Source organism: Sulfuritalea sp. (assembly GCF_031426875.1).
Classification (GTDB): Bacteria; Pseudomonadota; Gammaproteobacteria; order Burkholderiales; family Rhodocyclaceae; genus Sulfuritalea.
Window position 1 is genome coordinate 1 of the sequence record NZ_JASJPC010000060.1, and the last position, 56,149, is coordinate 56,149.

Sequence of the window (56,149 nt, forward strand, 5' to 3'; positions counted from 1 at the left end):
CGATTCAATGCCTATGATTATAGCATAACATTGGTGAAGTCCGACAGGCTGCTAGCGGTCTGCATCGCAAGCGGTGTGACCAGTAGGGCCGGCTTCAGCCGGCCGGGATGGATGGCGTTGTAGGGCCGACTTCAGTCGGCCGGGGTGGATGGCGGGCTGAAGCCCGCCCTATAGTCCGCCCGGTCTGCCCCACAACGGCTCTCGCAAGCACTGCGCTCGCTTCAGGGGCGGGTCGGGAAATTCCGGTTGCGTATGTGATAGGCCAGCTCGGTGAGCGACTTGTCCAGGCTGACGCGCAGTTCCTCGTCGGTCACCACCTCGGCCAGCGCCAGGCGCATGCACAGCATCCATTGCTCGGCTTCGTCGCTGGCGATCGGGAACGGCAGATGGCGTGCGCGCAGCCTGGGGTGGCCGATCTTCTGGACATACAACTGCGGGCCGCCGAGCCAGCCGGACATGAACATGAACAGCTTTTCTTCGGCGCTGGACAGGTCGGCCTGGTGCAGCTTGCGGATGCCGTAGGCCTCCGGCAGCGTATCCATGAATTCATAGAAGCGCCTGACCAGGCGGCGCAGTGCAGGCTCGCCGCCGATGCGGGAATAGGGAGTGGGCGTGGCAGTTTCGTTCATGGTACGGAGATGGCGGATGAATTGAGTGGACGCAGGATGAGCCGGGCGATCAGCCCGCCGCCGGGGCGCGGCAGCAGCTCCAGGTGACCGTTGTGCGAGCGTGCGATGCGTTCGACGATGGCCAGCCCCAGTCCGGCGCCGGTGCTGTTGGTGCGTGCGGCTTCGAGCCGGGCAAAGGGCCGCTTCATGCGCTCGACATCCTGCGGCGGAATGCCGGGGCCGCTGTCGCGCACCTCGATGCCGAATTCGCCTGCGGCAGTGCCCAGGCCCAGTTCCACCGCGGATTCGCTGCCGGCATAGCGCAGCGCATTGTCGATCAGGTTGCTGATCGCGCGGCGCAGCGCCTGCGGCCGCACCGATACGGCGCCGGCAAGAGTTGGCGCTGGCGATGCGCCGACGGGTGCCGCCAACTCCACGCGGAAGCCGCGCCGCCGGTATTGCGTGGCGATTTCCAGCAACAGGGCAGCGAGGTCGACCTGCTGTGCCGCCTCGCCGCCTTCCGAGCGCGCGAAGTCGAGGAACTGGCCGATGGTCTTGTCCATTTCCTCGACGTCGGCCGTCATGCCTTCCCGTTGGCTTTCGTCGGCGGACATTTCGATGCCCATGCGCAGGCGCGTCAGCGGCGTGCGCAGGTCGTGCGAGATGCCGGCCAGGATCAGGGCGCGGTCCTGGTCGATCTGGGCCAGGTCGGTGCTCATCTGGTTGAAGGCGCCGGCAACCGTCGCCAGTTCGGTCGGGCCGGACTCGTCGAGGCGGGCCGGCGTCTCGCCTGCGCCGACCTGCCGTGCGGCCTGCTGCAGCGCTTTGAGCGGACGGGTGATGCGGTACACGATGAGCCAGGCGCCGCACAGCGACAGCAGCAGCGCCGCCACGCCCCAGCCCAGCCAGCCCAGCGGAAACACGCGCTCGATGCGTTCGCTGGGCAGGGCCAGCCAGTAATTGCCTTCGTCGCTGTCGTCGATGCGAAAACTGACGAACAGGGCGCGTTCGCCCTCGCGCTCCAGCGTCAGGCGGGTGGCCGGCCCCATTTGCTGCCTGACGTTTTCTTCGACCAGATGCAGGAATGCCCGGTCGGGCAGGGGCGTAATGCGGTCTGCGGCATCGGCCGGGTAGATGCGGATGCCTTCGCGGTCGGACAAGTCGCGCAAGAGCTCGATGCGCGCCTCGGGGCGCGCCGAAATCAGTGCGGCGCGCGTCAGGTTGGCGACGCTGACCAGGGTCTGCGCCAGTTGCCGGGCGCGCGGTTCGCGTTCATAGCTTCTGAATATGGCGAACCACGCCACCACCGACAACACCATCAGCAGGGCAAGCAACAGGAAGGTGCGCCACAGGAGCGAGCGCGGCAACAATCTCATTGGTGCTTCTTGCCGTCGGGAACGAAGACGTAGCCGAAGCCCCAGACCGTCTGGATGTAGCGCGGCTTGCCGGGATCCTCCTCGACCAGCTTGCGCAGGCGCGAAATCTGTACATCGATGGCGCGATCGAAGACTTCGTATTCGCGGCCGCGCGCCAGTTCCATCAGCTTGTCGCGGCTCATCGGCTGGCGCGGATGCTCCAGCAGCACCCGCAGCAGGCCGAATTCGCCCGAGGTCAGCAGCGTGCTGGTTTCGTCGCGCTCGAGTTCGCGCGTCGCCAGGTTGATCCGGATCTTGCCGAAACTCACGCTTTCTTCGTTGATGGCAGGAGCGCCGGGCGGCGGCGGGGCGGCGCGGCGGCGCAGCACGGCATGGACACGGGCGACCAGTTCGCGCGGGTTGAAGGGCTTGGGCAGGTAGTCGTCGGCGCCGATCTCAAGGCCGACGATGCGATCCACTTCGTCGCCCTTGGCCGTCAGCATGATGATGCGGACCGGGTTGGACTGGCCGCGCAGGCGGCGGCAAATGCCCAGGCCGTCCTCGCCGGGCAGCATCAGGTCGAGCACGATCAAATCGTAGAGCTCGCGTTCCAGCGCGCGGTCCATGCCCGGCGCATCGGGTACGGCCTTGACCGTGAAACCCTGATCGGAGAGATAGCGTTCGAGCAGTTGGCGCAGGCGCTGGTCGTCGTCGACGACCAGGATTTTGGCTTTGGGTTCATTCATGGGCTAAATCCTAGCTGGATCGCCGGCATCGTGCCAGCGGGCTTTACAAACGATTACAAACCCGGCCCCGCGGCAACAATTGACTTACAGCCGCTGCAGAGAATGCAAGCGTGCCTGAAAGGGCGGTATCGGTGCAGCGAACGCGGAGGCAATCATGAAAGCGTTATTCTTCGGCATGGCCCTGGCGATCGGGCTCGCGTTATGGGGTGCGGATTCGCCGGCCGCGGTCGATCAGCTGATGGCGGCCAGCCATGTCGCCGGCGAGCAGGTTTACAATATCTTCCGTTGATGGATCAATCAGGAGTCGATGTGAGCTCGAAACGCAGTATCGGATGGGCAGCGGTGGCGGGTGGATTGTGGCTGCTGGTGGCAGGCGCTGCGGCCCAGGGTCCGCAGCGCCTGGGACCGGGCCGCGATGCCGGCGGCGACGGACCGCAGCGCCTGATGCCCGCCGAACGGCGCCTTGAGCAACTGTCGCCCGACGGCGATGCACGCGGTCGCGGCCAGCGTTTGTCGCCCGAAGAACGCCGGCAGTTGCGCCGCGATGTGCACGATGCAGGGCGCGACCTGTATCCGCACCGGATGTCGGCGGGGCGCCGCGAGCAGCGCCGCGAATAGCGGGATTCCGTTGCGTCGGACTGCATAGTTTCCGATCACGCCCCGGCGAGAATTCTCCGGGGCGTTTTTCTATCTGCCTTTTGCATCGCGCCAGTCAATACCTCCTTTCCGGTATCGAAAATACGGCTGCCGTAGTATTTCCAACTACATCCATGCCGGATACTTTTCGAATCTGGATATTCCGGCTTGATTTGCGTTCCAGTCAGGTGTGGAACGAGCTAAGCAAGGAGAAAACCATGGATGGACAAAACGCCATAGCGCGACAGCAGGCCGGGGCGACGCAGGACATATTCCATGCAGCGGCGAACTTCGCGAATCGAGGGGATTACTGCACCCTGATTCTCGATCGCCTGGGTAGGATCCTCAGTTGCGGTACACCTGCCGAGCGGATATTCGGAGCCAGTCAGGTGCGCCTGGTCGGACGCCTGATTTCGGATTTCATTGCCGGTTTGTTTCTCAACGGAAGTTCGCCGAGCTACTGCGCGAGGTATCTCGTATATCTGTGTGCCGACGGCGAGTGGCGCAAGTTCGAGGCCAAGGATGCCGCCGGACGGGCTTTTACGATTGAACTGAATCTGGCGCGCATGGCATCGGTCAGCCCGGAGCGCGAAATGTTCCTGCTCAATGTGCGCCGCCCCGAACAGACCGCCGGTCATTAGCTTCCAGCCGGCATCGGTGCCATGTATTCCGTGTATCTGAAAAGCACTCCGGGCGGCGCCGGGCCTTCGGCGGCCGATGCTACAGCCACTGACAGGCAAGCCCTGCTGGCAGGGGTGGCGCGGCTGGGGCGGATGTGGCTGGAGCGGATCCCTGCGGCCGATCCGCAGCGCGAACACCTGATCCGGATGGGCATCCTGGCCGAGAGCCTGATGAAAACCGGCGACCGTTCGCCCGCCGCCATGACAACGGCACGAATGCTGTTGTGCGCCAATTGCCGTCACCTCGATGCGGCCCCGAAAGAATGCGCCGGTCAGGCGCTGGATCGGTGCCCGCTGCTGCGGGCGTCGGGACCATGAGTTGCCTGTCTGCCTGGAGCCGGCAGACGGCCTTGTAGTTTGTCACTCACCCTTGTTTCATTCGGGAGAAGACAATGAAAGTCAGAAGCGAACCGGCAGGCAGGACTAAAGGCGGTACGCCCGCAAAGCAGGTCCGAGTCGTGCTCAACCCGGATTCATCAGCGGAAAACTACGAGTGTCCGCGGGAACAAATGATCGCCGAAGCCGCCTATTTCCGTGCCGAACAGCGTGGCTTTGCGCCCGGCAACGAGATGTCCGACTGGCTGCAGGCCGAGGTGGATGTGGAGAGCATCCTGCACAATCTTCACTAAACGCAGTCACTCGGCGATGCGCCGGAAATACGCTGAATTCCGTATTGTTCGTACCCGAACGGAGGTGGCGCCGGCGCGGTTACGGCGATGACGCCGGCGATCTGCGAACCCGCAAGAGTTGGCGCTGGCGACACGGTGCGCATCGAATGCGCGGTGTCGCCGAAGAAGCGCCGCCGTAAGGGCAGCTTGTCCTTGCAAAGCGGGTGTCATGGGGCCGGCCTGAAATACCAAACGGGTGGTATTCCGGCTAATGGTTTCCGGGTATTTGCCGGCAGATGGGTCTCGTCGATAATCTGCGGCCGCGACCGACGCGGTGGGGCATTGTCATTGCGCGGTATAGTAGGCGAGCAGTTCCGCTCCGTTGCTTGCGGCGGCTGCTTGCGATAGGCGCCCTGATTGCGGCGCCAGAAAAGGAAACCCGTGATATCCGGGGAAATTGCCAGGAAAGCTCCCGCCGGCCGCGCCGTAACTTCGGCGACGGCGGTTCTGCGGCAACGCATTGCGAAGCTGACGGCGGAACCGCGCCAAAACGCCGTGTGGAAGGATCCAAAGTCATGTCGGTGAAGCCGCAGCCGCCGGGCGACGGCGATGCCGCCGCCGAGCTGCCGCGCCGCGTCGACAATCTCCTGCATGAACTACGGCAACAGCGTAGCGAGCTGGAGTTGCGCAACGACGAGTTGCGCTATTCGCAGGCCGACGTGCAGACGGGACTGGAACGCTATACCGATTTATACGATTTTTCCCCGGTCGGCTTGATCACCCTGGAACGCGACGGTGCGATCACCCGGGTCAACCTGACCGCGGCGCTGCTGCTCGGACGGGAGCGCAGCAGGCTGGTCGGCAGGCGCTTTGTGGAGTTCGCGACCGAGACCGCCCGCCCGGGTTTGGACGCCTTCCTGCAGCGGGTCCATGCGGGCGAGACGAGGCAAAGCTGCGAACTGGAACTGATGATCGACGGCCAGTTGTCGCGGACCGTCCAGATCGATGCCACGCTGTCCGCCGACCGACAGGAATGCCGCCTGGTTGTGGCGGACATCAGCGAGCGCAAGCTCGCGACAGCGATGCTGCTCGAATCGAGCCGGTTCAACGAGCAGGTGATCGCGAACGTGCAGGAAGGCATCGTGGTCTATGGCCCCGACCTGCACTATCGGGTGTGGAATACGTATATGGAGATATTCACCGGAATGCGGGCGAGCGATGTTCTCGGGCGCCATCCGCGGGATGTGTTTCCCTTCCTCGAGGAGCGCGGCGTATTTGCCAACCTGGAAAGTGCCCTTGCCGGCGGTGCCGCCAAATCAGTCACCTTTCCTTTCCAGGTCAGGCAGACCGGTCGCGCCGGCTGGGCACTGGACCGCACCGCACCGCTGCGCAACGCCAGGGGCGAGATCATCGGTGTGATCGGCACGGTAACCGACATCACCGAACAAAAACGCGCGCAGGAAGCCCTGACGGCCTCGACCCAATTCGTCCGGAGCCTGATCGATTCGATGCAGGATGGGTTTCTGGCGGTGGACCTGAAAGGTGTGCATCTCGATGTAAACCCGGCCATGTGCCGCATGACCGGCTTTTCGCGCGAGGAGCTCATCGGCAGCGGCGTGCCTCATCCTTACTGGCCGCCGGAGCAGCATGAGTTTATTCTTGCGGAGTTCCGCCGGGTTTCGCAGGGCGAGTTGGGCGAGCTTGAGCTGATCTTCATGCGCAAGAACGGCGAGCGTTTCCCGGCAATGATCACGCCTTCCGCGGTGCGGGATGGGACCGGCCAAATCGTCAGTTACGCGGCCACCGTGAAGGACGTCACCGAGCGCAAGCAGGCCGAGGAAATCCTCGCGGCTTCCCAGCGGCGCTTCCGGGACATCGTCAATACCACCGACGGCATCGTCTGGGAAGCCGATGCAAAAACCTTCGATTTCACTTTCATCAGCCGCCAGGCAGAGCGCCTGCTGGGCTATCCCATCGCGGACTGGTTGCAGCCAGGGTTCTGGCTAAACAACCTGCATCCCGACGACAGGGAATGGGCGCCCGCATATTGCCTGTCCTGCACCGAACGCATGATGCCGCACGATTTCGAATACCGCTTCATGGCGCAGGACGGCCGCACGGTCTGGCTGCACGACATCGTTACGGTGGTCGAAGAGAACGGCGCGCCGCGCTGGTTGCGCGGGATCATGGTGGATATCACCCACCGCAAGCAGGTCGAGCAGCAGTTGCGCGAAATGGCCGAAAGCCTCGAATTCAAGGTGGCCGAGCGCACCGCGCAGCTGCGCAGGCTTTCAGCGCAACTGGCCATGACCGAAGAGCGCGAGCGGCGCAACCTGGCGCAGGATCTGCACGACAACCTCGGCCAACTGCTGGCCGTCATGAAGATCAAGCTCACCTCGATATCCGCCGGCGAGCTACAACCGCTGATCGATCAGATGGTGGCGCTGGTGGCCCAGGCCGACCAGGCGGCGCGCAACATCACCCAGCAGCTGAGTCCGCCGGTGTTGTACACGCTTGGCCTGGTGCCGGCGCTGCAATGGCTGGCCGAGGACATCGAGCGTGTCTACGGCATCATGGTCCATGTCGATCACGACGACTGCCGTCGGCATCTGGTCCACGAGGTGCAGGCGGTGCTCTACCGCGCGGCGCGCGAACTGCTGATCAATGTCGCCAAGCACGCCGGGGTGCGGGATGCCAGCCTTTCCTGCCTGTGCAGCGGCAACCGGCTGATGTTGGTGGTGAGCGACGCCGGATGCGGCTTCGAGCCGGCGGATCATCTTGGCGCCTGGCCCGGATATCATAGTTTCGGGCTGCGCTCGATCTACGAACGGATTGCCAACATCGGCGGCGAAATGGAAGTCGACAGCAGCCCCGGCAATGGCACCACGATCACCCTGAGCGTGCCCCATTCCATAGGCGAAAAGGAGATCTGCAATGATCCGCATAATGCTTGTCGATGACCACACGATGGTACGGGAAGCCTTGCGCGTGGTGCTGGAACAGGACAAGAGCATGGAGGTGGTGGCGGCAGTCGGCGATGGCGAGACGGCCTTGCAGATGGCCAACGAACTGGCGCCCACCGTGGTGGTGATGGATGTCGCCCTGCCCGGGCAGTCGGGCATCGAAACCACGCGGCGCCTGCTGGCCAGGCATCCGCAAATCAAGGTGCTGGCCTTGTCCACCTACCTCGATCGGCGCATCATCCAGCAGATGCTCGATGTCGGCGCCAGCGGCTATATCGCCAAATCGGCGGCCGGCGCCGAGTTGAAACAGGGCATACGCAACGTGGTCGCGGGGCGCAGCTACCTGTGTTCCGAAGTCGCTGCGCTGGTCGCCGACGGCCTGCGCGACCGCCGCAGCGCGGGGGGGCAGCCGGAGTCCAGTTCCCTGTCGCGGCGCGAAGTGCAGGTCGCCACCTTGCTGGCAGAAGGCAAGAGCGCGCCCGACATCGCGGCCGAACTGCATATCGCGCCGAGCACGGTCGACGTGCACCGGCGCAACCTGATGCGCAAGCTGGAGTTGCACAATGTGGTGGAACTGACCAGATATGCCATCCGTACCGGCCTGGTCCTGCCCTGAAGCAAGCGTCTTCAAGGCATTCGCTCGACGGCAGGCCGGCAAGCCTTACCGGGAAGGCGGTAAGCAAAATACCTGTCTGCGGGTATTGCCACGCGCTATGGCCTGAATAGAATTATCTATCGTCAAAGTTGTCCGTGCGTCGGGCGGCTTGACTTCCAGATCGCTTCCTTTTCACGCAGCTGCGCCTTGCGGTGCAGCCCATAGCCAAGAAAGATCCTGAAATGCCAGCAGCCAAACCTTCCGCCGCTCCCCGCGCGCTTGTTCCGATCGCAGCCGAATCCGGCACCGCCGGAAAAACCAGGCGCGTGCGGCTGGCCAAGGTATTCGCGGCCAGGCCGGCTGCGAGAATTCCGGACTTGGCCGCACCGCTGCTGAGCAAGGCGCAGCAGCGTAAATCCGCATCGAAACGTTACAAGCTTCCCGATGACGAAAATGCGCAGCTCGGCGCACTCAAGCAACGCCTTCAGGCGCTGGGCACGGACGTCAAGAAAAGCCAGCTGCTGCGCGCCGGCCTGGCGCTGCTGGTCGCCATGAACGACGCTCAACTGACCAAGGCGATGGCGAACATCGGCGTCGTCAAGGCTGAATGCCCGCCGCAGCGGGTCAGCTAGAGATTGGCTGGCGAGACAGGCGTGGAGCGCGCGATGGCACAACGGATTCCACTACTCAATGAAATCGTCGGCCTGCCGGCGGCAACTGCGCTGGCGGATGTCGCCTGCGCCAGCGAAAGGCGCTTCCAGCTACTGATCGACCAGGCTTCGCGCGGCGACCCGGATGCCCAGCGCGAGGTGGTCAGGCTGCGTCTGGCCTATCTGAACTGGGCCTACGGCCACCAGATTCCCAGGCAACTTTCGGCCCGCCCCTACGAAATCCGCGTATGAAAAACGCCCCCATGGATCTCTCCATGGGGACGTTTTGAAAGTTGGCGCTGGCGATACGGCAAATGCGCGCCAAATGCGCGGCAAACGCGGGCCGATGTTGGTCATGCACGAGCCGATGATGACCTCGTCGATCTTCTCGCCGGCGATTTCGGACAGCAGCTTGACGTCGTCCGGATCGTTGTGGGGCATGCCAGAATCGGCTCGGTGACGTCGGCCAGGTCGATCTCGATCACCGCGGCGAAACTTACTACGGCTTCATTCGCCTACAAGCGTCAGCGCCTGGTCTATCGTTTTCTCTGACAAGTACATGCCATGGTCCTTCAACGTCGCGATGACCTGTCGTGCCGATGGGATCATGCCACGCTGCTTGGCAAGCAACACCAGCCCGAGAGTACCGGAGAGCGCCACGCCCAATACTTCGGCGCAACGACGGCCAGCGCCATCGTCGATGATGGCCACCATGCCTGGGTTCTGCAACGCATAGGCAAGCACCGCCGATTCGCCCGCGCCGAGGTCCCACGATTGAATCAGCGGCGGGATCGCCGTGACAGGCACCGAGATCAGCCATGGCGTGCCGGCCAAGGCCTTGGCGGTAACGTCGTCCGGCCCGCGCCGGCCGATCTCCAGGGCGACCGGCTCGGGAACCATTACCTGGGGCGATGCAACACGTAGCAGGTCGACGAGGCCGGCTTTTGCCAGGAAAATCAGCGGCGAGGCATTGACGACCGCCGCATCAGCCACGCGCCAGCTCCCGCCGCAAGCCGTCCAAGTCAAGCTCGAAGACGTCGATCTGCTCGGCAGCCAGCGCCGCTAGAAAGTCCGATCGATCCAGGTCGGCAATCAGCGCAGCTTTCTCCATCGATATCTTGCCGCTGGCATACCAATGGATTGCGGCGGCGCGACGCATGTCGCGTACAAACGCGGACGGTGCCTGCTTCAACGCGGAAAAAGCCTCGTCGGGGAGATCGATTGCAATGGTGGTCATATCCGACTCCTATCGATGGTGTTCGTTGTGGATTTCAGTTTCGCGCCGAAAGTCGTCGTCAGAGTCGTCCAGTAGTGTCGCGCCATGCTGCATGGCATCGAGCAGAAAATGCGCGCGAGGGACGCCGAGCCATTGCGCGGCGACGCCCGAAGAAATGGTGCCTTTCCTGAACAGGCCGTAGGCAGCCTCGCGCTTGACGCGCTCGGCGAACTGCTCGGCATTGGTGTGCAGGCCGATCAGCAGTTCGGGCGGGCATTCGATTTCGACAATGTTGCGCATAGCGGTGCTCCTTCAGTTGCTTGAGTTGAATTCTACCTTTCTGCATTTGGCAATAGGAAACGCGGGCACCGAGGTAGTTTGGTTATGTAGCTGGCACATAGGGGCGCAAACCGCCTGTCAAACCTTTGCCCTATTTTCATGCTTCGAAAAAACAGACGGCCCCGTTTTGTGAACGGGGCCGCTGATTGAAGAGTTGGCGCTGGCGACACGCCGATTCAGATTCCTACACCGTCACCGTATCCGCCACTTCCTTGAACTCGGCGATCTGGTCGAAGTTCATGTAGCGATAGACGTCGGCGGCCTTGGCGTTGACCGCCTGCACCTGCTCCAGGTACTCGGCCATGGTCGGGATTTTGCCCATCAGTGCCGTCACCGCCGCAAGCTCGGCCGACGACAGATAGACGCGGGTGTCGATGCCCAGCCGGTTGGGGAAGTTGCGCGTCGAGGTCGACACGGCCGTGCTGCCCTTCCTGATCTGCGCCTGGTTGCCCATGCACAGGCTGCAGCCGGGCATTTCCATGCGCGCGCCGGACTTGCCGAATGCGCCATGTCTGCGGGCGGAAAACCAGGGCGACTATCGCCTTCACACGCGACCTGCCGCACCGCGCGGTGTCATCGATGGTGCGGGGGCAAGTACATCGCGGACAAACGGCAGCAGTTGAAGGTGGCGGCAGGCGCGTTTGTCTGCGAGTAGCGCGGCCCACGCTGGTGCCCGCCAAGCATCCGCGCGCGTGAGCTCGGCTGCCGCACGCGGTCTTCGCAGGTAGGCGGCGAGATTGGCCGCCTCGTCCGCGGTACGCATCTTCGCCTGAGCGAGCGCGCGAATCAGGTAGCTGCAACTGCCACCGCCGAATTTCGCCACGATCTCCAACTCGCTCTTTGCTGTCACCGCCGGCGCGGCGGTGTCTACTTCTAATACCGTCAGCGCATCATCCGAGCGGCCGGCGGCGACCAAGGCGAGTGCAAGGTTCTGCCTGGCAAGCGCGTCGGGCTGAAGGTCGAAGGCTTCGCGCATGGCCGTCGCTGCCTTATCGCCGTCGCCGGCGATCATGCGCGCGAATCCAAGGTTGGACAGCAGTCCGACGTAGCCGTTGATCTTGTCGGTGGCGCGGCCCGAGGCCAGCGCCCACGCGATGACCTCTTCACCGGCCTGGATCGCCTCACCGCTGCGCCCGAGCATGACCAGTGCGGCAACGCGGTTGGCCTGGGCCTCGATCGATGGCTCGCGCCCGAACGAACGACGGTACTGGTCGACCGCGGCCTCGAATTGGCCGGCGTAGAAATACACGTTACCCAGATTGTTCTCCGCGCTGGCGCGCATTAACGGCGTGGCGCGCGGATCGTCGGTGTCGATGACCCGTTGGTAATGGGCGAGCGACTCGGCGCGCATCTCGTCGAGCAACTGGTTACTCTCGCCGGCGCTGCTCGCGGCGGCCTGCACGAACATCGAAAAAGCCTCCCCAAGGCCATGCCATTTCAACGGATGCGCGGCCCAAGCAGGGTCATTGTCGTTTTCCATGGCGCGGATCAAAAGCCGCGGGACCGTAGTATTCGGCCTCCCCTCGTCGTTGTTCCACTTGCGCCGCTCCGCAAACACTTGGCGCAGCAGTTCGAGCCGGGCGGCGAACTTCGGATTGCGTTCCTTGATCTGCTTGGTGCGCTGGGCCAGGATTTCGTGGTCGTCGTTCTCGCCGCCCAGCAGTTGCGCTGTCAGCGCAACGTAGGCCGGCGGCGCTACGCGCGCCAGCCGCCACGTCGTGATGCTGGCGAGCATTGCGCTGGCGACGAGGATGGCCAGCATCGTGTGCCGTTCCTGCAGCGCCACGTTGCGCAGCCAGCGCAGCAAGTCGCGGGGGGCGTCGGCAAGCTTGTTGCCGCTGAGGAAGGCCCAGGTGTAGGTGGCGAGTAGCGCCGCCAGTGGCGGCACGCCGATCTGTACCGAGCCGAGGAAGTCCCAGACCTCGACCAGTGCCAGGTCGGTCTGGTGGCGGTAGAGCAGCAGCACGCAGACCAACGCGCCGGCGCCGGCCAGCAGCGTGGCGAGCTGCCAGGCCGTCAGGCGCAGGTCAAATTCGCGGCGGAACCAGTGGGCCATGGCCGGCAGGCCTCAATAGCCGTTCATGTCTGTCTCGGCAAATCCTGAGCCAGGTAACGGCTGCTGACCGAGGACCAATGCGAGCATCGCATTCATCGTTGTCAGGTCGTTGTCGAATCCGCCGTGGGAATCCGCCTTGCTGCGCTGCGCATCGCGGCCCGCGATGTAGCAGGACAGACGGTCGGCGAGGTTAATCGCCGCCAGTCGCGCTGCGACATCGGCGTAGTGCTTCGCCATCCCGAGCAACGGCACGACTTTGACCTTTTCCTGGTAGGAACGCGACACCAGATAGAGCAGTGACTTGCGATAGACAACGGCGACATTATCGTCGCGCTCGACCGCGTCATCGAGCTGGAACAGGTGTGCGTTGGCGACGGTGCCGTCGGCCAGGCGCGGTGCGTGGCGGGCGAAGAAGAAATCGACGGTGCATGCCGGGGCGAAGAGCAGCAGATTGGCCACAGGCGGTCCGCCGGCTGCCTTCCAGGCGTCCAGCAAGTGACCGGTCCAGATCGCGCCGGCGCTGTGGCAGACCAGATGCACCTGGGGCGGTGCCGGCACCGCCTTCAGTGCCGCGACCAGCTTGGTTACGAAGGCACTGCCGGCGGCCGGCGGCGGCTGGAAGGCAATTTCCGCATCCGAGCGCATCTCCTGCCACAGCGGGTAGCCCAAGGGTTGGGTAAGCTTCTCGACCCAGTCGTCCCACCAATCGGACACGGCGCCGACGCGCTGCTGGACCAATTGCTCTTTGCCCAGCAGGACGTCGCGTAGCTCAGCGAGGAAGCCAGTTTCCCAAACGAAATGCAGCTCCGCAATTCCGTTCCTGGCGAATACCGTGCTCCACTTGCCGCAGCGTATCGCCGAACCGGCGACGGTATTGAGGCCGCCATGGGCGTAAAGCACTATGTGCCGCGGGCGGTCGCCGTTGCTGCCGTGCATCAGCCGCGCCACGATGCCGTCGAGTTCGTGTTCGTGGCTGGGGTAATCGCCGCGGGGATCGAACTGGCCGTCGTCGATGTGCAGGTAGCGCCCCCATATTTCGTGCGCCGGCGGGCCGCTGGCTTTTTCCTTGCCGCCGGCGGAGGTGGCGCGGTAGCCGGGACCGGCCAGCGCCGCCAGCGATTCGACGGGCAAGGCCATGCGTGCCACCCAGAGATCCCAGACGTTGCGGTCGAAATCGGCATAGCGCCACAGTGCGACGGCAGGCCGCGAGTTGCCCGCGCGGTCCTTGAAGCCGCCCCAGTCCGGCCCCCAAGAGTTCTGCACCAGAAACCCCTCGGCGGTGTAGCCGACGATGGCGAAGGCGTGGCCGCCGCCGCCGCTACCACGCGCATCATCCCAATACGGTATTTCGCCCTTGGTGTTGGGTTCGTTCCAGCCATCGTGCGTGTCGGCCACCGCATAGACGGCGCCGGCTTCGAGCAGGGCCGCATGCACGTCCGAACGCCGAGGGTACACTCGGTAGTAGGCGCCCAGTGGGCAGCGAAGCGCTTCCTGCTGGCGTGCCGGCGTCAAGTGGTCGACCGCTCTTTTCGCCGTTGGGTTTGGCCACGCCGCTTCTGAGCAGACTCCGGTCTTGAACCAACCCTTCATCGCGCCGCGCGCGCTCGACCAGTCGTAATCCTCGCCGGCCCATTGGTCGTATCGCTTGGCCACCTGGAACAGCATGCGCGCGCTGACCCGCTCGGCCGTTCGGGCAGGCTTGCGTTTGCGACGCGCCGCGAGCTGGTAGTTGATCACCGCCGCGAGGCCAAAACCAGTACAGGCACCCTCGCGACCCTGGTCGAGCGGCACGATCCACTCCCATTTTGGATATAGTGCGGGCGGCAATTCGATCAGCGCCGGGGAGTAGATGCTATCGCGGGCGTCAAAGGCGTCGCGATCTGCGGTGCGCCGCGGATCGCGCTTAGGCTGGAGTGGCGGCTTGCGTTTGGGCACGACGGTCTCCTGGCTCGGCTCAAAGAAGCCACGATACTCCCGTGGCATGGACAATTGCAAGCATCATGAAGCGGCCGTGGTGTTTGGGGCGAACCAAGCCCGCCGTTCCTGCCTGGACGATGCATGAACGCGACATCGTCCCCGCGGATATCTCCACGAGGGCGTCTTGCTCTGAGAGTCGGCGCTGGCGGGACGGCGATGTCGCTCACGGGATGTTCGGGCAAATTCACCCCCGATTCAGCGCATCCGATACCCATGAGATATGGCAGAATCCATTCATTTGTAATTCTGGGGTGCGTCAGGACGCGATGGACAGGTCTCTGCAACTGATTTACGAAAAGGACTTCAGGATTCGATATCTTGAATCGAGGAAGGAGGCCTTTCAGAACCTGTTTGAAACGCTGATGAGCAAGCGCTTCCCCAGCGACTTCGAACCCTGTAAGCCATGGGGCAGGCAAGGTGACGAGAAGAACGACGGTTATCTGCCATCTGCCCGAACACTGTTCCAGGTTTATGCGCCCGAGGCGTTTGATTCGGCAAAGGCAGTAACCAAGATCAATGCCGATCTAAATGGGGCATTACCTCATTGGCAGCAATACTTCGACCACTGGGTGTTCGTCCATAACGCACCGGCTTTGCCGCCGAACGTGATCAAGACGCTGGCCGACCTTCGAACTGCAAACCCACAAATCGCCATTAGCCACTGGGGCTACGAAGAACTCCTGAAGGTCTTTCGGGAACTGGAGCAGGCGGACCTGGAATCCTGGTTCGGCGTGAGCTACTCCGGCGAGGACAGAGGGCAAATGGGCTATGCCGACCTGAAGGCCGTAGTCGAGCACATCAAGTTTTCATCGGTCGATGCGGACGGTACACCCCGGCCCGTGCCCCAGGGCAAGATCGAGTTCAATCAGCTTTCGCCTGAAGTTGCTGGCGTCATCAAACTGGCGATGGAAAAGGTTCGTCTGGTGGAGAGCTTCTTCGCCGGCTGGCGCGATCCGCTCTTTGCCGCGCGTATCGCTGCGGCGTTCAAGGCGCGCTACATCGAATTGCGTACTGCCGAGCCGGCCATGCATCCCGACCTGATATGGGGCGAACTGGAGGAGTGGGCCGGTTACAATGCCACGCGCCATCCGCGCGAAAAAGCCGCCATTCACGCGGTGCTCGCCTGGCTGTTCGGCAACTGCGACATCTTCGAAGAGCCCCTCGTCGTTTCATGATCCTGCCCACCAAACACCTGCCGCAAGAGCGCGCGCTGCTGACCGTCGGCGGCGCGCTACTCGCCCACTTGGAGCTGCCGATCACGGTTTCCGCCCTCTGGCAGCGTGTCAGTGGCGCCGTCTCGCCAGCGCCGACTTTTGACTGGTTCGTGCTGGCGCTCGATCTGCTCCATGCCCTCGGTGCTGTCGAACTACGCGACGGTTTGCTGGTTCGCGGCACTGGTCACGCGGAAGCGGTGGCATGATCCATACGCTCTACAGCGACCTGTCGAGCTTCAAGACGCTGGATTTTCAGCCGGGGCTGAATGTGCTGCTGGCGCAAAAGAGCGACGGCGCCACGCAAAAACAGACGCGCAACCGCGCCGGCAAGACCAGCGTCGTCGAGTTGATTCACTTCCTGCTCGGCGCCGAAAGTGCCAAGGGTTCGCTGTTTCAGGTCGATGAACTACGCGAACACCGTTTTGGCATGACCTGCGACATCGGCGGTGCGCGCATACGCGTGGAGCGCAGCGGCGGCGCCAAGAGCAAGATTCATCTTGCTACCGAAAACAAACAAGAGACGCTTTCCAACCCCGAATGGACACGAAGGCTGGGCAAGCAATGGTTCGGCCTCGACAATCTGCCGGACGGCGCGCCAAGCTTCCGTTCGCTATTCGCCTACTTTGCTCGTCGCCAGCTTTCCCATGCCTTCAATACGCCGGAGAAGCAGGCCGAAAAGCAGCAACTCGGCGACCAGCAGACGGCGTTGATGTACCTGTTGGGTCTCGACTGGCCCATCGCCGCCGATTGGCAACTGGTACGCGTGCGCGACAAGGTGCGGCAAGTGTTGCGCCGCACCGCCAGCGCCGGTGCCCTGGGCGGCGTCATCGGCACGGCGGCCAATCTGCGCACCCAGCTTGTGCTGGCCGAACGCAAGCTCAAGACCCTGCAAGACAACCTCGCCACCTTCAAGGTGCATGAGGAATATCGAGCCCTGGAGCAGGAAGCCTCGCGACTCACGCGCGAACTCAACGCGCTGGCCGGCCATAACACCCTCGACCTCGCCGCCATTCAGGACATCGAAGCCGCGCTCAAGACCGAAACGCCGCCGGAACTGGACGACCTGGAACAACTCTATCGCCAAGCCGGCGTCGAATTCCCGCCCGGCCTCGTCAAGCGCCGCTACGACGACGTGCGCGCCTTCCACGAATCGGTGATTCGCAACCGCCAAAGCTACCTGCAAAGCGAACTCGCCGCCGCCCAGGCGCGCATTGAGACGCGCGACGCTGACAAGCGCAGCCTCGACAGCCGCCGCGCCGACGTCATGGGCATCCTCAAAAGCCACGGTGCCCTCGACCAGTTCCAACGCCTGCAAGAAGAAGCCAGCCAGCAAGCCGCGCAAGTCGCAAGCCTGCGGCAACGCTTCGAAGCCGCCGAGAAACTCGAAAGCACCAAAACCGAACTCGAAGTAGAACGCAAGCTGTTGACGTTGCGCCTGCAACGCGACTTCGCCGAACAATCCACCCGCATCGGTGACGCCATCCGCGCCTTCGAGGAGGTATCGAGTCAGCTCTACGAATCCGCCGGCAGCATGCAGATCGATCCGACCGCCAACGGCCCGGCCTTCAAGTTCCCCATGCAAGGCTCGCGCAGCAAGGGCATCAAGAATATGCAGATATTCTGCTTCGACATGATGCTGATGCGCCTATGTCACCAGCGCGGCATTGGCCCCGGATTCCTGGTGCATGACAGCCATCTGTTCGACGGCGTCGACGGCCGGCAAGTCATCAGCGCCCTGCGCGTCGGTGCGCAGACGGCGAGCGAATTGGGTTTTCAGTACATCGTAACAATGAACGAGGACGATGCCTTCAAGGAAACCGAAGTGGACTTCGATCTCGGCAAGTATGTGCTGCCGGTGCGGCTGACAGATGCGACGGAGGATGGTGGGTTGTTTGGGGTGAGGTTTGATTGAGGAGAAAGTAGTGGTAGCGAAAAATATTCCAGCCCTTGCGCCCGTAGTTGCCGTTCTCAACATGAAGGGCGGTGTTGGAAAGACGGCGATTTCTGCGCACGTTATGCGTGTCCTTTACCTGAAGCTCCTCAAGCGAACTCTCCTTATCGATTTCGATCCTCAGTTCAACCTGACTCAAACTGTGGTTCATCAAGCAACTTACGAGAACTTGAAAAAGGAAAACCGGACCATCTTGTCCGTGATGGAACCTGCACCTCAGACTTCTCTATTCACTATCACGACAAACCTTGCGCCACCGCCGCCACTTGCTGATGTAAGCGTTCTTCTCAAGAAAGTGAAGAACAACCCAGCCGAACTCCGACTTGTTCCGGGTGATTTCGGTCTCGTGAAGTATTCGCTAATAGACGACGCGAACTCGCTAAAGCCGGTCAAGAATCGTTTTGTAACCTTCGTCGCCAATGCTCGGGCTACGATGGATTTAGTATGTATCGATTGCAACCCAAGTAGCTCTTTCATGACCTTGTGCGCCCTTGAGGTTGCAACACATCTGCTTATCCCGGTGCGACCAGATCGGTTTTCGATTCTCGGTCTTGAACTACTTGACGCCTTCGTTTCGGATTTGCCAACCTTGAAGCAAAAACCAAAGCAATTGATTGTGTTGAATGGGATTCCGCGGTCGAACTACAACCCTGCGGTGGAGAATATCCTTCGAAGTCATCCAAAATTCGGAACCCGAACCCTTTCGACCCCGCTCTATCATTCATCTCTTCTTGCGGCGAATCCCAGCTACACGGGGTTTGCGACCGATAAGCTTGTGCCCCATCGACTGCGTGTAACTAGCAACATCGAGACACTTGCCATGGAGATTGGTAAAGAACTTGGGATATCTTCATGAAAGACAGTTTGTCTCGTGTCGTGGCCTTCTTCGCGACCTTAGACCTCAGTGAAGAAGATATTCATCGGTTGGTTACAGAACTTAAGTCTTTGACGTCGGAAGAGATCAACGCGAGAGTATCTTCGCTACGTCATGCGGGGCAGGCTCACTTTTTCGACGAAGCTACGTCTAAGTCCTCAGAAAAAAAGCATCTAGCCCAGTCTCGCGATGCATCCGTTGGAGAGCGAGTTGAACGTTTATTAAGGGCCGAAGCAGGGCTTACTACTGCGCAAGCGGTGGAGAAGTTATCCCTAAGACTTGCCGATCTGGGTTTGGTCGCGCGTGAAGATGTACCGGCGCTTTCCCGTAAGTCGCTACGTGATTGGGTTGGCCGGTTAACTCAACGGGTGCCGCCAAAGGACATCCTTAGATGTGCAACCATTCTGCGTAACGAGCACGTTCACCGTCCAATCAGAGATTGGACACTAAGCAGGGCTGAAAAGTGAGCTCACTTCAAGAAGAACTTACCGAGCTTTCAACGTTGGCGACAGCGAATTGTGATAGCCGAGGCGTCGCAATCGTTGCGGCGGGAGAAGATGCGTGCAAGCAATTGCTGCTTTGGTTACAGTATTTGCGTACAAGCCAGACCACAGGGACCGCTGATTGCCTTCTTGACGCAACGATTTCTGCGGCTCAAGAAGGGATTGCTTGTGTCGCGTTAGGTCTTGTTCGTCCCGCGCTTAACTCACTACGACTACAAATAGACCTTTCGTTGGCTTGGCTCTACTTCAAAGACCATCCAATTGAGTGGCGTCGAGTTCAAGATACTGGCGAAGGGTTCAAGTTGAAAACGGAGTTACTGAAGTACATCGGAGAAATGATAATTAGATACCCGGCCCGCTTTGGTTTGCTGCGCACTATTAAAACGCGAAGCCAAGAGGATCCATATCGACTCCTATCGGCGCACATTCATGGGCAGAGCGAATCAGCACTGCCGCAAGTTCAAAAGCCTAAAGACATAGTTGCTACGCCGAAGGTGCAAGACGAGGCAATAGCGTTGCAGCGTGAGTGTTCTGAGTACATCAACGATATCTTCTGGAGCGTATTTACTGATCGATGGGCGAGCGTTCCTATGGAGCTAAGAACTACACTCGAAAATCGCTTTAAGACGCCTGATCAGCGTGTGTGTTTTTTTGAGTAGATGGCCATTGGTCGCGCCATGCAGCCACGGACGCGTATGAAGCAGATTGCACGGCTCAAACCTGGCGCATATTCGTCTTGACGAATGGATATATTCTAGATGGCCGTAAATTCAGCACCTCTTTCTCATCTACTTGAAGTGTCGGACCTTTCAGTGTCGTTCCTTCAGAACGATGGCTCATTGGTCACCAGAGTAAACGGCATATATCTACATGTCGACTATCAAGAGATAGTCGCTCTAGTAGGTAGTTCGGGTTGCGGCAAGACATTGACTGTTAAGGCGCTCGCACGACTTGATAACGCAGCAACGTACTCCGGGCGAATTGAAATCGATCATCGATCTGTCCTCGATCTACCTGCAAAAGACTTGCCAAGAATCAGAGGGCGACAGATTTCGTATTTATTCCAAAATCCGCAAAGCTCCCTCAATCCCTATCTCAGCATTGGTGCACAAATAGACGAAGTTCTTGCCCTTCATTCGCAGGCGCCCCCTCCGTCGAGGAGGCAAGCTGCTATCGACCTTTTCGAGCAACTCTCGGTTCCCGATCCGGATCGCAGGCTCATGCAGTACCCACATGAGCAGAGCGGTGGAATTGCTCAGCGCATAGCCTTAGCGATGGCATTGGCCTGTAAGCCAAATTTACTGGTGGTCGACGAACCGACTTCTTCGCTTGACCCTCCTTCACGGCTTGTCATATTGCAGTGTCTAAAGCAGCAAAAGCGAGAGCGGTCCGTTTTTATGGTCACACACGATATCGCTGCGGCAATGGAGATTGCCGACAGAGTTTATGTAATGTACGAGGGTAGGTTGGTTGAGCACGGTTTTAGTTCGACAGTGTTCAATAACCCACAGCACCCGCAAACTCGAAGCCTAGTCGAATCATCCCGCGGAAGCTTATCTCCAATGGCATGACCTGGAGCAGAAATATGAGTAAGAAGAAGATCGTAGGTGTATTGCTAATAGTGATTGTCGCGGCTTTGGCGTTATTTTTGCGTGGCCGCTCTGTCGGAAACGACCCAGTCGCGCAGACTATTGTGCGTGACATTATTTCCCTTGATAAAGGGCAAATCAGTTCGTTTGATCCACTGGATGCGTTCCACGCGAACCATATTCAACTCGTCAAGCAGCTCTTTTCTACGCTCACCGAACTAGATCCTCAAGGCAATATTGTTCCTGGATTGGCCAAATCATGGCAATCGCAAGACGGTCGCACCTGGAGTTTCAGGTTGCGTGAGAAGGTTCGTTTTGTTGCCGATCCATGCTTTCAAACAGACCAGGAACGAGAAGTAACCGCGGAACATGTGAAGTATTCCCTGCGCCGCTTGCTAACACCCGCAACTAAATCGATAGGTGCGAGCTACTTTTCTCATATCGTTGGAGCGCGTGCTTTTATTGAAGGGAAAGCTACGGATATCGATGGCATCAAAGTGATAGACAATCAAACCATTGAGTTTCACCTGGAACAGCCTGATTTCGGCTTCCCCAAGACCTTGAGCGTCGCCTTCGCTAGCATCGTTCATCCTAGAGTGATCGCATGCAAAGGTGATAAGGCAAAAATGTCGCCTGTTGGCACGGGGCCGTTTGTGTTGGAAAAATACGATCCAACTGCTGGCATTACCCTGGCGCGGAACGGTGAGTATTGGGAGAGCGACGGCGCAAAATCGCTTCCGTGGGCTTCTAAAATTGAAATTAGTGTGGTTGCCGATCAGAGTGCGGCGGTCCGCGCTCTGATCGCCGGTCAAACAAATTTCCTCGATCTCACCCCTGCTGCTGAGGCACAGATATCGTCGGAGATTCAGAGCGGAAAATTTATCGTCGATAGAAAAGAATGGACTCAATTCAATTTTCTTCTCGTCAACTTGGAGCGAATTCCCAATTCCGCACAACGACGGTACTTAGCTAACTTGATGAACTATGAAAACATTCAAGGCAGCGTTGGGAAATTCGGTCGCGCATCCGCTGGTATATATCCGTACGCAATCTTTCCACGGCTTGCCGAAGCTGAACTTCGAGACCTCGCCAATTCTCCTAAACCATATGCACAACCTGATATAAAGCTGCCTCATCCGCTGCGGATGGTTACGTTTGACGACTTTTTATCTCGCAGTGTTGCGCAGCGCATTGCCGAAGACTTGCGTAAGCAAAACATCGAATTGGAGATTGAGAGCGTGGCGTTCCCAATTCTCGTTGAGCGGCTACTGGCGGGGAAATACGACCTGATCCAGCTTTATTGGGGACCGCTGTTTTCCGAAGAAACGCACTTCCTTACCCCTTTCCTGAGTCGTTCATTTCCTCCTGGTGGCAACAATTTCAATCGGTATGCCAATCCTGAAGTTGATCGGCTTGCAGCGGGCCTGCGCACCATGCAACCTGACGATGCACAGCAGGCACTGCTTCATATTTCTCGCTTGATGCATGAAGATGTGCCGTTGCTCCCACTCTACTACTCGATTGCGGCGCGCGCGTCGGATGGGCGATTCGAGCTTCCCTTGCACCCTCTGGGATACAAGTTTTATAAACTGGTACGCCCAAGGCCAGCCAAACCTTCATGAGATTCTGACATCTTGGACCTGACTCTCGCGAAGCGCCTATCGATTGCGTTGGCAAGCACTTTACTGCTACCGGCGGTTCCGGTATTTGCGGTGTTGGCGGGATTTTCCGGCGCTGGATACGTCATTTCCGGATCAACCCTGGCGCACGATCAAGCAGTCGGGTTTCAGGCGGCCTGGCAAGCATATGTAGGACTCGTGGCAAACCTGTTGTCGGGGGAATTGGGGAATTCCCTCTCGTATGGCGTGCCTGTCAGCGTCCTCCTTGGTAAAGCTTGGACCAATTCAGCGCTATTGATCGTTACCGCGTTGGTATTCGCCTTTGTCTTCGGCACGGCTGCAAGTGTATTGGCCGCATTGCGGCCCCGGATTATGAGCCGCGTCGAATTTGTTTATGCGTTTATGGCAAGTGTCCCTTTCGTGGTTTTCCTAACCATTGCGCCCCGTGATTTCCTCACGCAACCCTTGACGGCACAAATGGTCGCCGGATGCGCGCTGGGCCTCTATCCGTCTCTTAGTGTATTTCGCACCATTTCTACACGCATTCAGGATTTACAAAAGGCACCATTCGTCTGCGCCCTTCGTGCGTTCGGATTTGCCGAGCGCACGATTTGGTTCAGAATCGCCATTCGCCCACTTGCGTTCGACGCCATTGCGCTAGGTGAATCCATTCTTGCCTTTGTCTTCGGGTTCCTGTTCCTCGCCGAGGCGGCGATAGGCGTGCAAGGACTCGGCTCAATATTTGTCAGCGCGACAAAACGTTTTGACTATCCGGTCCTGATCGGCTGTTGCATCAGCGTACTCTGGCTGTTGTTTCTTTATGGTGTGGGCGTGGAATATGCTGCGCGGCTGGTTCCGAAGCTCAATCGCATCCCCACGCGAAACAAGCATCATGCTTGATAAACTCGCGCAGCCATCGATGCAGCATTGGCTTGGGACGGACTGGTCTGGCCACGGTGTCATGGATCAACTTATTCGAGCTGTGATGCATGACGCAGCGTCCTTTGCCTTTGTGTCTGGCGCAGTATTCTGCATCGGCTTAGCGGGTGGGCTAGCGCTGGCACGTATCCCTCAACACTCGATACGCAGCACCCTGATTGCCGGATTTCATGTCTTGCAAGCCTTGCCGACACTTCTGCTTGCGTTGTTGCTGGCTGCGCATTCGGGAGCAGGATGGTGGTCCCCTGTACTCGTAATTTTGTTGGCGGTCTTGCCTTCGCAAATCCTGGTTGCGTATCGAATGACGCTGACCGTTATGGAAGAGCCGTTCATTGAAGCAAAGCGCTCTATTGGGCTTTCTGAACAAAAAGTATTCTTGCGTCACGCCCTGCCCGCAGTTTTGCGCAGGTATGCAACGGTGGTGCGATCGCGATTGATTGAAATCCTGTTTCTGCTAGTTGCTATTGAGTTCGTTGGATTGGGTGTAGACGCAACAGTGCCGACGTTGGGCAAGTTGTTATTTGATGGCTTGACGTTCCGCGAGGCCGCGTGGTGGGTATGGGGACCAGCTTCGGTGGCTATTGCATTGCTAAGTGGGATGCTGGGATATTTGACGCTTGGGAGGAGGTAAGGATGACTAGTATCGCGATATCCAAATGCGTAGATAGAGTCAAGACGGCAAAGAATAAAGCGCGCAGCAAGGAGTTCGTGGCGTTGGTCGGTGCAGGGTTTTCATGCAATGCGCATCCACAATTTCCACTATGGAATGAAATATCGCAATGGGTGTCTGACGTATTTCGCGATGAGCCGGGATTGAAGCCACCCAAGAATGTGCTTGGAATTGAGGCTGACGATTTCACGTTGGCTGCGGAGTGGTATTTTTATGCGTTAGGGGAGAAGAAGATACCGCTAGGTAAATCCGCGTTCATTAAGGCAGTAGATATTCGTCTCACGAAATATACGAATAATCGCAAACTCGATCTTGCTGCTCATGCTGCACTGGTAGAGAAATTTGACGTGATCTACACAACCAACTGGGATTGCTTGCTAGAAAAATCCCTGAAGAAAAGCAAGATTCCGTACACAAGGCATCTATTTGATCCTACGGCATGCAAAGGGCACGGAAAGTGGGAATCGCAGATTTCCACACCCGGCCGACTGGCGAGAAAGGATTTGATCAAGTACCACGGATGTTGTACCGACTCAGGGGGAACTTCGATCGTTGCGAGTCGGACTGATTACGATATGAGAATGCGGCGAGTGGTCAACGTCATAGGCGCTTCGAGCATCGCTGGCGATTTTGACCAACGATTGGGTGACGCAATCCCCATCCTGATTGGCTATTCATACAAGGACATTAATGTTCGTTTTGTCTTATCGCAGGTAAATCGGTCAAAGTCTTGGCGACAGAAAATTAGAACTCTGAACGTCGTGGTCGACAATCCAGCGCATTTTTGTGATGAGCGACTGAAATTCTTTAGAGATGTTTACGGAATTGAAACTCTATTCCTGTTTGATAAGGATAGTGACTATCATAAATTGCGTGCCCGATGGGAAGCTGCGCACCAACTCAAAGACCATGGCGGAAGTAGCGGCCAATGCGACAAGTACAAAGAAGCGATGACTGAGACGTCGAGACAGGCATTTAAGGAATTCTTTGAAGCACTTTAGTTGTGCCGCTGACAAAATTGATTTTGGTTTGCTCACCCAGTTGAAGGAGTAGCTATGGCACTCGGAATCTCAGGTAGTAACGGCGGCTTCGGTCGCCAAAGCTTTTCAGTGACGGCGGAGCAGGTAGTCTCCCCTGATTTCTATTCGGACAAACCTTTGGAAATCTCCTACTTCGTCAACAACGTGTGCAACCTGACATGCACTCACTGCTATGTAGGCTACGAACACAAAAGAGGCGCCCTTTCCTCTACAGAATGGGCAGGCTGTTTTGACGAGTTGATTGCCTTGGGAGCGCGCACCTTTGGCAATGTAGGAAAGGAACCGCTGATCGACTGGAAACTGACGCGAACTTTGTTGCGACGTTTTGATGAAATGCGCGCCACGGTGCCTGGCTTGCGCTTTGGTCTCGTGACTAACGCAACGCTAATGGATGTGCGCAAGCGTAGCGAACTCGCCGAGATCAAACCTGATTACATCGATGTCAGTATCGACGGCGACGAGCGTGTGCACGACGCAATTCGCGGGGTTGGCACCTTCCGCAAGACACTAGATAATCTTTCGGCACTGCCCGAAGACGTCAGGCAGCGAGTATTCATCAGTTTCACGCTCAATCGGCAAAATGCGCAAAGCCTTGAGCGGCTGATTCCACAGTTGTACGGTTTGGGAATACGCCACTTTTTGATTTCCCCGTACGTCAATCTTCAGCAAGAGGGGGAGCTTTATCTTCGCGATTCCGACTTGGTGGCAATCGTCTTGCGCTTATTGAGTGGCGAACTGGTAGCGTTCAGCGGGCTTGAGGGCGCAAGGTTTTATGTGAAAAGTGATTTCACGACTACGCGCGGTTTCATGAGTTCGCTGGTCGCTGCCGGAGCAATTGATACCGAGCGCCTGCTTTGCGACGAATACGGGGCGATTTTTAACCGCCATGATTTGTCGAATGACGTGACTGTGTACTTTAACTACTACGCTCAGGACCCATCTTTCTTCAACGCCCTACGAATCAGCCACGACGGCTATTTCAGTCGATGCGTGGATATGTTCTATGCGGACTATGCGTTGCGTACCATCGGAAACATACGTCGATCGTCCGCGAAGCAATTACTCAGGCTACCTGCCGATCGTCTACTTCAACCTGAGTGGCAACCCGTGAAGAGAGCTTTGCTACCAGAGCAGAGATTGTCTCCACCAGCAAGCGGCGTATTGAGTCAGGTTACTTAAAAAAACGCCCCCGACGATTTCCCGTCGGGGGCGGTCTGAAAAGTCGGCGCTGGTGATACGGCGCCTTGAGGCTCGTTACACGGTGACGGTATCCGCCACCTCTTTGAACTCGGCGATCTGGTCGAAGTTCATGTAGCGATAGACGTCGGCGGCCTTGGCGTTGACCGCCTGCACCTGCTCCAGGTACTCGGCCATGGTCGGGATTTTGCCCATCAGTGCCGTCACCGCCGCAAGCTCGGCCGACGACAGATAGACGCGGGTGTCGATGCCCAGCCGGTTGGGGAAGTTGCGCGTCGAGGTCGACACGGCCGTGCTGCCCTTCCTGATCTGCGCCTGGTTGCCCATGCACAGGCTGCAGCCGGGCATTTCCATGCGCGCGCCGGACTTGCCGAGGATCGCGTAATAGCCTTCCTCGTTGAGGATCATGGCGTCCATCTTGGTCGGCGGGGCGATCCACAGGCGGGTCGGGATGTCGGACTTGCCTTCGAGCACCTTGCCGGCGGCGCGGAAGTGGCCGATGTTGGTCATGCAACTGCCGATGAAGACCTCGTCGATTTTCTCGCCGGCGACGTCGGACAGCAGCTTGACGTCGTCCGGATCGTTGGGGCAGGCGAGGATCGGTTCCTTGACGTCGGCCAGGTCGATCTCGATCACGGCGGCGTATTCGGCATCGGCGTCGGGAGCGAGCAAGGTGCCGTTGGCGATCCAGTTCTCCATGGCCTTGACGCGACGACCGAGGGCGCGCTTGTCGTCGTAACCTTCGGCGATCATCCACTTCATCAGCGTGATGTTGGAGCGCATGTACTCGACGATCGGTTCCTTGTTCAGGCGCACCGCGCAGCCGGCGGCGGAACGCTCGGCGGAGGCGTCGGTGAGCTCGAAGGCCTGTTCCACCTTGAGGTCGGGCAGGCCTTCGATTTCGAGGATGCGCCCCGAAAAGATGTTCTTCTTGCCCTGCTTGGCCACGGTCAGCAGGCCTTGCTTGATGGCGTAGAACGGGATCGCATTGACCAGGTCGCGCAGCGTGATGCCGCGCTTGCCGGCTTCGGCCAGCGAACCCTTGAAGCGCACCAGTACCGATTCCGGCATGTCCAGCGGCATCACGCCGGTGGCGGCGGCGAAGGCCACCAGGCCGGAGCCGGCCGGGAAGGAAATGCCGATCGGGAAGCGGGTGTGGCTGTCGCCGCCGGTGCCGACGGTGTCGGGCAGCAACAGGCGGTTCAGCCAGGAGTGGATCACGCCGTCGCCGGGCTTCAGCGAGATGCCGCCGCGCGCGGTGATGAAGGAGGGCAGGGTGCGGTGGGTCTTGACGTCGACCAGCTTCGGGTAGGCCGCGGTGTGGCAGAAGGACTGCATCACCAGGTCGGCGGAGAAGCCGAGGCAGGCGAGGTCTTTCAGTTCGTCGCGGGTCATCGGGCCGGTGGTGTCCTGGCTGCCGACCGAGGTCATCTTCGGTTCGCAGTAGGTGCCGGGGCGGACGCCTTGCTGATTGTTGGCAACTAAGGGCAGGCCGCAGGCGCGACCGACCATTTTCTGCGCCAGCGAGTAGCCCTTGCCGGAATCGACCGGGGGCTGCGGCAGGCGGAACAGCGTCGAGGCGGGCAGGCCGAGGAATTCGCGGGCCTTGGCCGTAAGGGCACGGCCGATGATCAGGTTGATGCGGCCGCCGGCACGGACTTCGTCGAGCAGCACTTCCGACTTGTAGTCGAAGGTCGAGACCGCGGCGCCGTTCTTCTCGATCTTCCTGTCGTAGGGATAGATGTCGATGACATCGCCCATGTGCATTTGCGAGACGTCGCACTCGATCGGGAAGGCGCCGGCGTCTTCCTGGGTGTTGAAGAAGATCGGGGCGATCTTGCTGCCGAGGCAGAAGCCGCCGTAGCGCTTGTTGGGCACGAAGGGAATGTCGTCGCCGGTCCACCACAGCACGGAATTGGTCGCCGACTTGCGCGAGGAGCCGGTGCCGACCACGTCGCCGACATAGGCGACCGCGTGGCCCTTCTTCTTGAGTTCCTCGATCAGTTTCATCGGGCCGCGCTCGCCGGGCTTTTCGGGCGTGATGCCGTCGCGGGCGTTCTTCAGCATGGCCAGCGCATGCAGCGGGATGTCGGGACGGCTCCAGGCGTCGGGAGCGGGTGAGAGATCGTCGGTGTTGGTTTCGCCGGTGACCTTGAACACGGTGACCGAGATCTTCTGCGGCACTGCGGGGCGCTGGGTGAACCATTCGGCATCGGCCCAGGATTGCATCACGGCCTTGGCGTTGGAGCTGCCGGTCTTGGCTTTTTCGGCGACGTCGTGGAAGAAGTCGAACATCAGCAGGGTGGACTTCAGCGCCTTGGCGGCGATCGCGCCGACCACGGCATCGTCGAGCATGTCGATCAGCGGCTTGACGTTGTAGCCGCCGACCATGGTGCCGAGCAGTTCGGTGGCCTTCTCGCGGGAAATCAGCGGGCACGCCGTAGCGCCAGCGGCAACTTTCGCGAGAAATTCGGCCTTGACCTTGGCGGCATCATCGACGCCGGCCGGCACACGCTGGGTGATCAGGTCGACCAGGAAGGCCTCTTCGCCCGCATTTGGCAACTGCTGTGGGGCCTGCAGCAGGGCGACCAGTGCTTCGGTTTGTTGCTTGCTCAGGGGCAGGGGCGGAATACCAAGGCTGGCGCGTTCGGCGACGTGTTGGCGATAGGCTTCAAGCATGATGAGGTCCTCTCGTTGAAATCGGTTAATTGGTTATGGCGGGCGTCGGGCTGGACGCGAAAGTGGTATGGAAGAAGCGATGCCTTGCCTCGGCCGGCAATGCGGCGCCGGTGGCATGCGCCCGGCGCAGCAGCTCCCAGTAGTAGCGATAGGAGGCGCGATCATGCAGCTTGCCTTCCCAGGCGATCGGTCCCCAATGGGCATTCTGCGCGGCCAGCAGGATACCGGCGGCCTCCGTCACTTCGGCAAAATCCGGCCGCATGGCTTCGACGATGGGCTGGATCTGGCGCGGATGGATGCTCCACATGCGCAGGAAACCGAATTCCTTGCGCGCGCGGCGCGCATCTTCGCGCGCGACATCGGGATCGTTGAGTTCGGTGGTCACGTTGTGTGCGGGAATCACGCCGTTGCCCAAGGCGGCGGCAGCGATTTCGCATTTGGCGCGGGCGATCAGCGGATGGGAAAACTGTCCCGGCGACTGCATGGCGCTGCCGGGAATCGCGCCATGATGGGCGCTGACGAAATCCATCAGTCCGAAGTCGATCGATTCGACATGGGGCAGCGCGGCGATCTGCCAGACTTCATGCAAAGCACCGGGCGTCTCGATCAGCACATGGACCGGTATTGCGCGCTCGATGCCGTAGAGGCTGCGAACTTCATCGAGGGCGGCGATCTGGGTCAGCGCGTCGTCGGCGCTGCCGACCTTGGGCAACACGATGTAAGCCAGCCGCGCACCGGCGCGGCCGACGATGATCTGCAGATCGTCGCGCCAATGTGCATGGGTTACGTCGTGAATCCGCGCGCCGAGCCGCGCGTGGCGATTGTCGGGGCCCAGCAGCAGAGCGGCGATCATTTCCGCATGTTCGGCTTCGCGTCCGGCGGGCGCGCCATCCTCGCAATCGGCGGTGATGTCGAACACCGGACGACCGTCGACCAGCAGCTCCGACTGCAGCTGCAAGGCCTTGCGCAGGTTTTTTTCGGAGCCGGCGAAATGCTCGCAGGCGGCGAGCGCCGGAAAGGGCTTGGCGCCCCGATACAGGACAGCGGCAGGATGCAGCGGCTGGCTCACCTCAGTTTGACCTCAGTGTGCTGCGCCGCATCCTGTCGTCCGTCATCAGCCGAGGAGGCCGGAAACGCCGGCTTGCTCTTCCTGCAACTCGGCCAGGGTCTTGTCCATCATCGTGCGCGAGTAGTCGTCGACCGCCAGGCCTTCGACGCGCTTGTACTCGCCGCCTTCGCAGGTGACCGGTACGCCGTAGATGATGTCCTGCGGGATGCCGTAGCTGCCGTCGGAAGGAATGCCCATGGTGACCCATTTGCCCTGGGTGCCGAGCGCCCAGTCGTGCATGTGGTCGATGGCGGCGTTGGCGGCCGAAGCGGCCGACGATGCGCCGCGGGCGGCAATGATCGCGGCGCCGCGCTTACCGACGGTCGGGATGTACTCGTTGCGGTACCAGGCCTCGTCATTGATCGCGGCGGGAGCAGCGGTGCCGGCGACGGTGCAGAAGCGCAGATCGGGGTACATGGTGGGCGAGTGGTTGCCCCACACGATCATCTTTTCGACGTCGGTAACAGTCTTGCCGGTGCGCGTCGCGAGCTGGGAAATCGCGCGATTGTGGTCCAGCCGCAGCATGGCGGTAAAGTTTTTCTTGGGCAGGCTGGGCGCGGACTTCATGGCGATATAGGCGTTGGTGTTGGCCGGGTTGCCGACCACCAGCACTTTGACGTTGCGCGAAGCGACATCGTTCAATGCCTTGCCCTGTTCGATGAAGATCTTGGCGTTTTCCATCAGCAGGTCCTTGCGCTCCATGCCCGGGCCGCGCGGCTTGGCGCCCACCAGCAGGGCGTAATCGGCGTCCTTGAAGGCGAGCTTCGGATCGTCGGTACCGACCATGCCGGCCAGCGTCGGGAAGGCGCAGTCGTCGAGTTCCATCATGACGCCCTTCAAGGCCGCCTGGGCCTTCTCCATCGGCAGTTCGAGCATTTGCAGAATCACGGGTTGATCCTTGCCGAGCATTTCACCGGCAGCTATGCGAAACACCAGGGCGTAGCCGATTTGTCCGGCGGCGCCGGTCACTGCAACACGAACGGGGGCTTTTGCCATTTTTGAACTCCTGTATCAGTTTGAATCGATTGGTCAAGACTGCATGAATGCCGGCTGATCGGATGGCGCGCGACGCGGCAGCGATGCTTGCGGACGTTACGACGAAGATAGCGGACGAAATCTTAAAACTGATGCTGCGCTGTGTCAATATCTGTTAGTTGTCTTATATAAGACATAAGACATGGTGTGGACGAGCCGGAAAAAATATGTTCCAATGTCGCCCATGCCGCATTCTGCCCTATCCCCGAAAGGGGCTTCCACCGATGCGCAGGCAAGCAGCGCATCTTCCGCGACGCCCGCCAAGGGGGCATCCTCCGGGGCGTCGTCACCGACTTTCAGTCCCCTCTACCGCCAGATCAAGAGCCTGCTGCTGCAAAGGCTCGAATCGGGCGAATGGCGTCCGGGCGAGGCGATACCCAGCGAATCCGAGTTGGCGATACGCTTCAACGTCAGTCAGGGAACCGTGCGCAAGGCCATCGACGAGATGGCGGCCGAGAATCTGCTGCTGCGGCGCCAAGGCAAGGGGACTTTTGTTGCATCGCACGACGACCCCCGCGCCTTTTTCCGATTTCTGCGCCTGGTACCGCTGGCGGGAGGCATCGAACAGGCGCAGAGCATGCCGCTCGAATGCTGGCGCGCCAAGGCCGGCCCCGAAGTCGCGCGCATGCTCGAACTCAACATCGGCGATCCGATCAACATCGTGCGCCGCCTGCTGAAGTTTTCCGGCAAGCCGGTCGTGGTAGACGAAATCTACCTGCCGGGAAGCATCTTCGGCACGGTCACCCTGGATATGCTGCGCGATTATCAGGGGTCTCTCTACAGCTTCTTCGAAAATCAATTCGGCGTCCGCATGATTCGCGCCGAGGAGCGGCTGCGCGCAGTGCCCGCGGATCGTTCCAGCGCGGAACTGCTCGGCGTGGCGGAGGGCAGTCCGCTGCTGTCGGTCGAACGCGTCAGCTTCTCCTATGCCGATAAACCCGTCGAGTGGCGACGGGGTTTGTATTCGACCAACGATCACTGCTATTTCAACGAGCTGGGATAGCGGTCCGTATAAAAATTGTTTTCAGGCGATACGTATTGTTTTATAGTGCGCCGCATCAAAAACGGCGCGTAAAGGAGGGATTTACCTATGCCAGAGATGACCAAACAGCGTCCAAAGTATTTGGCGCTTCATGAAATCCGGCTGCCTCTGGCCGGATTCGCATCGATACTGCACCGCGTCAGCGGCGCCGGTTTGTTCCTGATGCTCCCGCTGCTTATCTGGCTGCTGCAGCTTTCGCTCGGATCGACTCAGCAAAGCGCCGAACTCTTCGCCGCCGTGACCGGCAACTGGCTGGTCAAACTCATCCTGCTGGGCCTGTTGTGGGCCTTCCTGCATCACTTCTGCATGGGCATTCGCATCCTGCTGATCGACGTCCACGTCGGTGTCGAGAAGCAGCAGGCCCATGCATCGGCAATGGCGGTGATGGTCATCAGCCTGGCGCTGACCCTTGTCTTCGGTCTGAAATTGCTGGGAGCCTACTGACATGAACCGTCTCGTTGTTGGTGCTCATTACGGCCTCAAGGACTGGCTGGCGCAGCGCGTCACCGGCGTCGTCATGGCCGTGTATACGCTGATCATCCTCGCCGCGGCACTGGGCGGCGCAACCGCATCGCGCGAGGCCTGGCAGGCTTTCATGGCCAATGGCTTCATCCGCTTTATCAGTTTCCTGTTCATCGTCAGCCTCTGTTACCACGCCTGGGTCGGCATCAGGGACATCTGGATGGACTACCTCAATTCGGCGGCGCTGCGCGTCATCCTGCATGTATTGACGCTGCTTGCCCTGATCGGCTACGCCGGCTGGGCCGTACAGATCATCTGGAGACTGTGATGAATCACATATCCCCCAGCCCCTTTTTCAAGAACAGGGGTGACAACGGTTCGCTTCGCTCCATCAATAATTCTTGTCGGCCTTCCTTGGGACGGCCCAGCGGAAGGCAATCATGAATTACACCGTTCGCAAATTCGACGCAGTCATCGTCGGCGCCGGCGGCGCAGGCTTGCGCGCTGCAATTCAATTGTCAGAGGCCGGTTACAAGACCGCCGTGCTGACCAAGGTTTTTCCTACCCGCTCGCACACCGTGGCGGCGCAAGGTGGTGTCGCGGCTTCGCTGGGCAACTCCGAGGAAGACCACTGGCATTGGCACATGTACGACACGATCAAGGGCTCCGACTGGCTCGGCGACCAGGATGCAATCGAATTCATGTGCCGCAAGGCCAATGAAGTCGTGGTCGAACTCGAACACTACGGCATGCCTTTCGACCGCCTCGACAACGGCAAGATCTACCAGCGCCCCTTCGGTGGCCACATGTCGAACTTCGGCGAGAAGCCGGTGCGCCGTTCCTGCGCCGCGGCCGACCGCACCGGTCACGCCATGCTGCACGCGATGTACCAGCGCAACATCAAGGTCAATACGCAGTTCTTCGTCGAATGGCAGGCGCTCGATCTGGTGCGCGATGCCGAGGGCGACGTGCTCGGCGTCACCGCGATGGACATGGAAACCGGCGAGATCGTGGTTTTCCACGCCAAGGCGACGATCTTCGCCACCGGCGGAGCAGGGCGCATCTTCTATTCGTCGACCAACGCCTTCATCAACACCGGTGACGGCCTGGGCATGGCGGCGCGTGCCGGCATTCCGCTGGAAGACATGGAGTTCTGGCAGTTCCACCCGACCGGCGTGGCCGGTGCCGGCGTGCTGATCACCGAAGGCGTGCGTGGCGAAGGCGGCATCCTGCGCAATTCGGCCGGCGAGCGCTTCATGGAGCGCTACGCACCGAATGCCAAGGATCTTGCCTCGCGCGACGTGGTCTCGCGCGCGATGACCACCGAGATCAACGAGGGCCGCGGCTGCGGGCCGAACAAGGATTTCGTGCTGCTCGACATCACCCACCTGCCGCCCGAGACCATCATGAAGCGCCTGCCGGGCATACATGAAATCGGCGTCCAGTTTGCCGGTGTCGATTGCCTCAAGGAGCCCTTGCCGGTGGTGCCGACCGCCCACTACCAGATGGGCGGCATTCCGACCAATTACCTGGGGCAGGTCGTGGTGCCGAAGGACGGCAACCAGAGCACTCCGGTGCAGGGTTTTTATGCCGCCGGCGAATGCGCCTGTGCCTCGGTGCACGGCGCCAATCGCCTCGGTACGAATTCGCTGCTCGACCTGCTGGTGTTCGGCAAGTCGGCCGGAGAAACCGCCGTGGCCGATCTGAAGAACAGCGTCAATGCGCACAAGCCCTTGCCGCAGGAAGCCATCGACAAGACCCTGGCGCGCGTCAATCGCCTGAACCACCAGAAGGATGGCGCCGACGTGCATGACACACGGCTGACCATGCAGCGCACCATGCAGAAACATGCCGGCGTGTTCCGCTTCAAGAACATGCTGGCCGAGGGGGTGCAGCGCATCGGCGAAATCGCCGGGCAGGTGGCGCAGACCCAGATCAAGGACAAGTCGATGGTGTTCAACACCGCCCGCATCGAGGCGCTGGAACTCGACAACCTGATCGAAGTCGCCAAGGCCACCATCACATCGGCCAACGCGCGCACCGAGTCGCGCGGTGCCCACGTCCGCGACGACGCCACGGATACCCCGGAAACGCCGGACGGACGCGACGACAAGAACTGGCTCAAGCACTCGCTGTGGTACCGCGAAGGCAATCGCCTCGACTACAAGGCGGTGCAGATGAAGCCGATGAGTGTCGATACCATCGAGCTCAAGAAGCGCGCCTACTGACAAGGAACCGACGATGACGAACGCCAACCGTACCGTCCAATTCAAGATCTATCGCTACGATCCGGATCAGGACGCAAAACCCTATATGCAGGACATCTCGGTCGAGATCGAATCGACCGACCGCAAGTTGCTCGACGCCATGGTCAAGCTCAAGGCCAAGGACGATTCGATCGCTTTCCGCCGCTCCTGCCGCGAAGGCGTCTGCGGCTCCGACGCGATGAACATCAACGGCAAGAACGGCCTGGCCTGCCTCACCGCGATGGACAGCTTCCCCGCAGGCAAGCCGATCGTGCTGCGCCCGCTGCCGGGGTTGCCGGTGATTCGCGACCTGATCGTGGACATGACGCAGTTCTTCAAGCAGTACAACTCGATCAAGCCCTACCTGATCAACAACGATCCCCCGCCCGAGCGCGAGCGCCTGCAGTCGCCGGAGGATCGCGAGGAGCTGAACGGACTTTACGAGTGCATCCTGTGTGCCTGCTGTTCGACGTCCTGCCCGTCCTTCTGGTGGAACCCGGACAAGTTCGTCGGTCCGGCCGGCCTGCTGGCGGCCTACCGCTTCATCGCCGACACGCGCGACCAGGCCACCGCCGAGCGGCTCGACGACCTGGAAGACCCCTATCGCCTGTTCCGTTGCCACACCATCATGAACTGCGTCGATGTCTGCCCCAAGGGGCTGAACCCAACCAAGGCGATCGGCAAAATCAAGGAAATGATGGTCCGCCGGGCCGTCTGAACCATGGAAGAGGACCGCAAGGCACGCATCAATCGCCTGAAATGGCATTGCCGGCGCGCCTTGCTGGAACTGGATCTGGTTTTCGATCGCTTCTGGGAGCGCCATGAAGGCGATCTCGACGCGCAAGGCGAAGCGGCGCTGGAACGCCTGCTGGAACTGCAAGACCATGACTTGTGGGCATTGGTGAGCGGCAGGGACACCACCGATGATCCACGGCTGAAGCAAATGATCGAGCGGCTGCGGGAAGTTTCACCCGCCGCCAATTTTGAGTGACAGAAGCATTTCAACGGACCTGAAAGAGGATCTGATTATGAGCACGAATCGCACAGCAAGCCTGACCATAGACGGCAAGACCGTGGAGTTCCCGGTGATGACAGGAGTTCACGGCAACGATGTGATCGACATCCGCACCCTCGGAGCCAAGACCGGGTTATTCACCTACGATTCCGGCTTTCTTTCGACGGCAAGCTGCCAGTCGAAGGTGACCTTCATCGACGGCGACAAGGGCGAGTTGCTGTATCGCGGCTATCCGATCGAACAACTGGCCGAAAACTGCAACTTCCTCGAAGTCGCCTATCTGCTGAAGAACAGCGAACTGCCGAACCAGGTGCAGAAGTCGGAGTTCGAGACCACGATCAAGAAACACACCATGGTGCACGAGCAGTTGGTCAAGTTCTTCCAGGGCTTCCGTCGTGACGCCCATCCGATGGCGGTCATGGTTGGCGTGGTGGGGGCGCTGTCGGCCTTCTATCACGATGCCACGGACTTTTCGGATCCGGCCGATCGCAACGTATCGTTCAACCGGCTGGTGGCCAAGCTGCCGACCATCGTCGCCATGGCCTACAAGTACAACATCGGCCAGCCTTTCATGTATCCGCGCAACGACCTCGACTACACCGCCAACTTCATGCACATGATGTTCGGCACGCCTTGCGAGGAATACAAGCCGAATCCGGTGCTGACCCGCGCGCTGGACATCATCTTCACGCTGCACGCCGACCACGAGCAGAATGCCTCGACCTCGACCGTGCGTCTGGCCGGATCAAGCGGCGCCAATCCCTTCGCCTGCATCTCGGCCGGCATTGCCTGCCTCTGGGGTCCCGCTCACGGCGGCGCGAACGAGGCCTGTCTGCAGATGCTGGAGGAGATCGGCGACGTATCCCGCGTCGGCGAGTACATCAAGCGCGCCAAGGACAAGAACGACAGCTTCAAGCTGATGGGCTTCGGTCATCGCGTGTACAAGAACTTCGATCCGCGCGCCAAGCTGATGGGCAAGGTCTGCGCCGACGTCCTCGCCGAACTGGGTCTGGAGAACGACCGCCTGTTCAAGCTGGCCAAGGAATTGGAGAAGATCGCTCTGGAAGATCCCTATTTCGTCGAGAAGAAGCTCTACCCGAACGTGGACTTCTATTCCGGCATCGTGCAGCGTGCGCTGGGCATCCCGACCTCGATGTTCACCTGCATCTTCGCCCTGGCCCGCACCGTGGGCTGGATGGTGCAGTGGGAAGAAATGATCACCGATCCCGAGTACAAGATCGGTCGTCCGCGTCAGCTTTACATCGGCGCCGCGCGTCGCGACGTCAAGCCGCTGGGCCAGCGCTGAGGCATAAGGAGGGGCGGACCACGCCCCCCTTTTTTTTTGCTCTACCCCATTCAGAATCAGGTGATGCAATGATGAAGCAGATGCTGTCCAACTCGTATCTGTTCGGCACCAATACGCCTTACATCGAGGAACTCTACGACGCCTATCTCGCCAATCCGGCCTCGGTCGAGCCGGCATGGCGCGACTATTTCGACAAGCTCGGCACCTTGCCGGGTGCCGGCAACTACACGGGTCCCGACGTCGCCCACTATCCGGTGATCACCTCCTTCGCCCAGCGGGCGAAGGAAGGCACCCTGCAGGCTTCGTCCCGCGCCGCCAGCTCCGATGGCAAGCAGGTCAAGGTGCTGCAGATGATCAATGCCTACCGCTTCCTCGGCAACCGCTGGGCGCAACTCGATCCCCTGAAGCGCAGCGAGCGGCCGGCGATTCCCGAACTCGAACCCTCCCATTACGGCTTCACCGAGGCCGACCTGGGCCAGGTGTTCCAGACCGGGTCCTTTGCTGCCGTACCCGATACCGCCACCCTGAGGGAAATCCTCGAGGCCTGCCGGCAGACCTTCTGCGGCACCATCGGTACCGAGTTCATGTACATCTCGGACGTGGGCCAGAAACGCTGGTTGCAGAACAAGCTGGAGCCGATTCGCGGCACGCCGACCTATACGCCGGAAGACAAGAAGCGCTTCCTGGTGCAACTGACGCACGCCGAGACGCTGGAGCGTTACCTGCATACCAAGTATGTCGGCCAGAAACGCTTCTCGCTCGAAGGGGGCGAAGCGCTGATCCTGGCCATGGATCAGTTGATCCGCACCGCCGGCACGGTCGGCGTGCAGGAAATGGTGATCGGCATGGCCCACCGCGGCCGGCTCAACGTGTTGGTCAATACCCTGGGCAAGCAGCCGGCGATGCTGTTCGACGAGTTCGAGGGCAAGAAGAAATCGGCGCTCTCGGCCGGCGACGTCAAGTACCACATGGGCTACTCGTCCGACGTCGGCACCCCGGGCGGTCCGGTGCACCTCACGCTGGCTTTCAATCCGTCGCATCTGGAAATCGTCAATCCCGTGGTGGCCGGTTCGGTTTATGCGCGTCAGGTGCGCCGCGGCGCCGAGGGCAAAGTCCAGGCGCTGCCGGTGCTGATCCACGGCGACGCCGCGGTCGCCGGCCAGGGCGTGAACCAGGAGATGCTCAACTTCTCCAATACGCGCGGCTATGGCACGGGGGGCACGGTGCACATCGTGGTGAACAACCAGATCGGCTTCACTACTTCCGACCTGCGCGACTACCGTTCCTCGCTGTATTGCACCGACATCTTCAAGATGATCGAAGCGCCGATCTTCCACGTCAATGGCGACGATCCCGAAGCGGTCGCGCTGGTCACCCAGATCGCCATGGAGTACCGCCAGGAATTCAAGAAGGACGTGGTGATCGACGTCGTCTGCTTCCGCAAGCTCGGCCACAACGAGCAGGACGAGCCGATGGTGACGCAGCCTTTGATGTACAAGAAGATCGCGCAGCATCCCGGCACGCGCCGGCTCTATGCCGACAAGCTCGAAGCCCAGGGCGTCATCGCCAAGGGCGACGCCGAGCAGATGATCAAGGACTATCGCGCTGCGCTGGATGAAGGCCGGCACCTGATCGACCCGGTGATCAGCGACTACCAGAGCAAGTTCTCCATCGACTGGACGCCCTACATCAACGTGCCCTACACCGAGAAGTGCGACACCACGGTGTCGATGACCGAGATGCAGCGCCTGGCGACGCGCCTCACCACTGTCCCGGACAATTTCACGCTGCACTCGCGGGTGCAGAAAATCATCGACGACCGCAAGCTGATGGGCGAGGGCAAGGCGCCGGTCGACTGGGGCATGGCCGAGAACCTGGCCTATGCCTCGCTGGTGGCCGCCGGCTACAACATCCGCGTGTCGGGTGAGGACGTCGGCCGCGGCACCTTCTTCCACCGCCACGCCGCCCTGCACGACCAGAATCGCGAGAAGTGGGACGAGGGCATCTTCTGGCCGCTGCAGAACATCCAGGAAAACCAGGGTCACTTCATGTGCTTCGACTCGGTGCTGTCCGAGGAAGCCGTGTTGGCCTTCGAATACGGCTTCGCCACGGCGGCGCCCAACGAGATGGTGGTCTGGGAAGCGCAGTTCGGCGACTTCGCCAACGGCGCGCAGGTGGTCATCGACCAGTTTCTATCCTCCGGCGAAGCAAAATGGGGCCGCGGTTGCGGCCTGGTCATGCTGCTGCCGCACGGCTACGAAGGGCAAGGGCCGGAGCATTCGTCGGCGCGTCTCGAGCGCTACATGCAGCTTTCCGCCGATTTCAACTGGGAAGTCTGCGTGCCCTCGAATGCCGCGCAGGTCTATCACATGCTCCGCCGGCAGATGCTGCGCAAGCAACGCAAGCCGCTGATCGTCATGACGCCGAAGTCGCTGCTGCGGCACAAGGACGCCACCAGTTCGCTCGACGAACTGGCCAACGGTACCTTCCAGACCATCATCGGCGAGATCGACAAGGTCGATCCGAAGAAGGTGACGCGCATGGTTACCTGCGCCGGCAAGGTGTATTTCGACCTGCTGGCGGCGCGCCGGGAAAAGAAGATCGACAACGTCGTCCTGGTGCGTGTCGAGCAGTTGTATCCCTTTGACGATCGCCGACTCTTCGACGAGATGCAGAAGTATCCGAATCTCAAGGAACTGATCTGGTGTCAGGAAGAGCCGATGAACCAGGGTGCCTGGTACGCCAAGCATCATCGCCTGGAACGCCTGATCAAGAAGGGCCAGACCCTTGACGCGGTGGCACGCGTCTCGTCGCCTTCCCCCGCCGTCGGCTACGCCGCCAAACACGTCCTGCAGCAGAAGGAAGTGGTCAACGCTGCCCTCGGTATCAAGGAATAACGGAGAAATCATGATTATCGAAGTCAAAGTACCCCAGTTGTCCGAATCGGTGGCCGAAGCCACCCTGTCGGCCTGGCATGTCAAAGAAGGCGATGCCGTCACCCGCGATCAGAACCTGATCGACATCGAGACCGACAAGGTGGTTCTGGAACTGCCCGCTCCCGATAGCGGCGTGATCGTCAAGATCATCAAGGGCAACGGAGAAACCGTGGTTGCCGGCGAAGTCATTGCGCAACTGGACACCGAGGCCAAAGGCGCCGTGGCGGCCCCGGCCGCCGCCAAGCAAGCCGCAACCGCTGCACCGGCTCCGACCACGGCCGCGACGGCGATGCCGGCGGCGCGCAAGATCATGGATGAAAAGAGCATTGCTGCCGCCGATGTGCAGGGCAGTGGCCGCGGTGGCCGCATTCTCAAGGAAGACGTCAGCGGCGCTGCCCGGCCGCTCGCCGCTGCACCGGCCGCCGTGTCGCCAGCGCCAACTCTTGCGGCCAAGCCGGCCCTGCCGCAACCCAACGTCGTCAATGCCGACGCCATCATTGCCGATCGCCCCGAGCAGCGGGTGCCGATGTCGCGCCTGCGTGCCCGCGTCGCCGAGCGCCTGGTGCAGTCGCAATCCACCAACGCGATCCTGACCACCTTCAACGAGGTCAACATGGCCCCGGTGATGGAAATGCGCAAGAAGTACCAGGACAAGTTCGAGAAGGAACATGGCGTCAAGCTCGGCTTCATGTCCTTCTTCGTCAAGGCCGCGGTTGCCGCGTTGAAGAAGTACCCGGTGATCAACGCCTCGGTGGACGGCAACGACATCGTCTATCACGGCTACTTCGACATCGGCATCGCGGTCGGTAGCCCGCGCGGCCTGGTGGTGCCGATCCTGCGCGACGCCGACCAGATGAGTCTGGCCCAGATCGAGAAGAAGATCGCCGAGTTCGGCGCCAAGGCCAAGGACGGCAAGCTCTCCCTGGAAGACCTCAGCGGCGGCACCTTCTCGATATCCAACGGCGGCGTGTTCGGCTCGATGCTGTCGACCCCGATCATCAATCCGCCGCAGTCGGCCATCCTCGGCGTGCATGCGACGAAGGATAGGGCGGTGGTCGAGAACGGCCAGATCGTGATTCGCCCGATCAACTACCTCGCCATGTCCTACGACCACCGCATCATCGACGGTCGCGAAGCGGTGTTGGGCCTGGTCACCATGAAGGAAGCGCTGGAAGATCCGGCGCGCTTGCTACTGGATGTTTGATTAACCGCATTCAACGCAGAGGACGCAGAGACGCAGAGGGCACAGAGGATTTCCGTTTGGACTTTTCTCTGCGCTCTCTGCGCCTCCGCGATCTCTGCGTCTAAAGAGGTGTTCTGATGAGCAAAAAGTTTGATGTTATTGTGATCGGCGGCGGCCCCGGCGGTTATGTGGCGGCGATACGCGCCGCGCAGCTCGGCCTGTCCACGGCCTGCATCGAATCCGAGGCTTATGCCGACCCGAAGGGCGAGGTGCGCCTGGGCGGCACCTGTCTCAATGTCGGCTGCATTCCTTCCAAGGCGCTACTGCAATCCTCGGAACTCTATGAGCAGGCCAACCATTCCTTCGTCATGCACGGGATCTCCGCCACCGGGGTCAAGATGGACGTGGCGACCATGATGAAGCGCAAGGACAATATCGTCGGCCAACTGACCAGCGGCATCAAGGGCCTGTTCAAGAAGAACAAGGTCACGCTGCTGCCCGGCCACGGCAAGTTCGTCAACCGCGAGGAGGAGCGCTGGCGGATCGACGTCAACGGCGAGATCGTCGAAGCCACGCATGTCGTCGTCGCCACCGGCTCGAAGGCCCGGCATCTGCCCGGGATTCCGGTCGATAACAAGCTGATTTGCGACAACGTCGGTGCCCTGGCCTTCGATGCCACGCCGAAGCGCCTCGGCGTCATCGGTGCCGGCGTGATCGGGCTGGAACTCGGTTCGGTCTGGAAGCGCCTGGGTTCGGAGGTGACGATCCTCGAAGCGCTGCCGGATTTCCTCGGTTCGGCCGATCAGGCCGTGGCCAAGGAAGCCTGGAAGGTTTTCACCCAGAAGCAGGGCCTAAACATCCAGCTCGGCGTCAAGATCACCAAGGTCGAAACCGGCAAGAAAGGCATCAGCGTCGAGTATGAACTCGGGGATGAAACCCGTACCCTGCAGTGCGACCGCCTGATAGTTTCCGTCGGCCGGGTGCCTCACACGGAAGGACTCGGCGGCGAGAATGTCGGTCTGGCGATCAACCCGCGCGGCTACATCACGGTGGACAAGAACTGCCGCACCAACCTGCCCAATGTCTGGGCCGTCGGTGACGTCGTACCCGGACCGATGCTGGCGCACAAGAGCATGGAAGAGGGCGTCATGGTGGCGGAATGCATCGCGGGCCAGAAGGGGCACGTTAACCTGGATACCGTGCCCTGGGTCATCTACACGCATCCGGAAATCGCCTGGGTGGGCAAGACCGAACAGCAGTTGAAGAATGAAGGCGTCGAATATCGCACCGGCCAGATCCCCTTCGCCGCCAACGGCCGTGCGCTGGGCCAGGGCGACACCACCGGCTTCGTCAAGATGATCGCCTGCGCCAAGACCGACCGCATTCTCGGCGTCCATGTCATCGGCAACAATGCATCCGAGCTGATCGCCGAAGCCGTGGTGGCCATGGAGTTCAACGCCGCATCGGAAGATATTGCCCGCATCTGTCACGCCCATCCGACCTTGTCGGAGGCAATGCACGAAGCGTCGCTGGCCGTCGACAAGCGCGCGCTGCACTTCTGAACCTGTTGCCTGTCCTATCAGGGCGGCCGGGTCAGCCCGGCCGCCCTTGTCATTGATGCCCCACAAAATTCTCAAAGTTTCCAAAGACGGCATGATCGAAGGCTTCAATGCCGCGCTGGCCGCGCGCGGCATCGAGGCCGATCCGGCGCAGCTTGTTGCGGCCCGGCGCTTGCAGCGGTTCTATGACGAGTTGCTGGCACTCAAGGCGGCGCGGCGCAACCGCCTGCGCAAGCTGCTGGTGAATCCCGAACTGCCGCGGGGCGTCTGGTTCTGGGGCGGGGTGGGGCGCGGCAAGAGCTTCCTGATGGACTGCTTTTTCGCTGCGGTGCCCTATCAGCGCAAGCGCCGCGTGCATTTCCATGCCTTCATGCGCGAGATTCACGAGTCCCTGCGCGCGCATCGCAACGAATCCGATCCGCTGGCACAAGTCGCGGCGCGCATCGCGCGGGAAACCCGCCTGATGTGCTTCGACGAGTTCCACGTCTCCGACATCGCCGACGCCATGATGCTGGGCCGCCTGATGCAGGCCCTGTTCGACGCCGGCGTGGTGTTCTGCATCACCTCCAACTATCCGCCGGACGGTCTCTATCCGAACGGGCTGCAGCGCGAGTTATTCCTGCCGACCATCGATCTGTTGCGACGGCAGCTGGATGTGATCGAGATCGATGCCGGCATCGATTATCGTCTGCGGGCGCTGGAGCAGGCGCAGGTATTCATCGCGAACGACGATGCCGCGGCCGAGACTGTCATCGAGCAGACGTTCAGGAAAATCTCGGGCGGTCCCGGGCACACGCAGCCGGTCGAGGTGCTGGGCCGGCAACTGCCGGTGATGCATCGGGCGCCCGGAGTGATCTGGTTCGATTTCGCAACGCTGTGCGGCGGTCCGCGCTCGCAGAACGACTATCTCTGGCTGGCCAATCGGCACCACACCCTGTTCCTCTCCAAGGTGCCGCGGATGGGAGCCGACATGGCCAGCGAAGCAAGGCGTTTCACCTGGCTGGTCGATGTGCTCTACGACCATCGCGTCAAGCTCATCATCGGCGCCGCCTGCCCGGCCGAAGAGCTGTACACACAAGGCGTACAGGCCGGCGAATTCAAGCGCACCGTCAGTCGCCTGATGGAAATGCGCTCCCTCGAATACCTTGCCAGCCCGCATCGGCACGAGGATGCGCTGGCCCTCGAAGTGGAGGACCGCCGCACTTGATTCCTTCCCGGTAGACTCGGTTAGAATGAACCGAGTTCGCCGAAGAAGGAGAACCACATGCTGCATCAAGGTGAAAAAGCGCCGGAGTTTTCGCTGCCCGACGCCGATATGGAGTGGTTCGATTTTGGCTCGCTGCGCGGTCGCCAACATGCCGTGCTGTTTTTCTATCCGCGCGACGGAACCCCCTATTGCACCTTGGAGGCCGCTGATTTCTCGGATCACGAAAACGAATTCGCCCGGTTGGACTGCGTCGTGCTCGGCGTCTCGCGTGACGATTGCCTTTCGCACGCGGATTTTCGCGACAAGCACGGCCTGTCGGTGCGACTCTTGTCGGACGAGGAAGGCGATGTCTGTCGCAAGTTCGGCGTGTCCCAGTTTCGCGAACGGGACGGCCACAAGAAGCTCTGTGTAATACGTTCCACATTCGTCGTCGATAAGGAAGGCATCGTTCGTCACGCCCTCTACGATGTGCATCCGAAAGGGCATGCCGCCGAGGTTTATCAACTTGTTAAAGGCCTCAACGGCAAAGGAAAGCAACATGCTCATCGCTAGGAACACCGTCGTCACTCTCAATTACAGCGTCAAGGACGTTGATGGCACATCCATCGACGAAGGCGCGGCACCGCTGGTCTACCTGCACGGCGGTTATGGCGGAATTTTCGATCGGATCGAGGAAGAACTTCAGGGCAAAGCCTTGGGTGACGCGCTGGAAGTGAAACTGGAACCCGAGGACGCATTCGGCGAATATGACGCCGAGCTGGTCGCCATAGAGTCGCGCCAGCTGTTTCCCGAGAACATCGAAGTCGGCATGCAGTTCGAGCGCGGCAGCGAAGACGGCGAAGATGACGATATGCTGTTCACCATCACCGATATTGCGGACGACAAGGTCGTGGTCGATGGCAATCATCCGCTGGCCGGCATCGCCCTGCTGTTCTCCTGCACCGTGACCGACGTGCGTGCCGCGACGGACGAGGAAGTCACTCACGGCCACGTCCATGGCGAACACGGGCATCACCACTGACGCGGATTGACGCTCGTTTGCGCGAGGGGGCTTGGCCCCCTTTTCGCTTCCGGCGAGGGCAATGACCTATGCCTGGCTCTGATCCTTCTGTCGCCTTGAACTGGCCCACGATACCCGCCTGCTACGGCTGGCTGTCCCTCAACCGCCGCGGGTGCTGGAAATTGAAGGGGGAGGGCATCAGCCACGCCGGCCTGATTGCGTTCATCAACAGCCGTTATGCTGCCGATGATTCCGGCAACTGGATTGTTCGGAATGGACCTCAGGCGGTGTTCGTTGCTCTCGACTACACACCGTTTGTATTGCGACTGGACCTCGATGATCGCTTGACTGCACACACCGGTGCCGCAGCGGGCCTCGCCAGCGCTGCCTATCTGGATGAGGAAGGCAACATACTCCTGCAGACCGCGCTGGGTGTCGGGCTGCTCGACGACCGGGACCTTCCGGCATTCGTTGCCGCGTGCCGAAACGCGACTGGAAAGCCCGCCGACGAGGACGCCTTGCTCGAAACCATGAACGGAGGTTCTGCCGTGGTCTGGCACAGCCTGCCCGTACAGCCCATCCGGCGCTGCGATGCCGCGGATTTTTTCGGTTTCTGCCCTAACCCAAAACCTTGACTTTGCGGGTAGGGACTTATTCCGGACCGGCGTCGCGCAGACTCAGGCGCATGTACCGTCGCGGGTGTCGGTCAGGATGGGCCAGAGACCTTCCCAGGCACTGCCGGAGCACATCTTCTGACATTGCTGGAAAGCGACGGTGACCCGCTCGCCCTGCTCCCAAACGCGTACGATGCAGCGGTCGCGCAAATGGTTCAGTTCGACGTTCGGCAGGTCCCGCGTCTGGCGGAAATCCTTCAGATCGAAGCTGCAGTTGCCGCGCCGGGGAACATTAATGCTGGCCTCGAAGGACCGGACCCGTGCTCGTTCGATTGCCAGCTTCATCGATCCGCTGTAACCGGCTTCGTCGCGGAAAATACAGTCGGCCTTCACGTTCAGCGGCCGCGTCGGAATCGGGCCAGATTTTTTTGCCTTGGGCACCGCAGGCGCGATGATTACCGGCGGCAACTTCGGTTCGGGCTGCGGCGCTGCCACAGGTGGGGCCGGCTCCGGCTTGGCGCATGCGCCGAGGAGAAGGGCCAGCAGGATCGATGCAACACGATGCGGCACGCTTATCTCGGTTTGGGCAAGTGATTGATTAATTGCGTTGGACATAGGGCTGCCCAACAAGTTGCAGCCGGTCAGCAGTTGCCATACTTGCGGTGCGGGTAAGCGACAGGAGGCGACCATGGTCTTTCAAGGTAAGATTGCCGGACCGTAAACCGCACCTGATATGCAGTTTGAAATCCGGCGCGGGCCGGCGTCGGCGAATGCTGTTGGCTGGCGTGATGCATGGCTGACTGGACGATAGGCGATGGAATCGACGACCCGGCGACTGCGAAGATATGAAGCTGAAACGACTCCTTGCGCGGTCGACGCCGCAGAGCCGCCGCTGGATTTCTTCTCGCCTTTCGGACCGCTGATCGCCAGGCTCCGATTGCCGCAGGTTCTGGTGGATCGCCTCAACGCTTACGCCGATACCAAGGTATCGCCGGATCGGAGCACCGAGTTCCTGCTGCCCGCCGACTTCGTTTCGGAAGGGGGTGACGAGTCCCTCGTCCATCATGTAGCCGGCTTTATCAGGCGCTATCTCGCGCGGGCGGAAGGCTCCCGGGCCGAGCGCGTGGATTTCGATGTTTTCTGGGTCGTCAGCCAATACGCCGGAACGCCAAGCCCGGTGCACTTCCACTCGGGTGATGTCGCGGGAGTGCTCTACCTCAAGTTGCCCGTCGTCGATGAGGCGGAGGAGGCGAGAACCTATATCGCGGGCCGACAGGCCGGCTACATCAATTTCCTGATCGGCGGAAAGCAGCGCTTGTCGAAATCGCTGATCAGCTTCAAGCCGCAAGTCGGAGATTTCTACGTGTTTCCAGGATGGCTGCTGCATGTCGCGGAGCCATTTCTTGGCACGGGCGAGCGAAGGTCGATGGCATTCAATGCCGTCGTCGACGTCGAGGACCCATGATTCGGACGCACCGATCACCCCGCTTTCACGCGTCGGATATGGCAGCCAAGCGGCGGGAACGATGATGACGGTTTTGCCTGGACAGGGCAGCGAGGAGCATCCGCGCCCGGGATATTTGTGCATCGAGAAATTCATGCGCGATGCGGTCGGCGCGCGTGCCCTGCAGAGCGCGCTCGAACTGGGGCTGATCGACGACTTGTTGCGGCAATCAAGCGCCGATTTCGCCGCGCTCGCGGCGCGATCGCGAATCGATCCGCGTGGCCTGCGTCTGCTGCTCGGGATGCTGTGCGCAAATCAGGTAATCGAAGAGCGGGATGGGCGATTCGCGGTATCCGCAGCGTTCGAGACGGCCCTTCAATATCGCGATCTGCTTGAGACGAAGCTCGATTTTGCATCCCTGGTCGGCCCCGACTTTTTGGGCATGTTCTCGACCCTGTTGGTCGACCCGCGGCGCTTTTTCGAAACCTCGACGATATTCGATCTCTTCTCCTATGAACGCTGCTTCGAGCCGACGCCGGAAAATGTGTTGGCGACCCGGCGCTGGATGCATTTCACGACTGTCCTGACCAAGTATGAAGCGCAGGCCTGCATCGATCATCACGATTTCGCGTCCAGTCGGCGTTTGCTCGATGTCGGCGGCAACAGCGGGGAGTTTGCCCTGCGCATTTGCAGGGCACACGCCGGGGTGCAGGCGAGCGTCTTCGATCTGCCGCTGGTCTGCGACATTGGAATGGAGCACCTGAGAGGCGCGCCGGAAGCCGAGAGGATTGCGTTCGTCAAGGCAGGCAGGGCACGCGACGATTTCCCATCGGGCTTCGACACGGTCTGCTTCAAGTCGATGCTGCACGACTGGCCGGACCGGGAAGTCGGGCAGTTTCTTGAGGGCGCCTACCGTGCGCTTGATCCTGGCGGCACGCTGCTGATTTTCGAGCGCGGCATATTCGACCCGAAGAGCCAGCCTATCCCTTATTCGATGATCCCGATCATGCTGTTTTTCCGATCCTATCGTTTGCCGGACGAATACCTTATGCAACTTGAGCGCGTCGGTTTTCGTGACATCAATATTCAGGTCATCCAGCTCGAAATGCCGTTTCTGTTGATTACTGCCACGAAGTGACATTGCTCGACCAGCCAGGAAGCGGGTCTGCCGTCATCGGCAACTTTGAAGGAGATAGCTGATGAGCTTTCTTGAATACGCCACGGCGAATGAGGCGCAGTTCGATTTTTGCCTGTGGCCCTATACCGCGATGCAGCCAAGCGAGGGGAAACTGCGGTCGATCAATCTCCTCGCCGATTCTTTCGATGGGCAGCAGGCAGGGCAGCGTGCGATGGACATGGTGTCGGCCATCCGCAAGCAGCTCGGCGACCTGCGCACCGTCTGGGGGGTGAAACAGGCCGGGGGAGAGATCAGCTGGGAGTTCTATTTTTACGACTACGCCAGAACTGAACGCGAACGTTCGATTCCTCTAATCCTGGAAACCATTCGTCCCTGGGTGTCGTGCGATGTAACAAGCAGCGAAAATGCTCCCTACTTCATGTTCTCGCTGGATTTTTCCCGGCAGACATTGCTCATGGGAGGCGAACTCGATGAAGTCCAGATGTACATCGGCAACATTGGCAGCACGGTGTCCTCCGGTATCTGCTACGGGGTAGCAAGACACGGAATTCGTTTGAAGAACTTCTATTTCTTTTTTGATGCCCGGAAGGAAATGACTGAGATCGAGGGGAAAGTTTGCACCTCCGCCTACCTCGACGCCGCAAACTTCAGGATCGACGACGTACTGTGGCCCGAATTGAGGGACTGCCAGGTCATCGTGGTGGCAAACAAGCCCGACCGCGATGGCGTGTACTTTTCTCGGATCAGCGTGACACAATTGCTATGGTTCTTGAAACGGATGCGGTATCCTGAAAGACAGATTCAGTTCCTTGAGAGCAATATGGACCGCCTCGACCACATGCTCTACGACGTCGGTTTTGACTACCGGATGGAAGGTGGGCGCTTGAACATCCTGAAGAGCGCCTACTATGGGGTCTTCTGATCCGGCGGTGCGGCCGATCAGCTTTGCGCGGCAGGTGCCAGTGGCGGCCGGGAGGGAAGGTACGGCCAGCCGCTTCGATCACACGGATTACGTTTCATCGACACTCGAGTTCAGGTGCAACCTCAAGTGCGTCCATTGTATGATCGAGGACACCATGGATCGATTGGTGCCTCAGAGCCCGGACCAGTTGAAGGCCCTGTTGGAGCACAACGCAACGCATCGAAAATGGACCGGGTTGATCCTGACCGGATCCGAAATCACTCTGCATCGGGATCTGCCGGAGTGGGCACGTTTGGCGCGACGCAGCGGTTTCCAGCATGTACGCATCCAGACCCATGGCATGCGCCTGGCACAGGCGGGCTATTGCGAAGAATTGATCGAAGCGGGGGTCGACGAATTCTTCATCAGCGTGACTGCAGCCGATGCCGAGACCCACGATGCCATCACCCAGGTGCCGGGCTCATTCGACAAGACCTTGCGCGGCCTGGAATTGCTCGATGCCTGCGATCACGTCTCGACGATCACCAACACGGTGGTGAGTGCCCTTAACTTTACCCAGTTGCCGCGCCTGGTCGAGCGGCTCGAAGCGCTCAAGCGGCTTGCGCAGATGGAATTCTGGTTCTATCTCCCGATGAGCGAACGGGACGACAAGGGATTGATCGCTTCCCATCTGGAAGCCTTGCCTTTCCTCAAGTCCGCGATTGCGGCCCTGCGTGCCGCTGGCCGCGGCATCGAGGTCAAGAACTTCCCCGAATGCCTGCTGGGCACCGATCGCGACGTGCTCTACAACGATCAGCCGACGCTTTTCATCGACCCGGCCTTCTGGACAGAATTCGACCGCAATGGCTTTCATCAGTGCGTCTACCGCGAGCAATGTGCGTCGACCCGGTGTTTGGGGCTGAATAGCGCTTATCGGGCGAAGTACGGGGACCATGCGGAGTCGCTTGCACCGTTGCCGGACGGCCATGATCGGACGGCGCCAGATGCATCGTTTTGCTCCCGATAGACTCGTCCAGCTCACCCGCCTTATATCAATACAGAATGGACGCATAGAATTACTTCAAAGATGAATTATTACGACTTTTAAATATCTGGTTTCTAGTTTAGACTGCATGAATATCCAAGATGCCGGGGGGCATCGGATTTCGACACTTTTTTCGGGGATGGAAGCATGGCAACTCTGCTGTTCTATGAAAAACCGGTACCTCTCAATGTCGACGTGCATCTCAAGACGCGTCTAGGATCGCTCGGAACGAATGTCGGATTTGCCGCGAGTACCAATTCAGTCCCCCTCGCCACGGTAGAGTTCATCGATACGGCGCGAGAATACCCAATCGCGTTTACAGGAAAGGAAGGGGGCGCGCTGTTTCCGATTGCTTTGGTTGGCGTACGCCAAAACGAGAACCTGTTTGTCACGGCAGAGAATCGTTGGGATGGTCGCTACATACCTGCCTTTGTGCGGCGCTATCCATTTGTGCTGGCAGAGAAACAAGGCGCGGACGACTTCAATGTCTATATCGACGAGGCTTATCCCGGATTCGGGGCAGCGGATGGCGAGAGAATTTTTACCGACGACGGCGAACATACGCCGCTGCTGAAGCAGGCACTTGAATTTCTGGGGACCTATCAGGGAGAAATTACGCGTACCCGGCTTTTCGTCGAGCGCTTGCAGTCGCTCGACCTGCTGATTCCCCGCGTGTTGGAGGTGGTTCGCAACGATGAGCCGCCCCTGGTGCTTCAGGGCTTCAGCGTCGTCGATGAACAGCGCCTGGCCGCGCTGGCCGATGCAGACCTGCTTGCGCTGGCGAGGGACGGCTACCTTGCTCTGATCTATGCCCATCTTGGTTCGCTCGGCAACGTCGCCCGCTTGTCGGAGAAACTCGAGTCACGCTTGGCTAACGCAATCCCTGCGGCGGACGCGGCGGTGCTGGAATCCGGTCCAGCGGCGAAGAAGAAACGCGGTAATGGCAAGGAAGTACAAGCGGACTGAACACGGTGCGATACGTGGTGCCATGGCAGCGAGGCGTCAAAATGGCGACTGGGCCATGAGAACGGAGGGGGCAATGGGGTTGGGTAAATGGAATATTGGCTGGAACTGGACCCTGATGGTGTTGGCTCTTGGGGGGATTGGATGTGTTCCGGCCTACGGCGAAGATCTCGCGCAGGTGTACTTATTGTCGAAGGATAGCGATCCTAAGTACAGGGCCGGTCGCTTCGAGTTCGAAGCGATTGGTTATGCCGAACCGCAAGCTCTTGCGGCCCTGCTGCCAAACGTGTCGATCGAAGCATCGCAGATCGATACGCGGCAGCGCATCATCAACAGTGCAAATACGGTTTTTGCCACGGGCATGTCGCGCTATCCGACGCGCAACATGACCCTTACGCTTACCCAGCCCATATTCAAGATACCTGCCTGGCATGGTTATGAGCAGGCGAAGACCAAAGTCAAGCAGGCGGCAGCGAACTTTGCCTCTCTTGAACAAGACCTGATGCTGCGTGCCGCGACAGCCTATCTGAATGTACTCGCAGCACGCGACGCGCTGGGCTTTGCCGAGGCCGAGCGCGACGCCATCAAGCGCCAACTCGACCTGGTGCAGCAGCGTTTCAGCAGCGGACTGGTTGCCCGCGTCGGGCTTCATGAAGCCAAGGCGCGCTATGAGTTGAAAGAGGCGGATGTGGTTGCCGCCAGAAACGACCTCGACGACAAATTGCAGGCTTTGCGCGAAATGACCGGCAAGTTGCTGGTCAGTCTCAAGCCATTGCGCGAGGAGTTCCCGCTGGAACAACCGAATCCTCCCGAGATCAGCCAATGGATTGAAGCCGGGCTGCAACAGAATCTGATGCTGACTGCCCGTCGTCATGGGGTTGAAGTGGCGCAGCAGGAAATCAGTCGCCAGAGGTCGGGTCACGTACCTGTTGTCGACTTGGTGGTGACGCAAAATGGCAAGGTCACCGGAGGAAGCCTTTTCGGTGGTGGCAGCAATGTCGATACGACCGACGTGATGCTGCGGCTTACGATTCCTGTCTATTCCGGTGGCGCGACCGTGGCGCTGAGTGAAGAGGCCGCCAAGCGCTATCAGGCGGCACTCGAGGATCTGGAGCGGGATGTTCGTCAAATCGAGCGTCAGACCAGGGCCGCTTTTCAGGGGGTTACCGGAGGGACCGTCAGGATCAAGGCCTTGGCTCAGGGGGTGACTTCTTCGCTGAGTGCCAGGGAACTGAAACTCGAGGGCTACAAATCGGGATTGGAAACCATTATTCAGGTACTTGACGCCGAGCGGGACCTCTATGCCGCAAAGCGCGATTCAGCCAAGGCACGCTATGACTATCTGCTCAACCGCTTGCGGCTGAAACAGGCGGTAGGTACGTTGAGCGAGAACGATTTGGTGGAGACCAACAGACTGATGCAGTAGACGCAGAGGTATCTGCGCGGCCATCGGCACGCATCGGGAAAGCAGCAATAGCAAGGGCAGGCGATTATCTTCGCACTGCCGCAGAGTGAAGGACAGCACGATGGCACGCACACCACTGACCACAGCGCTGACAACCCTGGCGAGTTCGATCGCCAAGGCTTTTCGGTCCCCCAGCAAATTACAGGCGCCGGAACGGCGAAAGGCACTGTTCGAAGCCATGGAACAGCGCTTCTTGCTGTCGGTCGAGGGCGTGGTTCCGCCACCTCCGCCCGCGGCCCAGACGCTGCCGGCCCTGGAAGCTCCACTCAATACCGAGGCTCCGATACTGCCGGCAGGGCTGGGCGCATCCTCGGTTCCGGTCCAATACACGATCCAGGGTGACGATGGGCTGGTCGTTGACCAAAATATGCCTGAGGCATTGCAGCCCGCCGCAGCGGATCCCGGTGGCGTTACGGCCACCGTGCCGACCATTGTGGCGATCGATCCGACATTGCCAAACGACGGTACCGGGTCGGACTTGAACGAACCGGCGGCGGCACCTTCGGCAAACACGGATCAACCCGAATCCTCCGTCACGGTTGCTGTCGTCGCGCAGGATGACCAGCTCTCGCCGCAATTGCTCGCCGAGGTCGCGGGCAGTGCCGCGGATGCCGAGACTGCGCAGAGGATTTCACTCGCTGCCTACACTGCATTCGTGCAAAGCCGGCCGGCGCCGGCGCAGTTGGTCATCGTCGATTCCGCCGTCACCAATTACGAGGAGCTGGTGAGGAATCTGGTCAGCTATGGTGCGGCCGAATCGACAAGCCTGGCGGCTACTGGCGACAACGGTGGCTCAGCCGAGACTCCGGTGATGCAATCGGCGACGGCTACCCAAGCCAATTTGCCGGCCATTGACGCCGATGTCGCCGATGCAGACGAGTCATCGTCAATGGCGGCGCCGCAACTGACGGTTTCGCGTTTCGGCGACATCGAGGTAGTGGTGCTGGATCATCGCTACGACGGCATCGAACAGATGACCGACATTCTTTCCGCCCACTATGGACTGGCAGCGGTGCAGGTTCTTTCCCACGGTGCGAGTGGAACGCTACGCCTCGGATCGACCCAGTTCAACGATGGCAGGCTCGAACAGGAAAAGGCGCGTGTGGCGAACTGGGGCAAGGCACTGCGTCCCGGCGGCGACGTCCTGCTCTATGGCTGCGACGTGGCCAAGGGCGTGGAGGGCATGCAGTTCCTGCAGAACCTCGCGCAGCTTACCGGCGTCGACGTTGCGGCGTCGACCGATGCGACCGGCAGCGCCGCACGCGGCGGCGACTGGACGCTCGAATACAGCACCGGCACGATCGAAAGTGGGCCGCTGTTCCAGGCGGAAGACCTGGTGGGCTATGAGGACTTGCTGACCGGCCTGACGCCGGTGGTGTCGGGCACTACCGCCACGTTCACCGGATCGGCCGGCGCCGACGTCCTGCATCTGCGCGTCAGCGGCTCCGGCGATCTGGAATACCAATGGGATGGCAGCGTTACCTACACAGTTCTTGGCGGGTTCACCCTTGCCGGTGGCACGATCAACGTCGATCTTGGCAGCGCGGACGATGCGTTCTACTTCGACGATGCGTCCAGCCTGAGCGCGGTCGATCTCTCCATCCTTGGTGGCGCGGGCACAGACTCGGTGACGCTTGGTGAAAACTTTACGCTGAGTGGTGGCGTCAGCGTTGACGCCGAGTCGATCACGCTTAGCACCGGCTTCACAGTCACGACGGGAACCGGCAACATCGCCTTCACCGCGAGCGCGGTCGATGCAGCGCAGGTCACCGATGCGAGCCAACTCGTCACGAGAACCGCGTCGATCCAAGTCCTCGGCAACCTCACCTCGACCAGCGGAAATATCACCCTGGTTTCTGAGGTGGTGCGCAACGTCGCGGTCAGCGACGCCCTGACGGCGACTGTGAACTCCTCGTCCAGCGCGACTGCGGTTGTCAGTGGAAATGTGGCGACGACTGGCATCCTGTCCATCACTGCCAAGACGCGGGGCAGCGTTTCGGCCGCGACCTCCGGCCTTGCCGGACTTACCGCCACCAACACATACAGCGACACGGCAACCGCGCGTATTTCGAACAGCGCAAACATCAATGTCGGCAGCCTGGATTTGAAGGCGCTCAGTTCTACGACTTTTTCGGCGTCGTCGCGATCGGCCTTCAACGACATCTCGGGCAGTACCAAAGCTTATATCGAAGGCAGCATCGTCACTGCCGGCGCCTCCGGCATGTCGGTTTTCGCGTCGGATACCTCTACCGTGTCCGCCACGTCGACCGCCAACGCATTTGATGTCCTGGGCTTGAGTGCCCCGGTCGATATTTCAGTGGCCGCTGCACGTAATCAGGTGAACAAAAACACCGAGGCCTATGTCAAGGACTCGAGTGCGACGGTTGCCGGTGACATCAGCCTGAGTGCGCTGAGAAATACCGTGCTGAGCGCGAATGCGAAGTCCACGGCGATCAGCAGCAGCGTCCCCGTCGTGTCCAACCCTTTCGCGCTCAGCATAGGCGGGACGTACGCGTCGAACGTGGTACTGGGCGACGTGAATGCGTACATTTCCGGTGGCACGATCACGACCACTGGCGCTGGCAGCGACGTCAGCGTGACCGCTGCGGATACCTCGGTCATCCATGCGAAGTCCGAGGGGAGTGCAACTTCCAACTCGACCTTCCCCAACCTGGGTACCGCTGCGACCGCGACTGGCGCCTCGATCGCATTCAACTCGATTGGCTGGGCTCCGGCCAATGCCTTGTTCAAGACAGTGGACGCGCTGATCGGCACCGATATCGGCACGGAACAGGCAGAGAAGGTCCAGGCATACATCGTCAATTCCACGGTCACTTCGAGTGGCGCCGTGTCGGTCACGGCGAAATCCGATGCGCAACTCAATGCCGTGGTCAGCAATGCAGCGAGTTCCACGGGATCGGGCCTTTACCAGGCAAGCAGTTCGGCCACCAGTGCGGTGCTGGCCAGCAACATGGTCAGCAGTACCGCCAAGGCATACATCGAAGATTTGGCCACCGGGCGCACGCGGACGGTGACGGCGGGCGGCGCGATCACGGTCAGTGCCGAAGACAACGCCGGGATCTACGCCAACAGCAAGATCGTCTCGTCCTCGATCACCACCAGCGACGGCGGTGCGGCGCTGTTGCAGGGCGTAACCAACTTTCTGCTGCCGGCGGATTACAGCACGTCGGACGGGACTCTCATCATCAATTTCGGCGAGAAGGTACGGCTGGCGAACGACTATATAGTAGAAAACTTCACGACGAGCCAGGGGGGTGGCACGGCGACCGTGGCGACGAACAATGTGGTTCGTCTGGCCGACGACTACGGTGCAGAAGACTTCACGACGGACTCGGGCAAGCGGCTGCTGCAGGCGGGCGACAACGTCCTCATCGAAGACGACTACGACGCCTTGCTGGGCGAGATCGGCAGCGTGTACCAGTACCTGGGAGCCAAGGGCCGGGTCGAACTGGGCGTGCAGGACTACACGGATGCGACGAAGTGGAAGCGGATCACGGGCGAGGCGGGCAGCGCCTACCGCTATATCGGGCTGGGTCTGACGGGCGCGAACCTGGATGCACAGGATTACGCGGACACGACGAAGTGGGCCAAGCTGGCCGGCACCCCCGGCGCCGTGTATCAATACATGGGCACCACGCAGGCGCGGAACCTGGGCACGCAGGACTACGGTGATCTGGGCCTGTGGAAGCCGGTACTGGGCACGCAACTGGTCCCGCAAGGCAACAACATCAGCGATTCCAACGCCATGGCGCTCG

Annotated in this window: 54 protein-coding genes and 1 pseudogene; 42 read left to right on the forward strand and 13 right to left on the reverse strand. The window is 60.3% G+C overall.

The annotated features are described in order from the left end of the window. Positions 1-221: 221 nt before the first annotated feature. The 3 genes from RMO95_RS21465 to ompR are packed head-to-tail and all read right to left on the reverse strand — an operon-like array spanning position 222 to position 2,709. On the reverse strand, positions 222-629 hold the full coding sequence (locus RMO95_RS21465; protein WP_310452728.1) for a group II truncated hemoglobin: 408 nt from the start codon (positions 627-629) through the stop codon (positions 222-224). Continuing rightward, on the reverse strand, positions 626-1,984 hold the full coding sequence (locus RMO95_RS21470) for an ATP-binding protein (protein ID WP_310452729.1): 1,359 nt from the start codon (positions 1,982-1,984) through the stop codon (positions 626-628). The genes RMO95_RS21465 and RMO95_RS21470 overlap by 4 nt, the downstream gene beginning before the upstream one ends. Beyond that, on the reverse strand, positions 1,981-2,709 hold the full coding sequence (gene ompR, locus RMO95_RS21475) for a two-component system response regulator OmpR (RefSeq protein WP_310452730.1): 729 nt from the start codon (positions 2,707-2,709) through the stop codon (positions 1,981-1,983). The genes RMO95_RS21470 and ompR overlap by 4 nt, the downstream gene beginning before the upstream one ends. 154 nt (positions 2,710-2,863) lie before the next feature. Here ompR and RMO95_RS21480 point away from each other — a divergent pair, with 154 nt between their 5' ends. The 9 genes from RMO95_RS21480 (at position 2,864) to RMO95_RS21520 (ending at position 9,093) form a co-directional block, all read left to right on the forward strand. Beyond that, positions 2,864-2,998 carry a hypothetical protein gene (locus RMO95_RS21480; RefSeq protein ID WP_310452731.1) on the forward strand — a complete coding sequence of 45 codons (135 nt, stop codon included), beginning with the start codon at positions 2,864-2,866 and terminating at the stop codon, positions 2,996-2,998. 20 nt (positions 2,999-3,018) lie between these two features. Further along, entirely contained in the window at positions 3,019-3,327 is a 309-nt protein-coding gene (locus RMO95_RS21485; RefSeq protein WP_310452732.1) for a hypothetical protein, read from the forward strand. Between the two features lie 80 nt (positions 3,328-3,407). Beyond that, positions 3,408-3,986, forward strand: coding sequence for a hypothetical protein (locus tag RMO95_RS21490; RefSeq protein WP_310452733.1), 579 nt, complete (start codon positions 3,408-3,410; stop codon positions 3,984-3,986). Between the two features lie 30 nt (positions 3,987-4,016). Then, on the forward strand, positions 4,017-4,343 hold the full coding sequence (locus RMO95_RS21495) for a hypothetical protein (protein WP_310452734.1): 327 nt from the start codon (positions 4,017-4,019) through the stop codon (positions 4,341-4,343). 74 nt (positions 4,344-4,417) lie between these two features. Beyond that, positions 4,418-4,654: a DUF2934 domain-containing protein gene (locus RMO95_RS21500; protein WP_310452735.1), complete on the forward strand. Its 237-nt coding sequence runs from the start codon at positions 4,418-4,420 to the stop codon at positions 4,652-4,654. 554 nt (positions 4,655-5,208) lie between these two features. Then, entirely contained in the window at positions 5,209-7,593 is a 2,385-nt protein-coding gene (locus RMO95_RS21505) for a PAS domain S-box protein (protein ID WP_310452736.1), read from the forward strand. Beyond that, positions 7,568-8,212, forward strand: coding sequence for a response regulator transcription factor (locus RMO95_RS21510; RefSeq protein WP_310452737.1), 645 nt, complete (start codon positions 7,568-7,570; stop codon positions 8,210-8,212). The genes RMO95_RS21505 and RMO95_RS21510 overlap by 26 nt, the downstream gene beginning before the upstream one ends. A 191-nt stretch (positions 8,213-8,403) precedes the next feature. Continuing rightward, the gene (locus RMO95_RS21515; RefSeq protein ID WP_310452738.1) at positions 8,404-8,823 is read left to right on the forward strand and encodes a hypothetical protein; all 420 of its coding nucleotides are present in this window, start codon (positions 8,404-8,406) and stop codon (positions 8,821-8,823) included. Positions 8,824-8,856: 33 nt separating this feature from the next. Next, positions 8,857-9,093, forward strand: a complete 237-nt coding sequence (locus RMO95_RS21520; protein WP_310452739.1) for a hypothetical protein — start codon at positions 8,857-8,859, stop codon at positions 9,091-9,093. Positions 9,094-9,348: 255 nt separating this feature from the next. Here the strand turns inward: RMO95_RS21520 and RMO95_RS21525 are convergent, their stop codons facing one another. From RMO95_RS21525 to RMO95_RS21550, 6 genes and pseudogenes are all read right to left on the reverse strand, one after another. Next, positions 9,349-9,834 (reverse strand): DUF3368 domain-containing protein, encoded by a 486-nt coding sequence (locus RMO95_RS21525; protein WP_310452740.1) that lies wholly within the window; start codon positions 9,832-9,834, stop codon positions 9,349-9,351. Then, positions 9,827-10,078 (reverse strand): UPF0175 family protein, encoded by a 252-nt coding sequence (locus RMO95_RS21530; protein WP_310452741.1) that lies wholly within the window; start codon positions 10,076-10,078, stop codon positions 9,827-9,829. Before RMO95_RS21530 ends, RMO95_RS21525 begins: the two co-directional genes overlap by 8 nt. Positions 10,079-10,087: 9 nt before the next feature. Then, the gene (locus tag RMO95_RS21535; protein WP_310452742.1) at positions 10,088-10,357 is read right to left on the reverse strand and encodes a UPF0175 family protein; all 270 of its coding nucleotides are present in this window, start codon (positions 10,355-10,357) and stop codon (positions 10,088-10,090) included. 223 nt (positions 10,358-10,580) lie between these two features. Next, positions 10,581-10,889: pseudogene (locus tag RMO95_RS21540) on the reverse strand (aconitase family protein); the annotation flags it as partial. A gap of 51 nt (positions 10,890-10,940) precedes the next feature. Further along, entirely contained in the window at positions 10,941-12,452 is a 1,512-nt protein-coding gene (locus RMO95_RS21545; RefSeq protein ID WP_310452743.1) for a hypothetical protein, read from the reverse strand. A gap of 12 nt (positions 12,453-12,464) precedes the next feature. Next, entirely contained in the window at positions 12,465-14,387 is a 1,923-nt protein-coding gene (locus RMO95_RS21550; protein WP_310452744.1) for a C1 family peptidase, read from the reverse strand. 41 nt (positions 14,388-14,428) lie between these two features. On the opposite strand from RMO95_RS21550, the gene RMO95_RS21555 reads away from it, so the two are divergent. From RMO95_RS21555 to RMO95_RS21610, 12 genes are all read left to right on the forward strand, one after another. Continuing rightward, positions 14,429-15,604 carry an ABC-three component system protein gene (locus tag RMO95_RS21555; protein ID WP_310452745.1) on the forward strand — a complete coding sequence of 392 codons (1,176 nt, stop codon included), beginning with the start codon at positions 14,429-14,431 and terminating at the stop codon, positions 15,602-15,604. Continuing rightward, positions 15,601-15,849 (forward strand): ABC-three component system middle component 6, encoded by a 249-nt coding sequence (locus RMO95_RS21560; RefSeq protein WP_310452746.1) that lies wholly within the window; start codon positions 15,601-15,603, stop codon positions 15,847-15,849. The genes RMO95_RS21555 and RMO95_RS21560 overlap by 4 nt, the downstream gene beginning before the upstream one ends. Next, positions 15,846-17,555 (forward strand): ABC-three component system protein, encoded by a 1,710-nt coding sequence (locus tag RMO95_RS21565; RefSeq protein WP_310452747.1) that lies wholly within the window; start codon positions 15,846-15,848, stop codon positions 17,553-17,555. Before RMO95_RS21560 ends, RMO95_RS21565 begins: the two co-directional genes overlap by 4 nt. Before the next feature lie 10 nt (positions 17,556-17,565). Then, entirely contained in the window at positions 17,566-18,450 is an 885-nt protein-coding gene (locus RMO95_RS21570; RefSeq protein ID WP_310452748.1) for a ParA family protein, read from the forward strand. Further along, a complete protein-coding gene (locus RMO95_RS21575; protein WP_310452749.1) occupies positions 18,447-18,935 on the forward strand; it encodes a hypothetical protein in 489 nt (162 codons plus the stop codon). Before RMO95_RS21570 ends, RMO95_RS21575 begins: the two co-directional genes overlap by 4 nt. Next, positions 18,932-19,630 (forward strand): hypothetical protein, encoded by a 699-nt coding sequence (locus RMO95_RS21580; protein WP_310452750.1) that lies wholly within the window; start codon positions 18,932-18,934, stop codon positions 19,628-19,630. The genes RMO95_RS21575 and RMO95_RS21580 overlap by 4 nt, the downstream gene beginning before the upstream one ends. 99 nt (positions 19,631-19,729) lie before the next feature. Continuing rightward, positions 19,730-20,542, forward strand: a complete 813-nt coding sequence (locus RMO95_RS21585; protein ID WP_310452751.1) for an ABC transporter ATP-binding protein — start codon at positions 19,730-19,732, stop codon at positions 20,540-20,542. Positions 20,543-20,556: 14 nt separating this feature from the next. Continuing rightward, positions 20,557-22,182 (forward strand): ABC transporter substrate-binding protein, encoded by a 1,626-nt coding sequence (locus RMO95_RS21590; RefSeq protein WP_310452752.1) that lies wholly within the window; start codon positions 20,557-20,559, stop codon positions 22,180-22,182. Between the two features lie 12 nt (positions 22,183-22,194). Then, on the forward strand, positions 22,195-23,079 hold the full coding sequence (locus tag RMO95_RS21595; RefSeq protein WP_310452753.1) for a hypothetical protein: 885 nt from the start codon (positions 22,195-22,197) through the stop codon (positions 23,077-23,079). Further along, the gene (locus tag RMO95_RS21600) at positions 23,072-23,749 is read left to right on the forward strand and encodes an ABC transporter permease subunit (RefSeq protein WP_310452754.1); all 678 of its coding nucleotides are present in this window, start codon (positions 23,072-23,074) and stop codon (positions 23,747-23,749) included. Before RMO95_RS21595 ends, RMO95_RS21600 begins: the two co-directional genes overlap by 8 nt. A gap of 2 nt (positions 23,750-23,751) precedes the next feature. Beyond that, on the forward strand, positions 23,752-24,789 hold the full coding sequence (locus RMO95_RS21605) for an SIR2 family protein (protein ID WP_310452755.1): 1,038 nt from the start codon (positions 23,752-23,754) through the stop codon (positions 24,787-24,789). A 54-nt stretch (positions 24,790-24,843) separates the two neighbouring features. Next, positions 24,844-26,007, forward strand: coding sequence for a radical SAM protein (locus tag RMO95_RS21610; protein WP_310452756.1), 1,164 nt, complete (start codon positions 24,844-24,846; stop codon positions 26,005-26,007). A 75-nt stretch (positions 26,008-26,082) separates the two neighbouring features. On the opposite strand, the gene acnB is transcribed toward RMO95_RS21610, so the two are convergent. The 3 genes from acnB to RMO95_RS21625 are packed head-to-tail and all read right to left on the reverse strand — an operon-like array spanning position 26,083 to position 30,808. Further along, positions 26,083-28,704: a bifunctional aconitate hydratase 2/2-methylisocitrate dehydratase gene (acnB, locus tag RMO95_RS21615; RefSeq protein WP_310452757.1), complete on the reverse strand. Its 2,622-nt coding sequence runs from the start codon at positions 28,702-28,704 to the stop codon at positions 26,083-26,085. 25 nt (positions 28,705-28,729) lie between these two features. After that, a complete protein-coding gene (locus RMO95_RS21620; protein ID WP_310452758.1) occupies positions 28,730-29,773 on the reverse strand; it encodes an HpcH/HpaI aldolase/citrate lyase family protein in 1,044 nt (347 codons plus the stop codon). 45 nt (positions 29,774-29,818) lie between these two features. Then, complete coding sequence (locus tag RMO95_RS21625) at positions 29,819-30,808, reverse strand: malate dehydrogenase (RefSeq protein WP_310452759.1); 990 nt, start codon at positions 30,806-30,808, stop codon at positions 29,819-29,821. A gap of 223 nt (positions 30,809-31,031) precedes the next feature. Here RMO95_RS21625 and RMO95_RS21630 point away from each other — a divergent pair, with 223 nt between their 5' ends. The 14 genes from RMO95_RS21630 (at position 31,032) to RMO95_RS21695 (ending at position 45,438) form a co-directional block, all read left to right on the forward strand. Then, positions 31,032-31,850: a GntR family transcriptional regulator gene (locus RMO95_RS21630; protein ID WP_310452760.1), complete on the forward strand. Its 819-nt coding sequence runs from the start codon at positions 31,032-31,034 to the stop codon at positions 31,848-31,850. Positions 31,851-31,946: 96 nt separating this feature from the next. Further along, a complete protein-coding gene (gene sdhC, locus RMO95_RS21635; RefSeq protein ID WP_310452780.1) occupies positions 31,947-32,333 on the forward strand; it encodes a succinate dehydrogenase, cytochrome b556 subunit in 387 nt (128 codons plus the stop codon). A gap of 1 nt (position 32,334) precedes the next feature. After that, positions 32,335-32,679: a succinate dehydrogenase, hydrophobic membrane anchor protein gene (gene sdhD / locus RMO95_RS21640; protein WP_310452761.1), complete on the forward strand. Its 345-nt coding sequence runs from the start codon at positions 32,335-32,337 to the stop codon at positions 32,677-32,679. A 112-nt stretch (positions 32,680-32,791) separates the two neighbouring features. Continuing rightward, complete coding sequence (gene sdhA / locus RMO95_RS21645; RefSeq protein ID WP_310452762.1) at positions 32,792-34,579, forward strand: succinate dehydrogenase flavoprotein subunit; 1,788 nt, start codon at positions 32,792-32,794, stop codon at positions 34,577-34,579. 13 nt (positions 34,580-34,592) lie between these two features. Next, the gene (locus RMO95_RS21650; protein ID WP_310452763.1) at positions 34,593-35,315 is read left to right on the forward strand and encodes a succinate dehydrogenase iron-sulfur subunit; all 723 of its coding nucleotides are present in this window, start codon (positions 34,593-34,595) and stop codon (positions 35,313-35,315) included. Positions 35,316-35,318: 3 nt separating this feature from the next. After that, a complete protein-coding gene (locus tag RMO95_RS21655) occupies positions 35,319-35,588 on the forward strand; it encodes a succinate dehydrogenase assembly factor 2 (RefSeq protein WP_310452764.1) in 270 nt (89 codons plus the stop codon). A gap of 37 nt (positions 35,589-35,625) precedes the next feature. Beyond that, a complete protein-coding gene (gene gltA / locus RMO95_RS21660) occupies positions 35,626-36,918 on the forward strand; it encodes a citrate synthase (RefSeq protein WP_310452765.1) in 1,293 nt (430 codons plus the stop codon). A gap of 71 nt (positions 36,919-36,989) precedes the next feature. After that, complete coding sequence (locus RMO95_RS21665) at positions 36,990-39,815, forward strand: 2-oxoglutarate dehydrogenase E1 component (RefSeq protein ID WP_310452781.1); 2,826 nt, start codon at positions 36,990-36,992, stop codon at positions 39,813-39,815. 10 nt (positions 39,816-39,825) lie between these two features. Then, positions 39,826-41,058 carry a 2-oxoglutarate dehydrogenase complex dihydrolipoyllysine-residue succinyltransferase gene (odhB, locus tag RMO95_RS21670; protein ID WP_310452766.1) on the forward strand — a complete coding sequence of 411 codons (1,233 nt, stop codon included), beginning with the start codon at positions 39,826-39,828 and terminating at the stop codon, positions 41,056-41,058. A gap of 116 nt (positions 41,059-41,174) precedes the next feature. Further along, positions 41,175-42,599 carry a dihydrolipoyl dehydrogenase gene (lpdA, locus tag RMO95_RS21675; RefSeq protein WP_310452767.1) on the forward strand — a complete coding sequence of 475 codons (1,425 nt, stop codon included), beginning with the start codon at positions 41,175-41,177 and terminating at the stop codon, positions 42,597-42,599. A gap of 55 nt (positions 42,600-42,654) precedes the next feature. Further along, positions 42,655-43,803, forward strand: coding sequence for a cell division protein ZapE (gene zapE, locus RMO95_RS21680; protein WP_310452768.1), 1,149 nt, complete (start codon positions 42,655-42,657; stop codon positions 43,801-43,803). Positions 43,804-43,860: 57 nt separating this feature from the next. Continuing rightward, positions 43,861-44,355, forward strand: coding sequence for a peroxiredoxin (locus RMO95_RS21685; protein WP_310452769.1), 495 nt, complete (start codon positions 43,861-43,863; stop codon positions 44,353-44,355). After that, on the forward strand, positions 44,342-44,824 hold the full coding sequence (locus RMO95_RS21690; protein WP_310452770.1) for a peptidylprolyl isomerase: 483 nt from the start codon (positions 44,342-44,344) through the stop codon (positions 44,822-44,824). Before RMO95_RS21685 ends, RMO95_RS21690 begins: the two co-directional genes overlap by 14 nt. A gap of 95 nt (positions 44,825-44,919) precedes the next feature. Continuing rightward, entirely contained in the window at positions 44,920-45,438 is a 519-nt protein-coding gene (locus RMO95_RS21695; RefSeq protein WP_310452771.1) for a DUF2946 family protein, read from the forward strand. A gap of 42 nt (positions 45,439-45,480) precedes the next feature. On the opposite strand, the gene RMO95_RS21700 is transcribed toward RMO95_RS21695, so the two are convergent. Beyond that, positions 45,481-46,032 (reverse strand): hypothetical protein, encoded by a 552-nt coding sequence (locus tag RMO95_RS21700; protein WP_310452772.1) that lies wholly within the window; start codon positions 46,030-46,032, stop codon positions 45,481-45,483. Between the two features lie 199 nt (positions 46,033-46,231). Between RMO95_RS21700 and RMO95_RS21705 the strand changes: the two genes are divergently transcribed. The 7 genes from RMO95_RS21705 to RMO95_RS21735 form a co-directional block, all read left to right on the forward strand. Then, positions 46,232-46,882, forward strand: coding sequence for a putative 2OG-Fe(II) oxygenase (locus RMO95_RS21705; RefSeq protein WP_310452773.1), 651 nt, complete (start codon positions 46,232-46,234; stop codon positions 46,880-46,882). Positions 46,883-46,943: 61 nt separating this feature from the next. Then, positions 46,944-47,999: a methyltransferase gene (locus RMO95_RS21710; RefSeq protein WP_310452774.1), complete on the forward strand. Its 1,056-nt coding sequence runs from the start codon at positions 46,944-46,946 to the stop codon at positions 47,997-47,999. Positions 48,000-48,060: 61 nt separating this feature from the next. Then, on the forward strand, positions 48,061-48,921 hold the full coding sequence (locus RMO95_RS21715) for a hypothetical protein (protein ID WP_310452775.1): 861 nt from the start codon (positions 48,061-48,063) through the stop codon (positions 48,919-48,921). Then, complete coding sequence (locus RMO95_RS21720) at positions 48,908-49,927, forward strand: radical SAM protein (protein ID WP_310452776.1); 1,020 nt, start codon at positions 48,908-48,910, stop codon at positions 49,925-49,927. The genes RMO95_RS21715 and RMO95_RS21720 overlap by 14 nt, the downstream gene beginning before the upstream one ends. A 165-nt stretch (positions 49,928-50,092) precedes the next feature. Next, positions 50,093-50,911 carry a SapC family protein gene (locus RMO95_RS21725; RefSeq protein ID WP_310452777.1) on the forward strand — a complete coding sequence of 273 codons (819 nt, stop codon included), beginning with the start codon at positions 50,093-50,095 and terminating at the stop codon, positions 50,909-50,911. After that, complete coding sequence (locus RMO95_RS21730) at positions 50,886-52,334, forward strand: TolC family outer membrane protein (protein ID WP_310452778.1); 1,449 nt, start codon at positions 50,886-50,888, stop codon at positions 52,332-52,334. Before RMO95_RS21725 ends, RMO95_RS21730 begins: the two co-directional genes overlap by 26 nt. A gap of 100 nt (positions 52,335-52,434) precedes the next feature. Then, a partial coding sequence (locus RMO95_RS21735) for a DUF4347 domain-containing protein (protein WP_310452779.1) occupies positions 52,435-56,149 on the forward strand: 3,715 nt, incomplete at its 3' end.

What these genes read in the sequence shown, in the direction of transcription:
- RMO95_RS21720 (WP_310452776.1), top strand. Translation starts at nt 48,908, where the DNA reads ATGGGGTCTTCTGATCCGGCGGTGCGGCCGATCAGCTTTGCGCGGCAG.
- ompR (WP_310452730.1), bottom strand. Translation starts at nt 2,709, where the DNA reads ATGAATGAACCCAAAGCCAAAATCCTGGTCGTCGACGACGACCAGCGC.
- RMO95_RS21625 (WP_310452759.1), bottom strand. Translation starts at nt 30,808, where the DNA reads ATGGCAAAAGCCCCCGTTCGTGTTGCAGTGACCGGCGCCGCCGGACAA.
- RMO95_RS21705 (WP_310452773.1), top strand. Translation starts at nt 46,232, where the DNA reads ATGGAATCGACGACCCGGCGACTGCGAAGATATGAAGCTGAAACGACT.
- RMO95_RS21565 (WP_310452747.1), top strand. Translation starts at nt 15,846, where the DNA reads ATGATCCATACGCTCTACAGCGACCTGTCGAGCTTCAAGACGCTGGAT.
- RMO95_RS21545 (WP_310452743.1), bottom strand. Translation starts at nt 12,452, where the DNA reads ATGGCCCACTGGTTCCGCCGCGAATTTGACCTGCGCCTGACGGCCTGG.
- RMO95_RS21520 (WP_310452739.1), top strand. Translation starts at nt 8,857, where the DNA reads ATGGCACAACGGATTCCACTACTCAATGAAATCGTCGGCCTGCCGGCG.
- sdhD (WP_310452761.1), top strand. Translation starts at nt 32,335, where the DNA reads ATGAACCGTCTCGTTGTTGGTGCTCATTACGGCCTCAAGGACTGGCTG.
- RMO95_RS21600 (WP_310452754.1), top strand. Translation starts at nt 23,072, where the DNA reads ATGCTTGATAAACTCGCGCAGCCATCGATGCAGCATTGGCTTGGGACG.
- gltA (WP_310452765.1), top strand. Translation starts at nt 35,626, where the DNA reads ATGAGCACGAATCGCACAGCAAGCCTGACCATAGACGGCAAGACCGTG.
- RMO95_RS21470 (WP_310452729.1), bottom strand. Translation starts at nt 1,984, where the DNA reads ATGAGATTGTTGCCGCGCTCGCTCCTGTGGCGCACCTTCCTGTTGCTT.
- RMO95_RS21510 (WP_310452737.1), top strand. Translation starts at nt 7,568, where the DNA reads ATGATCCGCATAATGCTTGTCGATGACCACACGATGGTACGGGAAGCC.
- RMO95_RS21730 (WP_310452778.1), top strand. Translation starts at nt 50,886, where the DNA reads ATGGCAAGGAAGTACAAGCGGACTGAACACGGTGCGATACGTGGTGCC.
- RMO95_RS21535 (WP_310452742.1), bottom strand. Translation starts at nt 10,357, where the DNA reads ATGCGCAACATTGTCGAAATCGAATGCCCGCCCGAACTGCTGATCGGC.
- RMO95_RS21500 (WP_310452735.1), top strand. Translation starts at nt 4,418, where the DNA reads ATGAAAGTCAGAAGCGAACCGGCAGGCAGGACTAAAGGCGGTACGCCC.
- RMO95_RS21700 (WP_310452772.1), bottom strand. Translation starts at nt 46,032, where the DNA reads ATGTCCAACGCAATTAATCAATCACTTGCCCAAACCGAGATAAGCGTG.
- odhB (WP_310452766.1), top strand. Translation starts at nt 39,826, where the DNA reads ATGATTATCGAAGTCAAAGTACCCCAGTTGTCCGAATCGGTGGCCGAA.
- RMO95_RS21685 (WP_310452769.1), top strand. Translation starts at nt 43,861, where the DNA reads ATGCTGCATCAAGGTGAAAAAGCGCCGGAGTTTTCGCTGCCCGACGCC.
- RMO95_RS21480 (WP_310452731.1), top strand. Translation starts at nt 2,864, where the DNA reads ATGAAAGCGTTATTCTTCGGCATGGCCCTGGCGATCGGGCTCGCGTTA.
- RMO95_RS21585 (WP_310452751.1), top strand. Translation starts at nt 19,730, where the DNA reads ATGGCCGTAAATTCAGCACCTCTTTCTCATCTACTTGAAGTGTCGGAC.
- acnB (WP_310452757.1), bottom strand. Translation starts at nt 28,704, where the DNA reads ATGCTTGAAGCCTATCGCCAACACGTCGCCGAACGCGCCAGCCTTGGT.
- RMO95_RS21725 (WP_310452777.1), top strand. Translation starts at nt 50,093, where the DNA reads ATGGCAACTCTGCTGTTCTATGAAAAACCGGTACCTCTCAATGTCGAC.
- RMO95_RS21560 (WP_310452746.1), top strand. Translation starts at nt 15,601, where the DNA reads ATGATCCTGCCCACCAAACACCTGCCGCAAGAGCGCGCGCTGCTGACC.
- RMO95_RS21505 (WP_310452736.1), top strand. Translation starts at nt 5,209, where the DNA reads ATGTCGGTGAAGCCGCAGCCGCCGGGCGACGGCGATGCCGCCGCCGAG.
- RMO95_RS21710 (WP_310452774.1), top strand. Translation starts at nt 46,944, where the DNA reads ATGATGACGGTTTTGCCTGGACAGGGCAGCGAGGAGCATCCGCGCCCG.
- RMO95_RS21715 (WP_310452775.1), top strand. Translation starts at nt 48,061, where the DNA reads ATGAGCTTTCTTGAATACGCCACGGCGAATGAGGCGCAGTTCGATTTT.
- RMO95_RS21630 (WP_310452760.1), top strand. Translation starts at nt 31,032, where the DNA reads ATGCCGCATTCTGCCCTATCCCCGAAAGGGGCTTCCACCGATGCGCAG.
- RMO95_RS21590 (WP_310452752.1), top strand. Translation starts at nt 20,557, where the DNA reads ATGAGTAAGAAGAAGATCGTAGGTGTATTGCTAATAGTGATTGTCGCG.
- lpdA (WP_310452767.1), top strand. Translation starts at nt 41,175, where the DNA reads ATGAGCAAAAAGTTTGATGTTATTGTGATCGGCGGCGGCCCCGGCGGT.
- zapE (WP_310452768.1), top strand. Translation starts at nt 42,655, where the DNA reads ATGCCCCACAAAATTCTCAAAGTTTCCAAAGACGGCATGATCGAAGGC.
- sdhA (WP_310452762.1), top strand. Translation starts at nt 32,792, where the DNA reads ATGAATTACACCGTTCGCAAATTCGACGCAGTCATCGTCGGCGCCGGC.
- RMO95_RS21465 (WP_310452728.1), bottom strand. Translation starts at nt 629, where the DNA reads ATGAACGAAACTGCCACGCCCACTCCCTATTCCCGCATCGGCGGCGAG.
- RMO95_RS21605 (WP_310452755.1), top strand. Translation starts at nt 23,752, where the DNA reads ATGACTAGTATCGCGATATCCAAATGCGTAGATAGAGTCAAGACGGCA.
- RMO95_RS21655 (WP_310452764.1), top strand. Translation starts at nt 35,319, where the DNA reads ATGGAAGAGGACCGCAAGGCACGCATCAATCGCCTGAAATGGCATTGC.
- RMO95_RS21690 (WP_310452770.1), top strand. Translation starts at nt 44,342, where the DNA reads ATGCTCATCGCTAGGAACACCGTCGTCACTCTCAATTACAGCGTCAAG.
- RMO95_RS21610 (WP_310452756.1), top strand. Translation starts at nt 24,844, where the DNA reads ATGGCACTCGGAATCTCAGGTAGTAACGGCGGCTTCGGTCGCCAAAGC.
- RMO95_RS21650 (WP_310452763.1), top strand. Translation starts at nt 34,593, where the DNA reads ATGACGAACGCCAACCGTACCGTCCAATTCAAGATCTATCGCTACGAT.
- RMO95_RS21575 (WP_310452749.1), top strand. Translation starts at nt 18,447, where the DNA reads ATGAAAGACAGTTTGTCTCGTGTCGTGGCCTTCTTCGCGACCTTAGAC.
- RMO95_RS21665 (WP_310452781.1), top strand. Translation starts at nt 36,990, where the DNA reads ATGAAGCAGATGCTGTCCAACTCGTATCTGTTCGGCACCAATACGCCT.
- sdhC (WP_310452780.1), top strand. Translation starts at nt 31,947, where the DNA reads ATGACCAAACAGCGTCCAAAGTATTTGGCGCTTCATGAAATCCGGCTG.
- RMO95_RS21530 (WP_310452741.1), bottom strand. Translation starts at nt 10,078, where the DNA reads ATGACCACCATTGCAATCGATCTCCCCGACGAGGCTTTTTCCGCGTTG.